At 62.5% G+C, this 42,234-nt stretch carries 34 protein-coding genes, 1 pseudogene and 1 riboswitch; of the genes and pseudogenes, 24 read left to right on the forward strand and 11 right to left on the reverse strand.

The window, feature by feature from the left end; all coding sequences use genetic code 11:
- A partial coding sequence (locus FWD29_04730) for a tetratricopeptide repeat protein (protein MCL2803239.1) occupies positions 1-1,031 on the reverse strand: 1,031 nt, incomplete at its 3' end.
- A gap of 131 nt (positions 1,032-1,162) precedes the next feature.
- On the opposite strand from FWD29_04730, the gene FWD29_04735 reads away from it, so the two are divergent.
- From FWD29_04735 to FWD29_04800, 14 genes are all read left to right on the forward strand, one after another.
- On the forward strand, positions 1,163-1,507 hold the full coding sequence (locus tag FWD29_04735; protein ID MCL2803240.1) for a helix-turn-helix domain-containing protein: 345 nt from the start codon (positions 1,163-1,165) through the stop codon (positions 1,505-1,507).
- Positions 1,508-1,574: 67 nt separating this feature from the next.
- On the forward strand, positions 1,575-3,800 hold the full coding sequence (locus FWD29_04740; protein ID MCL2803241.1) for an ATP-dependent DNA helicase: 2,226 nt from the start codon (positions 1,575-1,577) through the stop codon (positions 3,798-3,800).
- 49 nt (positions 3,801-3,849) lie between these two features.
- Complete coding sequence (locus FWD29_04745) at positions 3,850-6,015, forward strand: elongation factor G-like protein EF-G2 (GenBank protein ID MCL2803242.1); 2,166 nt, start codon at positions 3,850-3,852, stop codon at positions 6,013-6,015.
- A 150-nt stretch (positions 6,016-6,165) separates the two neighbouring features.
- Positions 6,166-6,399 carry a hypothetical protein gene (locus FWD29_04750; GenBank protein ID MCL2803243.1) on the forward strand — a complete coding sequence of 78 codons (234 nt, stop codon included), beginning with the start codon at positions 6,166-6,168 and terminating at the stop codon, positions 6,397-6,399.
- Positions 6,389-6,706 (forward strand): type II toxin-antitoxin system PemK/MazF family toxin, encoded by a 318-nt coding sequence (locus FWD29_04755; protein MCL2803244.1) that lies wholly within the window; start codon positions 6,389-6,391, stop codon positions 6,704-6,706. Before FWD29_04750 ends, FWD29_04755 begins: the two co-directional genes overlap by 11 nt.
- Positions 6,707-6,933: 227 nt before the next feature.
- Positions 6,934-7,905 carry an NAD(P)H-quinone oxidoreductase gene (locus FWD29_04760; GenBank protein MCL2803245.1) on the forward strand — a complete coding sequence of 324 codons (972 nt, stop codon included), beginning with the start codon at positions 6,934-6,936 and terminating at the stop codon, positions 7,903-7,905.
- Positions 7,906-8,139: 234 nt separating this feature from the next.
- Complete coding sequence (locus FWD29_04765; protein MCL2803246.1) at positions 8,140-9,312, forward strand: ROK family protein; 1,173 nt, start codon at positions 8,140-8,142, stop codon at positions 9,310-9,312.
- A gap of 210 nt (positions 9,313-9,522) precedes the next feature.
- Positions 9,523-10,497, forward strand: a complete 975-nt coding sequence (locus FWD29_04770; GenBank protein MCL2803247.1) for a hypothetical protein — start codon at positions 9,523-9,525, stop codon at positions 10,495-10,497.
- The gene (locus FWD29_04775; GenBank protein MCL2803248.1) at positions 10,494-11,768 is read left to right on the forward strand and encodes an extracellular solute-binding protein; all 1,275 of its coding nucleotides are present in this window, start codon (positions 10,494-10,496) and stop codon (positions 11,766-11,768) included. Before FWD29_04770 ends, FWD29_04775 begins: the two co-directional genes overlap by 4 nt.
- A 9-nt stretch (positions 11,769-11,777) precedes the next feature.
- Positions 11,778-12,725 carry a sugar ABC transporter permease gene (locus tag FWD29_04780; protein ID MCL2803249.1) on the forward strand — a complete coding sequence of 316 codons (948 nt, stop codon included), beginning with the start codon at positions 11,778-11,780 and terminating at the stop codon, positions 12,723-12,725.
- Entirely contained in the window at positions 12,722-13,558 is an 837-nt protein-coding gene (locus tag FWD29_04785; protein MCL2803250.1) for a carbohydrate ABC transporter permease, read from the forward strand. The genes FWD29_04780 and FWD29_04785 overlap by 4 nt, the downstream gene beginning before the upstream one ends.
- 98 nt (positions 13,559-13,656) lie before the next feature.
- A complete protein-coding gene (locus FWD29_04790; protein MCL2803251.1) occupies positions 13,657-14,829 on the forward strand; it encodes a hypothetical protein in 1,173 nt (390 codons plus the stop codon).
- Between the two features lie 253 nt (positions 14,830-15,082).
- On the forward strand, positions 15,083-16,594 hold the full coding sequence (locus tag FWD29_04795) for an acetyl-CoA hydrolase/transferase family protein (protein MCL2803252.1): 1,512 nt from the start codon (positions 15,083-15,085) through the stop codon (positions 16,592-16,594).
- A 311-nt stretch (positions 16,595-16,905) separates the two neighbouring features.
- A complete protein-coding gene (locus tag FWD29_04800; protein ID MCL2803253.1) occupies positions 16,906-18,123 on the forward strand; it encodes a DUF6350 family protein in 1,218 nt (405 codons plus the stop codon).
- A gap of 304 nt (positions 18,124-18,427) precedes the next feature.
- Here the strand turns inward: FWD29_04800 and FWD29_04805 are convergent, their stop codons facing one another.
- Positions 18,428-19,051: a hypothetical protein gene (locus tag FWD29_04805; protein ID MCL2803254.1), complete on the reverse strand. Its 624-nt coding sequence runs from the start codon at positions 19,049-19,051 to the stop codon at positions 18,428-18,430.
- A gap of 481 nt (positions 19,052-19,532) precedes the next feature.
- On the opposite strand from FWD29_04805, the gene purN reads away from it, so the two are divergent.
- The 4 genes from purN (at position 19,533) to FWD29_04825 (ending at position 24,468) form a co-directional block, all read left to right on the forward strand.
- The gene (gene purN, locus FWD29_04810) at positions 19,533-20,129 is read left to right on the forward strand and encodes a phosphoribosylglycinamide formyltransferase (protein ID MCL2803255.1); all 597 of its coding nucleotides are present in this window, start codon (positions 19,533-19,535) and stop codon (positions 20,127-20,129) included.
- A 91-nt stretch (positions 20,130-20,220) separates the two neighbouring features.
- On the forward strand, positions 20,221-21,885 hold the full coding sequence (locus tag FWD29_04815) for a bifunctional phosphoribosylaminoimidazolecarboxamide formyltransferase/inosine monophosphate cyclohydrolase (GenBank protein ID MCL2803256.1): 1,665 nt from the start codon (positions 20,221-20,223) through the stop codon (positions 21,883-21,885).
- Between the two features lie 147 nt (positions 21,886-22,032).
- Complete coding sequence (locus FWD29_04820) at positions 22,033-23,022, forward strand: malate dehydrogenase (GenBank protein ID MCL2803257.1); 990 nt, start codon at positions 22,033-22,035, stop codon at positions 23,020-23,022.
- A 228-nt stretch (positions 23,023-23,250) separates the two neighbouring features.
- Positions 23,251-24,468, forward strand: coding sequence for an NADP-dependent isocitrate dehydrogenase (locus tag FWD29_04825; protein ID MCL2803258.1), 1,218 nt, complete (start codon positions 23,251-23,253; stop codon positions 24,466-24,468).
- A gap of 85 nt (positions 24,469-24,553) precedes the next feature.
- Here FWD29_04825 and purU read toward each other — a convergent pair whose 3' ends face one another.
- A complete protein-coding gene (purU, locus tag FWD29_04830; protein ID MCL2803259.1) occupies positions 24,554-25,417 on the reverse strand; it encodes a formyltetrahydrofolate deformylase in 864 nt (287 codons plus the stop codon).
- 179 nt (positions 25,418-25,596) lie between these two features.
- On the opposite strand from purU, the gene FWD29_04835 reads away from it, so the two are divergent.
- Positions 25,597-26,919: a DUF4921 family protein gene (locus FWD29_04835; protein ID MCL2803260.1), complete on the forward strand. Its 1,323-nt coding sequence runs from the start codon at positions 25,597-25,599 to the stop codon at positions 26,917-26,919.
- 28 nt (positions 26,920-26,947) lie between these two features.
- Here FWD29_04835 and FWD29_04840 read toward each other — a convergent pair whose 3' ends face one another.
- From FWD29_04840 to FWD29_04870, 7 genes and pseudogenes are all read right to left on the reverse strand, one after another.
- Positions 26,948-27,940 carry an aldo/keto reductase gene (locus FWD29_04840; GenBank protein ID MCL2803261.1) on the reverse strand — a complete coding sequence of 331 codons (993 nt, stop codon included), beginning with the start codon at positions 27,938-27,940 and terminating at the stop codon, positions 26,948-26,950.
- Positions 27,941-28,018: 78 nt separating this feature from the next.
- Positions 28,019-28,141: pseudogene (locus FWD29_04845) on the reverse strand (carbohydrate ABC transporter permease).
- 213 nt (positions 28,142-28,354) lie between these two features.
- Positions 28,355-29,677 carry an ABC transporter substrate-binding protein gene (locus FWD29_04850; protein MCL2803262.1) on the reverse strand — a complete coding sequence of 441 codons (1,323 nt, stop codon included), beginning with the start codon at positions 29,675-29,677 and terminating at the stop codon, positions 28,355-28,357.
- Between the two features lie 135 nt (positions 29,678-29,812).
- Positions 29,813-30,733: a carbohydrate ABC transporter permease gene (locus tag FWD29_04855; GenBank protein ID MCL2803263.1), complete on the reverse strand. Its 921-nt coding sequence runs from the start codon at positions 30,731-30,733 to the stop codon at positions 29,813-29,815.
- Positions 30,733-31,758, reverse strand: a complete 1,026-nt coding sequence (locus tag FWD29_04860; protein MCL2803264.1) for a sugar ABC transporter permease — start codon at positions 31,756-31,758, stop codon at positions 30,733-30,735. Before FWD29_04860 ends, FWD29_04855 begins: the two co-directional genes overlap by 1 nt.
- Positions 31,759-31,892: 134 nt before the next feature.
- A complete protein-coding gene (locus FWD29_04865; protein MCL2803265.1) occupies positions 31,893-33,179 on the reverse strand; it encodes an ABC transporter substrate-binding protein in 1,287 nt (428 codons plus the stop codon).
- A gap of 294 nt (positions 33,180-33,473) precedes the next feature.
- Positions 33,474-34,679 (reverse strand): ROK family transcriptional regulator, encoded by a 1,206-nt coding sequence (locus FWD29_04870; GenBank protein MCL2803266.1) that lies wholly within the window; start codon positions 34,677-34,679, stop codon positions 33,474-33,476.
- Positions 34,680-34,743: 64 nt separating this feature from the next.
- On the opposite strand from FWD29_04870, the gene FWD29_04875 reads away from it, so the two are divergent.
- The 5 genes from FWD29_04875 to FWD29_04895 all read left to right on the forward strand — a co-directional run bounded on the left by FWD29_04875 (position 34,744) and on the right by FWD29_04895 (position 40,784).
- Positions 34,744-35,973 carry an AGE family epimerase/isomerase gene (locus FWD29_04875; protein ID MCL2803267.1) on the forward strand — a complete coding sequence of 410 codons (1,230 nt, stop codon included), beginning with the start codon at positions 34,744-34,746 and terminating at the stop codon, positions 35,971-35,973.
- Between the two features lie 343 nt (positions 35,974-36,316).
- Positions 36,317-36,405: riboswitch (ZMP/ZTP riboswitch) on the forward strand.
- 49 nt (positions 36,406-36,454) lie between these two features.
- A complete protein-coding gene (locus FWD29_04880; GenBank protein MCL2803268.1) occupies positions 36,455-37,747 on the forward strand; it encodes a serine hydroxymethyltransferase in 1,293 nt (430 codons plus the stop codon).
- Positions 37,744-38,625, forward strand: coding sequence for a bifunctional methylenetetrahydrofolate dehydrogenase/methenyltetrahydrofolate cyclohydrolase (locus FWD29_04885; GenBank protein ID MCL2803269.1), 882 nt, complete (start codon positions 37,744-37,746; stop codon positions 38,623-38,625). Before FWD29_04880 ends, FWD29_04885 begins: the two co-directional genes overlap by 4 nt.
- Positions 38,626-38,757: 132 nt before the next feature.
- A complete protein-coding gene (locus tag FWD29_04890) occupies positions 38,758-39,687 on the forward strand; it encodes an ATP-binding cassette domain-containing protein (protein MCL2803270.1) in 930 nt (309 codons plus the stop codon).
- Positions 39,684-40,784: an ABC transporter permease gene (locus FWD29_04895; protein ID MCL2803271.1), complete on the forward strand. Its 1,101-nt coding sequence runs from the start codon at positions 39,684-39,686 to the stop codon at positions 40,782-40,784. Before FWD29_04890 ends, FWD29_04895 begins: the two co-directional genes overlap by 4 nt.
- A gap of 116 nt (positions 40,785-40,900) precedes the next feature.
- Here FWD29_04895 and FWD29_04900 read toward each other — a convergent pair.
- Positions 40,901-42,234 (reverse strand): hypothetical protein (locus tag FWD29_04900; protein MCL2803272.1); only part of this gene is annotated, 1,334 nt, incomplete at its 5' end.

The raw sequence follows: 42,234 nt of genomic DNA on the forward strand, positions 1-42,234 counted from the left end.
GTCGCGGCGATGCCAGACAGCGGGATGTCTGGCTGCATGCCCTTGGCCGCCGGAACAGCGGCTTGTCTGTTCCGTTCGTCGAGGAGTTCGCCGAGCTTCTGACAGCGCTTGCAATTTGACTTCAGGTTCTTCGTGATTCTCGTCATTGACGTTGGGAAAATGCCCGAGGACTGCACAGCTTTCCGCCTGGCCTCATACTTGTCGGCCGCTTTGGCGGCATCCTGAGGCTTGACTGTGTCGGGGTTTCGGCCTCTGTATTTGTCACCGACAGAATCGGACAGCCCCGCGTTGTCAAGCGAATTGTAGGCACCACAGGCAACAACTTCTAATCGGTCGATCATGGTCGAGGTCAACTCGGCATCGACGCTAAGGCCGGATATGGTTGAGTCGTATGCGGCCTGATAGTCGCCCATGTTGAGCTGGGCCCAACCCTTGCGCCAATAGATCTCAGCTTTTTCGCCCTCGGAAGCCTTCGGCAAGGCGCGATCAAAACACTGCAGGGCGCGCTCGTAGTCCTTGAGAAGGGCGTAAACAGTCCCCCTCACCATTTGGACATCAACAGAGTCGGTAGTCGCTTCATCCAACACGAAGGCTTCGTCCGCGTCTTGCTTTGCCTGCTTCAGTTCGTCGTTTCTGAGGTTGAGCCAGGCGGACACCACAAATGGCATGGGGCTATTGGGTGATTGTTCCTTGGCCTTTCGTGCTGCCACCATTCCCGCCCCGTCGTCACCGGTGAAGTAATACGTCCAGGCTCGATTGGTCCAGTCAACCTTTTCAGTTTCGTCTTGCGCCACACCGCCGGCCCGACGCAACTCGACGTCGTAGCGTTCCCGGCTGTCCTCGTTGAGGAATGCCAGTTCGGCCTCGGGAAGCAAGTCGAGCTGCTGCTGCCATTTGGACTGCTGGCTGGACGGACGAGAGACCTTGGCACTGAGCTGTAGCCTGAGGTTCTTGAGGGCTTCATTTATTTGGGGGACGGTCGCGTCACGGTCGAGACCGAGCGCGTCGTAGTAGTTGATGATTTCCGCCATCGCGGAGGTCTCCTTTCGCGGTCAGGTTGGGGCTTGACCGTCGTCGCGATTTGCCGAGGGGGGCATCCCCGGAAATGAGCAGTGGGATATATCCCACTCCCAACGACAGATCAGCATACTGGACTTGAGCGGTGAAGTCGGACCAATCCCACCAGACCCTCGGCGTTGCCGCGGAAGGCGGGCCGCCGGGACTGCATCCACCACCCAAACTCGACTGGGAGGTTTGGCGCTCCCACGTGAAGGGCCTCAAGGCGGCAAAAGGTTTGTCCATCAATGAGTTGGCCGGGCGTTCGGGATTGGACCGGTCCACGATCATCGAACTGCTGGGAGGGAGACGAGGCGTGGCAGATGTCCGCATCGGTACTCTCTGGGCACTGGCCTGGGCATTGGATGTTGACGACTTCGCTGAATTCCTAGCGCCGCTATTTGAGAACGAGGGCCTGAAATCGACGTGCAAGCCAGGCAAGCGCCACTAGACAGTGGCGACTTGGCCTGTGGATAACTCTGACGGCCTGTCTGTGGTGGGTCATAGGCTGTAGCACAATGGGAATCGAGCCAGCGCCAGCCGAACAACCGGTCACAAACCAGGCCGGTGACCAGTCCGGCGGCTCCGCCGGCGCTGGCCTCGGCCAGCATACGACCAGCCAGGTCAGCCCCCACCCAGCCTGCGCAGACAGGCCCGCCCAAGTCGGTGATTTGCCCAGTGCCAGCTTGGCTGGTCCCATCCCAGTGGGCGAGGCCGACCTGGGTCAGGCCAGTGCCGAACACGCTGTTGGAATGCCCAGCGATGGGCGGGAAAGCTCGGAGGATTTGGCTCTGAGGCTACTGGCCCGGGCAGTTGGTCTTTTAGGTGGCCAACGCCGCCAGGGTCAGGACCAGATGGCCCGGGCCACTGCCCTGGCCTTGGAGTCCGGTCAGCATCTGCTTGTGCAGGCCGGTACCGGGGTGGGCAAGTCACTGGCCTACCTGGTTCCGGCGTTGGTCCACGCCGTCAAGACCAACCAGCCGGTGCTGGTGGCCACCGCCACCTTGGCCCTGCAGCGCCAGATCATGGAGAAGGATCTGCCGCTGGCGCTAGACGCCGTCAAGGATCAGCTCGAGCGGCCGCCCAAGGCGGCTCTGCTGATGGGTCGAGCCAACTACCTTTGCCGCTCAAAGGTCGCCGGCGACTACCCCAGTGACCAGGAATCGCTGTTTGACCTTGACCAAGACGGCCCAGCCAGCACCGCTTCACCACTGGCCAAGGAGTTGCGCTGGGTCAATCAGTGGGCCAAGCAGACCGTTACTGGCCAGCGTGATTCGATCGAAGGTGGCGTCACCCAGCGGGCCTGGCGCCGGGCGTCAGTCAGTGGGCTGGAATGCACCGGCAGCAAATGCCCATATCTTGATGAGTGTTTTGCCGAACTAGCTCGTGACGAAGCCGGTCAGGCAGACCTGGTGGTGACCAATCACGCCATGTTGGCCCTGCACCTGGAGGGGCAGCAGGTCCTACCGGAGTTTGGCGCCGTCGTCATCGATGAAGCCCACCAGCTAACCGCCTCGATCACCCGCGCCCAAACGTCAGATCTTGACCACCACACCGTGGCTCGTGCCACCAGGGCCTGTGATCACCTGGGGGTCAGCACCGCTGATCTGGAGAAGGCCGGTCAAGCCCTGGCCGCTGCGCTGGAGACGACCCCAGAGGGCTGGCTGCGCGGCGAGCTGCCTGAGCCACTCGACTTGGCCACCGCCGCCTTACAGGCCGCCGCCCGCAGCGCCATCACCGCTGCCAACAAAGCTGAGGCGACAGATGCCGCCCGCCAGCAGGCGCTGGCCGCGCTGGACCAGTTGCGCGAGGTCTGCCGGCGCTTGGCTCCGCGCGGGACTGGTGGGGCAGCCGGGTCCAGCGTTAGGAGCCAGGTTGTTTGGTGCTCTACGGGCAGGCGAGACCGCGAGCAGGACCCGTCACTGCATGTGGCGCCGTTGTCGGTGGCGGCAGCCATCCGGGACAAGCTGTTGGCCCAGGCCACCGCGATCATGACCTCGGCCACACTTACGGTTGGCGACTCGTTCCATAGTCCGGCCTTGGCAGCTGGGCTGCTGGACACCGAAGAGGGCGAGATTTGGCGAGGGCTTCAAGCCGCCTCGCCGTTCGACTACCAGGCTCAGGCCATTTTCTACGTCGCCAAGCACCTGCCGGCACCTAGTCGGGAAGGCAGGGCTGGCATGGGGCAATACCAGCTGATGGCCCAGCTGATCGATGCTGCCAACGGTGGGGCGTTGGGACTCTTTACCGCCCAGGCGGCGGCGGAGGCGGCAGCTGCGGCCGTGCGGCCTAAGGTCGACTACGAGGTGTTGTGCCAAGGCGAGACCTCACTGGCGGCACTGGTTGACCAGTTCTTGGCCGAGGAAGACACCTGCCTGTTTGGCACCATGTCGCTGTGGCAGGGGTTGGATGCGCCCGGCTCGACCTGCCGCCTGGTCATGATCGACCGCCTGCCGTTTCCAAGGCCGGATGACCCGCTAGTTCAGGCTCGTCAGCAGGCGGCGGCGCGGGCCGGGCGCAACGCTTTTATGGAGGTGGCGGCCTCCCAGGCGGCAACTCTGCTAGCCCAGGGTGTTGGTCGGTTGATCAGGAACAGCGCCGACCAGGGCCTGGTGGCGGTGCTGGACTCACGTCTGGCCACGGCCCGCTATGGACCGTTCCTGCGGGCTGGCCTGCCGCCAATGTGGCAAACCACCGAGCTCGACCAAGCGATTGCGTCGTTGGGACGGCTGGGCGAGCGGTGATAGGTTGGCTTGGGGTGGCGGCGGTGCCGCCCGGATAGGGGTATTTCTAATGGCTGTAGACAATCGAACCTCCGCCCAGGGCAAAGCCGCGGCGCCGGTCAGTGATCCAGGCAAGCTTCGCAATGTCGTGTTCGTTGGCTCATCGGGTTCTGGCAAGACCACCGTGGTTGAGGGCCTGCTGGTGGCCACCGGTGCGATTGGCCGCGCCGGGTCTGTGGCGGAGGGCACAACCGTTACCGACTACGAAGAGATTGAACACCGCGCCAATCGGTCAATTGGCTTGGCGCTGGCTCCCATCGAATTCGAAGGCGTCAAGATCAATCTGATTGACTCCCCAGGCTATGCCGACTATCTAGGTGATCTTAGGGCCGCCATTCGCGGCGCCGATGCCGCGGTTTTTGTCATCTCTGCGGTTGACGGAATTAGCGGGGCCACCCGGTTGTTGTGGGACGAGTTGGCTGGCGCTCGCATGCCCCGGGCCATTTTGGTGACCAAGCTGGACAACCCCCGGGCGGACTACGACGGCGTGGTCAAGGACTGCCGGGCGGCTTTTGGCGAATCCGTCCTGCCCATGATGCTGCCCCTCTACGCTTCTGAGGCAGAGGTTGGCGCACTGATGGACATCCTGACCGGCAAGGTGATTGATTTTGCTGGTGGCGGGCGCAAAGTGCGCGAGGCCGAAGGCGATGAGGTGGGCAAGCTCGAACGCAACCGCGACGCCTTCATTGAGGCTTTGGTGACCGAATCTGAAGACGAAGAGCTGATGGACGCCTACCTTGAAGGCGGCGAACTCGACGGCGCGGCCCTTCGCGGTGACCTGCAAAAGGCCATGGCCGGGGCGACCTTCTTCCCCATTGTGCCGATGGCTGCGGCCGGCGGGATTGGCACCGAGGAATTGCTTTACCTGATCCGGGACGGTTTCCCCTCACCAGTGGTGGCGGAAATGCCGGATGTAGTGGACGGGGATGGTAAGTCAGTCGAGCTGCACTGCGACCCGAAGGGCCCGCTGGCGGCCGTGGTTATCAAGACCACCCAAGACTCCTACGTGGGCCGCATTTCGATTGTGCGGATCTTTAGTGGCACGCTCCGGGCCGAATCAACTGTCCATGTCGAGGGCCACGGCCTGGCTGGCGATGACAACCCAAGCCACCCCGAAAACGAACGGGCCGGTACCGTCACCAGCCCAATGGGTGCCAAACAACGGCCGGTTCCCTACGCCGTGGCTGGCGACCTGGCGGCCGTGGCGCGACTGTCTTCGGCCGAGACCGGCGACACCCTGTCAGACCCGTCCAGCCCAATGGTGGCCAAACCTTGGGTACCCCCAGAGCCAATGCTGCCTGTCGCCATCAAAGCGGCCAAATCGGCTGACGAGGACAAACTTGGTACCGGCTTGAACCGTCTGGTCAGTGAGGATCCAACGCTCCGGATCGAACAGAACCAGGAAACTCGCCAAACCGTCATGTGGGCTATGGGTGATTCGCATGTTGAGGTCACCTTGCAGCGCTTGCGTGACAAGTTTGGCGTCGAAGTTGAGAAGCTGCCCTACCGGGTGCCGCTGCGCGAGACCTTCAAGCAGAAGGTCACGGCCGAAGGCCGCCACGTCAAGCAGTCCGGTGGCCACGGCCAATTCGCCAAATGCCAAATCGAGGTGGAGCCCTTGCCGCCGGGTAGTGGTTTCGAATTTGCCGACAAGGTTGTGGGCGGTTCGGTGCCGCGCCAATTCATCCCGTCTGTGGAGAAGGGCGTCAAGGCCCAGATGGCCAAGGGTGTGCTGGCAGGCTACCCGGTCGTTGACATCCGCGTGACGCTGTTTGACGGCAAGGCCCATTCGGTCGACTCCTCGGACGCTGCCTTCCAAACGGCCGGTTCGATTGGTCTGCGTGAGGCCGCCAACGACAAATCCAACCCGGTTGCCCTGCTCGAACCGGTAGTCGAAATGTCGATTCTGGTCGACGACGAGAACGTTGGCGCCATCATGTCTGATCTGTCATCCAGGCGTGGGCGGCTGACCGGCACCGAATCGGTACCTGGCGGTCGCACCATGGTCAAGGCCGAGGTACCTCAGTTTGAGGTCACCAGCTACGCCATCGACCTGCGCTCCATGTCACGTGGTACGGGTTCGTTTACCTCCGACTACCTGGGCCACGAACCGATGCCACCGCATCGGATCGAGGCCGTCATAGCCGAGGCCAAGGCGGAAAAGGAAAAGAACTAGCCTCAGCCAAGCCGCAAAGGCGGGGGTCGCCCAGTGGCGGCCCCCGCCTCTGGCCTGCCGCGAGCCCGGAACATTTTTGAAGTTGGCGGACACGGAATTGGGGTGCCGTCTGGTATCAAAGCCGTGTCACAATAGTGGTATCATGGGCGTATGGCAACGTTTACTGTCCGAACAGACGAGGCTGTGGATCAGACGCTCGGGTACCTGATGGAGTTGACTGGAGAGTCGAGGTCACAGGTAGTCCGAAATGCTGTACTAGAGGCCGGACGCATCGCCCGTCGAGAGGCTCAACGAGCCGAATGCCTGGCGGCCCGTGATGATCCGGTGGATCGGGCCGAGATCCAGGCCGCGATGGCCGATATGGGGGCCGGCGATGCGTGGTGACATCTTCCGGTTGCGAGGCTCAAAGGCGGCAAAAGGACACGAACAAAAGGGACGCCGCCTGGCGGTGGTTGTTCAGGCAGACCATTTCCCGCTGTCTACGGTCCTGGCCGCGCCAACATCGACCAGCTGCCTGCCCTTATCATTTCGCCCTGTCATCGACGTCAATGGCACGCCAACCAGGGTAATGGTCGACCAGCTTGCGGTCGTAGACCCCGAAGTCCGGTTTGCTGATAAGGCCGGCCGGGTAACTCTGGCTGAGATGCAAGCCATCGAGACGGCCATGAGAGACATCCTTGATCTGGGCTAATGGAAGAAACGGTGGCAGGCGCCTGGCAGCGGGGGACCGATTCCGCTGCGCCGTTTTGACAAGAAAAAGGGCTAGTTCGGAGGTGCTTTTCGACCGCAGCCGGGGCTGAGTACTGACGCTGGCGACCAATTCCTGCCGGCTGCTCCTCGCTGCGCTCGTCAACAACTTCGTTGGCCTCTATCCTCGCTATCGACGCGCAGCATCCGCCAACCCCTTAGGGTGGTGCCATGCGTGGCATTGTTCTCGATGGATTTGGTGGAATCGAAGTCATCCAGGTGGGCGAGGTGGCCAAACCGGTTCCGGCCCCCGGTGAACTACTGGTCCAGGTGGCGGCGGCCGGGGTCAACCGGGCTGACCTGCTACAACGCAAAGGCTTCTACCCGCCGCCCAAGGGCTGCAGCGACATTCTTGGACTGGAAGTGTCCGGGCAGGTGGCCCAAGTTGGCGCCGGCGTAGACAAATGGCAGGTGGGCGACGCTGTGGTAGCCCTGCTGGCCGGTGGTGGCTATGCCGAATACGTCGCTGTGCCGCAGGAGCAGTGCGCCCCGCCACCAGGCGGAATCAACTTGATCGACGCAGCTGGTCTGATCGAGGTCGCCGCCACGGTGGTGTCGAATTTCAACCACGTTGGTCTCAGAACCGGTGAATGGGTGTTGGTTCACGGAGGAGCTGGCGGCATTGGCTCATGTGCCATTCCCTACGCCAAGGCCATCGGGGCCAAGGTTATGACCACGGTCGGTTCGGCCGAAAAGGCCACCTACGCCAAGTCGATCGGGGCGGACGCCGCTTTTGACTACCACGACGACTGGCCGGCTGAAGTCGAGGCCACCACGGGCGGCAAGGGCGCCGGCGTCATTTTGGACATCATTGGCGCCAAGTATCTCGAGGCCAATGTCAAAGCCCTGGCCAGGGGTGGGCGCTTGGTAGTGATAGGCCTGCAAGGCGGCGTCAAAGGCACGCTTGACCTGAACCGGCTGCTGTCAAAAGGGGCCACGGTCACCGCCACTTCGCTGCGCTTTAGGCCAAAGGAAAACAAGGGTGAGATTGTCGCGGAGGTGGCCAACCGGCTTTGGCCCATGTTTGAGGACGGCACCGTTCCACTGCCACCGATCCGGCGCTTTACCCTCGATCAAGCCGCCGGGGCGCATGAGCACCTCGAATCAGGCTCGAATATCGGCAAGATAGTACTGACGCTGTAGTGCCCCTCTCCTGCGACTTCTAGGCTCGCTCGCGCGGCCTATGCGCCCCGCCTCACGAGGCCTGATGGCGCGACTATCAGCCCAGGTCCCGGTCTTGCGGCTGGGCCTGTTGACAAGACACGCCGCTCGGCAGTTGCGGCTTTGCAGACCAGTTTCCTTCAGCTAGACCTTTTGGTCGTGGCCAGGCCGCGCTAGACTTATCTAGCAGAGCTGGTGATAGGAAAGGCGACTAGGTTGGACAGTCAGGGGCCCTTGGGCTTTGACGGCGGGACCGGATCAAGTTCCGAACAACGTCTGATCGCCGCCGTGCGCGAACGCGGCCCGCTGTCCCGGCAAGACTTGGCGGCCGCCACTGGATTGTCGATGGCGACCATCAACCGGGCCGGCGCCGGGCTGCTCAAGCGCCGGCTGCTGGTGACAAAGGGTCGGAAAGACTCAACCGGCGGCCGGCCAGCCGAGCTGTTGGCCTACAACGGCGGCGCCCTGACGGTGGCGGGCATATCAGTCACCGAGACCAAAGCCAGTGGCGTCATCATGGGCCTTGACGGCCACGAGGTCAGCCGGTCGGAAGTCGAATTCCAACCAAGCACTGCCGGCGCCGAGCCGACCCCAGAAGACCGGCTCGACCAGACTCTGCGGCTGTTTGACGAAATGGTAAGCGCCGGGCATGGGGCCTTGGCCGTGGGCGTGGCCGTGCCCGGGGTGGTTGCCGGGCCAGACGGCACCATCGGCGCCATCCACGAAATGGGCTGGGATCGACTCAGACTGGGCTCAATTCTGGCCGGACGCAGCCCGGCCAAGGTGGTGCTAGAAAACGACGCCAACTGCCTGGCCGTGGGTGAAAAGGCCCGCGGCGCCGGTCGCCAAGTTGAAGACTTGGTGGCAATTGTGCTGCGTAGTGGCCTGGGAGCCGGTCTGATGCTGCAGGGGCGGCTGTACCGCGGCCATCGCCAAGAGGCAGGCGAGATTGGCTACCTACTAACCTCCACCGACTCGTTGTCTCGCCTGTTTCCCGGGCGCGGCGACTTCGAGTCACGGATCGGCTCCGAATCGGTTGGCCGCCAAGCTGCCGCCCTCGGTCTGGTTCAAGCCGGACGGGAGGTCTCGCTGCCAACAGTCTGGGCGCTTGGCGCCAGGGCCGGCGGCCGGGGCCAGCGTCTGGCCCAAGAACTGCTTGACTACATCGCACTTGGGGTGGCCGCGCTCTGCGTGGCGCTCGACCCGGAGATGGTCATCATGGGGGGCTGTGATGACCTCGAGTCGATGGAGGCGATCATTCCGGCTCTGAGGGAGCGACTATTGGGCCGCATTTTGAGGGTGCCCCGGATCGTTACTGCTGCGCTGGGCTCAGACGCCATCATGATTGGGGCCGCCCAATTGGCCATGGAAGAACTGGTAACGATCTAGTCCTGGCTTGCCACCTCCCAACTGGCAATGGAGCCATAGTCAACGATCTGATCGAAGATCGCCAACACCCAAATGGCCAAGGAGCAATTGGTAACGATCTGATCTCAGTTCACCACTGGCCTTTGCGACCGGCCTAGACGGTGCTACTTTGCTATCAGCGCGACAGTGAAGTAAAAGCGCAAAAGCGGGCAAGCGCTAGGAGAGCCAGCCATGCTCATAGGTATCGACGTTGGGGGCACCCACACCCGAATCGCCGTTGCCTACCCCTCGCAAGACAGCCCCGCCGGGCCCAGCCGCGCGGTCGCCATCGCCACAACCGATTGGCGCCGCGGGCAGCTCTTTTCTGACCAAGCCAACGCTGACAGGCTGATCAGCCACATTCCGGACTACAAAGATCAAGGCCAAGATGCGCCGCTGGTTGCCGGGGTCCACGGCTGCGACTCCGACGAACAATGTGGTCTTTTAGCCACCTGGTTGGCCGCCGCCCACAGCGGGCCGGTCATGGTGGTCAACGACTCCGAATTGTTTGGCCCGGCCATGGGCCTGCCGCAGGCCATCAACGTGGTGGCCGGCACCGGGTCGATTGTCCTGGGACGTGACGCGGGCGGGCATTTGGTCAAAGTAGGCGGTCACGGCTGGCTTTTGGGGGATCCCGGCAGCGCTCCTGGTCTGGTCCGTGAGGCCGTCAAGGCCGTCGCCCAGGCGGCCGATGCCGGCCAGTCGCCCGGCGCTTTGGGCCTGGCGCTGATGTCTCACTTTGGCTCGGCTGATCCAATCAGCCTGGTTTATGACTTCACCGCCGCGGCCGAGATCACCACTTGGGGCGGTCTGTGTCCGCTGGTCTTCGAGGCGGCTGAGTCCGGCGACCAGCTGGCCCTGGGAGTAATCACCCAGGCCGCCGAGGATCTAGCCCGGGACATTTGTCAACTCAAAACCAAGGGCGCTGTGGGCCAGGACGTGGTCCTGGGTGGGGGAGTGGTCAGATCCCAACCCCGCCTTGGGCAACAGATTGCTGACCGGCTGGGCGCCTTGGCCCCCAGCCTGCGCGTCACAACGCTGCGGCGCGAACCGATAGACGGCGCCTTGGCACTGGCCGGCCGCCTAACTTCACTCCAACCCAATGTTTCACCCAATTCCAACCGCGAACCAGCAACCCCGCAACCGCCTAAGGAGGCAAACGCATGACATCGCTGCGCCAAAGATCAAAAACCGGTTTGGCCATTTTGGCAACCGTGGCTCTGGCCGGAACGGCCGGCCTGGCCGCCTGTGGTTCTGATAACGGCGGGGGCTCGGGTAAGACCGAGATCAACGCCCTGTTCATGAAACAAGCCGGCTACTCCGAAGAGCAAATCGGTTCGATGATCGATCAGTTTGAGAAAGAAAACCCCGATATCACGGTCAAGCCGACCTTCGTGGCCTACGAAGCACTGCATGACAAGATCGTCACCTCGGCTCCAGCCGGCACCTTTGACGTGGTTCTGATCGACGTGATTTGGCCGGCCGAATTCGCTACCAACGGCACTGTGCTTGACGTAACCGACCGCTACCCGGCCAACTGGGAGAACGACATGCTGGGTGGCGCCTTCACCACGGCCAAGTTCGACGACAAGTTCTGGGGTGTGCCTTGGGGGCCCTCGACCAAATACTTCTATTACAACCAGGAAATGGTTGAGGCCGTCGGTGCCACTGAAGCTGACCTCGACACCTGGGACGGTGTGCTAGCCACGGCCAAGAAGATCAAAGACAAGGGTCTAGCTCAGTATCCGCTGGCCTGGTCCTGGGCTCAAGCCGAGGCTGCAGTTTGTGACTATGGCCAAATGCTGGGTGCCTTTGGTGGTCAGTTCACCGATGCCAGCGGCGAGTTGGCGGTGAACCAGGGTGCTGGTGTCGAGGCCTTGCAGTGGATGAAGCAGACACTCGACGATGGCTTGTCCAACCCGGGGTCGATGACCTTCCTGGAAGATGACGTCCAAAAGACCATGGCCCAAGGTGAAACCGCCTTCTCGCTCAACTGGGAATCCACCTTTGCCGATCTGCAGGATCCTGATCAGTCCACGGTGGCCGGCAAGATCGGGCTGTTGCCCACACCTAAGGGCCCAGGCGGTGACCGGCCCGGGATAAACGGCGCCATGGCCTTGTCGATCACGGCCAAGTCCAAGCATGTTGACGAGGCCTGGACCTTCATCGAGTTCGTCACCAGCCAGCAAATCCAGGACCAGTATCCAACCGGTTGGATGCCAAACTGGAAATCCAGCTACGACGACCCGGCCATCACTTCGCAGGCACCAGAGCTGTTCCAGGCCGCGCCGGAGGCCCTGGCCGCGCTGATACTGCGGCCTACTGTGCCCAACTACAACTCGGCATCGGCCGCTTTGCAGGTCGAACTGCAAAACGCCCTGACCGGGGCCAAGGACCCGCAAAAGGCGATGGATGACGCGGTGGCAGCGGCCAAGTAGTTTGATGTTATGACCAAGGCAGCCGGTAGCAGCAAGGCACTCGCTGGCCTAGGGCAGGTCAAGCGTAGCGCCGCTAGCCGGGCCCAAGGCCGGATGGCGACCTGGCTGTTGCTACCGGCTGCCGCGGTGGTCTTTGGTGTGGTGGTCTACCCGATCTTCCGCACCGGCCAAATGTCGGTCACCAACGTCACCTCGGCCATGCAAACCGAGGCCGATTTCGTTGGCCTGGCCAACTTCTCAAAGGCAATCAAGGATCCCAGCTTTTGGTCTGCCTTGGGCCGCACGCTCTATTTCACCGTCGTCTCCACCGGCATTGAGCTGGTTCTGGGCTTGGCGTTGGCCGGGCTCCTAAACGCCAAAATCAGGGGACGGTGGCTGCTTCGCACCATCGTGGTAATCCCTTGGGCCATCCCCACGGTCGTGGCCGGCGCCTTGTGGAAAGGCATCTTCAACGCCCAATACGGCTCGTTCAACGCCTTGCTCAGTCAGATCGGCCTGATCGACGACTACAAGGTCTGGCTCGGTTCGCCGTTTCTGGCGCTCAACATGGTCATGGCGGCCGACATCTGGAAAACCGTGCCAGTGGTGGCATTCATGCTCTTGGCCGGGTTGACTTCGATTCCAACTGAGGTTTACGAGGCTGGCCGGATCGACGGGGCAGGGTCATTTAGGACACTCTGGTCCATCACCCTGCCGTTGCTGGTGCCATCCATTTCGATTGTGATGGTCTACCGAATAATCGAAGCCTTCAAGGTGTTCGACATCATCTACGCCATGACCCGGGGTGGCCCGGCCGACGGCACCAAGACAATTGCCTATTTCACTTACACCACGGCCTTTTCCGACCAGCAGTATGGTGTCGGTTCGGCTTTGTCCTACCTGATTGTTGGGGCCATTGCCATCCTCTCGGCGTTGTACCTCAGGGCGCTGCGACGCAGCGAGATGAGCCTGTTATGAACCGGCGCACCAAGTCGATCCTGCTGCATCTGGCCGCTCTTTTCACGGCGCTGGCCATATTGGCGCCTTTCGCCTGGATGGTGCTGGCTTCGTTCCAAACCCAGGTCGACTTAGTGACTCGGCCCTTGCCGTGGTGGCCATCGAGGTTCTACCCGGATCGATATGTCAACATATTCACCCAAGCCAGTGGCGAGGATTTCCGGGCCGCCTTGCGCAACTCGATGGTGGTCGCTAGTGCCGTGGTGGCGATCTCGATGGTGGTGGGAACTCTGGGAGGCTACGCCTTTGCTAGGCTGCGCTTCCGCTTCCGCAGAACCGTCTTGATGACATTCCTATTCACCTACATGCTGCCGCAAATCGCCTTGTTGGTGCCGCTCTACATGATCCTGGCCAACCTCGGCCTGCTCGACACCCTGCCGGGCTTGATTCTGGTCGACTGCTCTTTGGTGGTGCCGTTTGTGTTGTGGATCTTGTCGAACTACTTCTTGACGGTACCGCTGGAAATCGAAGAGTCAGCCTGGATCGATGGTACGTCTCGGCTTGGGGCGCTGTGGCGGGTGGTGCTGCCTTCGGCCCGGCCCGGCCTGCTGGCCGCCGCCATGTTTGCCTTTCTGCTGGCTTGGGATGAGTTCATGTATGCGCTCATCTTCACCTCATCCAACGCCTCGAAAACCGTGCCGGTGGCCATCGCTGAGTTTTCCGGCCGCTATTCCACTGACTTTGGTCTAGTAGCGGCCGGCGGTGTCCTGGCCGCCTTGCCACCGGTCATCCTGGCCGCCATCTTCCAACGCTACGTCGCCTCTGGTCTGGTGGCCGGCGCGGTCAAAACTTGACGGGCCAAGCTGTGGCAACGTCATCGGACAGGTCAAAACCCAGGCTGGCCCAAGCCGCCTTCGGTAGCCGACGCGGTCAAAACTTGACGGGCCAAGCTGTGGCAACGTCATCGGACGGGTCAAAACCGACGCTGGCCCAAGCCGCAGCTGGCCAATTCGACCTGATGGACCAAACCGCCGCGCTGTTGGAACCACAGCCGGCGAGGGCCGGACTCAAGCCGTGGCGAGCCGGCCAAAGCCTTTGGGTGATCGCCATGGGCGCGGCCTCCGCTCTGGGCCAAGTGTTGGTCGAATTGCTGCGCAACCGCGGCCTGTTGGCCATCAACCTGGAAGCTCAAGCGGCCGGCCGCCATGCTGCCGCCGGCTTAGTGGCCGACCATTACCTGCTGATTTCCCAGTCTGGACAAAGCCGCGAGACCGTCGAAGCCGCCGGACGGTTGGGGTCTGGTCATCGCATTGTGGTGACCGGCCAGCCCCGTTCAGCCCTGGCTGCTTTTGGTGACGTGGTAGTGCCGCTGGCGCTGGTGGTTGACGCCCCGGTCTATATGGCGGGCAACACCTGCACCATGGTGGCGCTGGCGGCCCTGGCCCGGGCCTGTGGCCATGACCTGGGTGACCCTGGTGGCCTGGCCGGAATTGCTCGAGGTTGTTTTGACCAATTCACCGGACAAGCCAGCAATGCAGCCGGTCAGTTGGCACCTCTTTCCTCGATGGACGTAGTTGGCGCGGCCGAGTCGTTCGGGGCGGCCCAAGCCGCCGCCTTGCTTTGGCGCGAAGCCGGCGCCATGGTGACAGCGGCCTTCTCCACCCGCCAATACCTGCACGGGCCAATGGAGGCTCTCGGCCCCAACGCTGGGGTGGTGCTCTTTGGCCAGGAGCGTGAACGGGGCATTGCCCAACAGCTTCGGGCCGCAGGCGTCACGGCGCTGGTCTTTTCAGCCGCTGGCTCGGCGGTGCCGAGCGACCCGACCGACCCGACCGACCCGGGCCGCAGCCCTAAGCCGATTGCCGCGGGCGGCACGGCCGACCCGGGCCGCAGCCCTAAACCGATTGCCGCAGGCAACACTGCCGACCCGGACGCCAGCCTTTCGTTACCAACCGCCAGTCACGCCGCCAGCCTGGACTTCCACTTTGGCCCTGCGGCCTCCGGTTTGGAGACCGCCGTGGCCCAAATAGTCTTTTCGCAGCTGATCGCGATCGAATTGGCCACCTTGAGGCGGGTTAGCCCCGGCCAGTGGCGGTTCCCTCAGTCCGATACCAAACTGCTCTGAGCTGGCGGGTTCGGTCAAGCGCACGGCCCTGGACCGGCCGCCAATAGACCAGCCAACTCAGGCCCGTCTATGTGGCCCCTGAGCTGGCGGGTTCGGTCAAGCGCACGGCCCTGGACCGGCCGCCAATAGACCAGCCAACTCAGGCCCGTCTATGTGGCCCCATGTGGCATAGAATCTGGTGGGAAGGCGCGCAATTCGGTGCGCCGTCAGGCGGTCTGTGGCGTCTCCACGGCGCCCCAATTTAGAGAGGACAATGATGTCGCGCATTCAGAGTGAAGCCTTCAGGAAGAAGGTCGTCAGCGCCGAACAAGCAGCTGCCATGATCAAAGACGGTGACAACATCGGCTTTTCCGGTTTTACCGGTTCTGGCTACCCCAAGGTAGTGCCCGGCGCGTTGGCCGAGCAGATCAAAGCGGCCAAAGCAGCCGGCCAGGAATTCCGCGTTGGCGTCTACACCGGAGCGTCAACAGCCACGGAGCTGGACGGTGCCCTGGCTGAAGTTGGCGGCGTCAGCTATCGCACGCCCTATCAGTCTGATCCGGCGTTGCGCAACGCCATCAACAAAGGCACAACAGACTACGTTGACGAGCATCTGTCCCACCTAGCGCCCAAGGTCCGCCAGGGCTTCTTGGGCACGATGGACGTGGCGGTAGTTGAAGTCAGCGCCATCAATGCCGACGGCACGCTGACACCAGCTAGCTCGATTGGCAACAACTGCGCCTTTATGGGCAGTGCCAAGAAGATCATCCTCGAGGTCAACGAGTGGATGTCACACGACCTGGAGGGCATGCACGATGTCTACACCGGCACCCAGTTGCCGCCCAACAATGTGCCCATCCCCATTACCGCTTCCGGTGACCGGATTGGCCAAATCCACATGCCGGTTGACCCGGACAAGGTTGTCGCCGTGGTCGAAACCGAGGCGCCGGACCGCAACACACCGTTCAAGCCGCTGGATGATGACTCCAAGGCCATTGCTGACCATCTGATTGACTTCCTCAAGAACGAGGTCAAGCAGGGCCGGTTGCCGGCGAGTTTGCTGCCGCTACAGTCCGGCGTGGGCAACATTGCCAATGCCGTGCTGGCCGGGCTGCTGCACTCCGACTTTGAGAACATGACCAGCTACACCGAGGTGATTCAGGACGGCATGCTGGACTTGCTCGACTCGGGCAAGCTGACCGTGGCCAGTGCCACCGCCTTCTCGCTTTCGCCTGATGCCGCCGTTCGCATGAACGAAAAGGCCAAGTTCTACCGCGAGCGCATTGTGCTGCGCCCGCAAGAGATCTCCAATTCACCCGAGGTCATCCGGCGGCTGGGCGTCATTTCCTGCAACTCGCTAATCGAGGCCGATATCTACGGCAACGTCAATTCGACCCACATCATGGGTTCGCGCATGCAGAATGGCATTGGCGGCTCGGGCGACTTTACCCGCAACGCCTACATTTCGACCTTCGTCACCCCGTCGGTGGCCAAGGGCGGGGATATTTCCTGCATTGTGCCGATGGTCTCACACCACGACCACACCGAGCATGATGTCCAGGTTGTCATCACTGAGCAGGGCCTGGCCGATCTGCGCCGCCTGGCGCCGGTCAAGCGGGCCCGGGCCATTATCGCCAACTGCGCCCATCCGGATTACCGCGATGAGCTGCAGGACTACCTTGACCGAGCCATGTCCACGGCCAAAGCCGTGCACACCCCACACATCATGAGCGAGGCCTCCAGTTGGCATGTCCGCTTCCTTGAGACCGGTTCGATGAAGGCCTAGTTGTGGCCTGATTCCACCAGCGGCTTTGGGGCCGGTGTTGGGCTATTGCCCGATGCCGGCCCTAGCCGTTTGTTTGGACCCTCGCCTGGGCCAGTGGCTGGCAGTGAGAGTGAGCCTGGGTCAGTGCCTGGCCGTGAGAGTGAGCCTGGGCCAGTGGCGGCCGCGAGGCTGAGGTTTGGCACATTCAGCAGGCTCGACTGGCAATTGCTCAGTGCCGGAGCCTGCCGGGCCGGGGCGCTGGCCACTGAAAGCGCCGCCAACCGCGCGGCATCCAACCGCCCGGCCGCTGATGCGCCACCATGGTGGCAGTTATGAATGCGTCTTCCCAAACCATGCCCGCCGCCCGGGCCACTTACGGGGTTTTGCCTTGGGTCTCCGGCCTGTTGGCCGGGGTTCAGGCCGCCCTGCTGAGCTGGATTTGTGTGGCGGTGCCGGCCGTGGCCGTGTTCGTCTCGACCGCCGAGGCCCGCATCAACGACGGCGTTTCCTGGCTTGACGCCAGCCGGCTTGGTTCGTCGTTGTGGCTAGTTGGCCACGGCGGTTGGGCCCACATTTCTTCTGGCCCAAGGGCTGGGGTGGTGTCACTGGCGCCCCTGGGGATGGCCTTGATTTCCGTGCTTGCCTGCAAAGCCCTGTCAAAGGTCGCCACTTCCAATGGATGGTGGCTGGTTGGGTTTGGCACGCTTGGCTTTGTGCTGGTGACCGCCGTAGTTGGCTATGTCATGGCCAGCCAAGCCCGCGCTTCTGTCGGGGTCGCCCTGCCGACTGCTGCAGTCACCGCGCTGGTCGGTTTCATCTGGGGCAACGCACCCGCCGGCAACGGCAGGCTGCTTGGGCCCCTGCGGGCACCGATGGCCAGGCTGCCGGAAATCGCTACCGCCTTTCGCGCTGCCGGTCTGGCTTTCGCGGTGATGCTGGCTGGCGCCGCCGTTGTCACACTGGCCTGGTCCATTGGCGGCGGCAACTCGTTCAGGACCATTTTTGCCTCCCTCGAGCCGGGCGGCTTGGGTGGCCTTGTGCTGGCCCTGCTGGCCGCCGCGCTGGCCCCGAACCTGCTGACCTACGCCCTGGCCTATCTGGCTGGCCCCGGATTCATGGTCGGGGAAGGCACTGCCTTTACCGTCATCCAGACGTCGGGGGGCCCCATGCCGGCTATTCCGATTCTTGGCCTGCTACCACAAACCGACCCACCTTGGGCGGCCAGAGGGTTGGTGTTGGTCCCAGTTGCGGCCGGACTCTTGGCCGGATGGCTGATCAGCCGCCGTTTGGCAGACGGAGCCTGGTGGCGGCGGGGGTTGACCGCACTGGTCACGGCAGGCGTGACTGCCGGTTGGGCCTCGGCGCTGGTTGTTTTGACTAGCGGTTCGATTGGCCCGGGCCGAATGGCATCGGTTGGGGCGGCGGCCGGTCCGGTGGCGGCAGCAGTAGCGGCCGAGGTCGCGGCCGGGGCCCTTCTAGGCGCACTCTTGCTGCCCCAGGCCAAGCGGATTTGGCGCTTTGCCACCAAGCGCCTCGGCCTGCGCCAGTAGCCCCTTTGTTACGACACCGAGTCTGGTCGTTCGCTGAACCCACGTGGCGGACGATCCGGCGTTTACCATCGACTGACTCGGCGATCTGAACTGCTGTCGCACCAGGCGCGGTCCGCACCCTCCGCAGCCATGCCATTGTCACATCTTAGTGCCTTTTTCGGGCACTAAGACCAAGCATCACTCCAGGTCACAGCGTTACAAGTGTTTGAAATGGCCCAAGTCAACCTAAACATGACACAACTCGGGTGCGACAACGAGGCCTGGCATGACAAGCCGGCCCTCGCTCGCTGAAATGGCGCTCGGGCTAGCGGCCAGGTCGGAGTAGGTCGGTGATCCGGCTCTGGGTGTCGTTGTTTAGTTGCTCAGTACAGGCGTCGCGATCGCTTACCGTTTGAGCCTGGCTTTGGCACTGCTCGTAGGCCCAGCGTTCGGGCCAGGTCGCTATCACGCCGGCTCCGACCAGCGCGAACAGAATCGTCATGGCCAAGGACATGGAGAAAAACAGAATCGTGCCTTGCGCCAGTGGGGTCCGGGTGGCCTTGACCAGCCCACGAATGGCCAGGATGGCGGTGACGACGAGTAGTCCGATTCCCAGGACCGGCCAGGGTAGGGACATCGACATGGCCAAAGCCGCGCCGGCCAGGGCACCCATGCAGTAGAAGACCAAACGGTTTACCCGCATCAGCTGTTCGCGGTCCTGTTTGGGTAGGGCTTGGATTTCTTTGGCTAGGCGGGCTCGGCGGGCGGCGCGGCTTTCCCTGGCCGGTTTCTTTGGGCTGCCAGCCCGGGCATTGGGATCGTACTGAGGTGGCTGGCCGCCGGCACCAGGCTGCTGGCCGGCGTGACCCGGCGGGGGGTAGCCGTAGGGGTACGGCGGATGGGGTGGGTTTTGGCCAGTGCCATCGGGCGGGGGCCATTGATAGGGCACTTGGCCGGGCGGAGGCTGCCAACGGCCGGCTGGCTGGACGGCAGATGGCGGCTGGTCGCCCGGGTTTGTGTGGCTCGGTGGATTGGGCTCCTGGCCGGGCGGAGGTTGCCAATGGCCGGCTGGCTGGACGGCAGATGGCGGCTGGTCGCCCGGGTTTGTGTGGCTCGGTGGATTGGGCACCTGGCCGGGCGGGGCGGAAATGAACGCGTCATCGGCTGGCTCGGCCGGCACTGAATCCGAAGCGGGTCCTGTTGGCTCGGCCGGCACTGAATCCGAAGCGGGTCCTGTTGGCTCGGCCGGCTGCGGGGCAACCGGGGGCTCGGCGGGGTCAGCCGGCCCACCTGGGGGCGTTGGCACCGACCGATCCGACACCCCTCTATTGTGGCCGTTCGCCGGCTGGCTTGCGAATCCCTGGCCCGTGGGGTTGCGCCGGAAGCACCAACCCACAGGCGCCCAGTGGCGCGGGGACCAATTGCCGGTAATGTTGGGCGGCGTGAGCTTCACGGCAGTAGTGCTGGCCTCTGGCACAGGAACCTTGGCGCAAGCCCTGATAGACGCGCAGATTGACGGCCGGCTCGAAGCCCGGGTTGTGGCCGTGGGGGCCGACCGAATTGCCCCGGTCCTGGATATCGCCCGGGCGGCGGGCCTGGCCACCTTCACCGTTTTGCCCAAGGACTTTGAGGATCGTTCCACCTGGAATAGGGCCATGACCTCAGCCGTGGCGGCCTTCGAGCCGGACCTTGTGGTTAGCGCCGGTTTCATGCGGATATTGGGCCCGGAGTTCTTAGAGCGATTCGGCGACAGAACGATTAATACCCACCCGTCACTGTTGCCGATGTTCCCCGGCGCGCACGCAGTGGTGGACGCCATGGCGGCCGGAGCCAAGGTGACAGGTTGCACAGTCCACAAGATCGATGCGGGGGTCGATACGGGCCCGGTTTTGGCCCAGCGCATGGTGCCGGTGGAAAAGGCGGACACTGTCGAGACACTTCATGAACGCATCAAGATTCAAGAACGATCCATGCTGGTCGAAGTGGTCAACCGCCTGGCCAGCGGCCGCCTAGTCCTGCCTCAGTGAGACGGGCTAACATCTCCGGGAGACGTTCTTCGCCTCGCCCCGCATCTCGTTCGTACCCTTGGTAAGACCAAACGAAAGGCAAAACCTACCTATGTCGACTGACTCGCGCCGCCCAATCCGCCGGGCTCTGGTCTCGGTTTACGACAAGACCGGGCTTGAAGACCTGGCCAAGGCCTTACACGGCTGCGGAGTCGAGATCGTTTCGACCGGTTCGACCGCCGCGGTGATTGCCGGCGCCGGCCTGCCTGTGGTAGAGGTCAGCCAATTGACTGGCTTCCCCGAGTGCCTCGATGGTCGCGTCAAAACCCTGCACCCAAAGGTTCACGCCGGGATTCTGGCGGATTTGCGCCAAGCCGACCACGCCAGTCAGTTGGAGGAACTGGGAGTGCAGCCATTCGACTTGGTCGTGGTCAATCTCTACCCCTTCACCGCCACTGTCGCCGCTGGTGCGGCGACAGATGAGTGCGTAGAACAAATCGATATTGGCGGGCCATCAATGGTCCGGGCCGCCGCCAAGAATCATCCGTCGGTGGCTGTAGTGACCAGCCCAGAGCGCTATGACCAGGTCATTCGCGCCGCAAAAGAGGGTGGTTTCAACCTGTCCGAGCGTCAGGAGCTGGCCCGCGATGCCTTCATCCACACGGCTGACTACGACGTCGCCGTGGCCACATGGATGAGCCAGGAGTTGGCGCCCGATGACGGCCCTGCGGTTTGGCGCGGTGCCACCTATCGGCGTTTACGCCAGTTGCGATATGGCGAAAACCCGCATCAAGCGGCCGCCGTCTACGCCGAGGTGTCACCGGGCTTTGCCCTGTCGCAGGTTTCTGGCGGGCAAGGCCCGCCAGAAACCAAGCCGGGTCTCAAGCCAACTCGCGCGCCGGCGGACGGGCCGCTTGATGCTTCGTCCGGTACTGGGCTGGCCGGAGCGGTTCAGCTAGGCGGCAAGGCAATGAGCTACAACAACTACCAGGACGCCGAGGCCGCCTGGCGGGCTGCGCTTGATTTCGACGCCCCAGCCGTGGCAGTGGTCAAACACGCCAACCCCTGCGGCATTGCCGAAGGGGCCTGTATTGCCGAAGCCCACGCCAAGGCCCACGCCTGCGACTCAAAGAGTGCCTATGGCGGTGTTATCGCGGCCAACCGGCCGGTCAGCTTGGCCATGGCCGAGCAGGTGGCCCCGGTTTTCACCGAGGTGATCGTGGCACCGGACTTTGAAGCCGGCGCCCTGGAGAAGCTCCAAACCAAGAAGAACCTGCGGATCTTGAAACTGGCGCCGACCCAACCGCCTACTTGGGAAACCAGAGCCGTCAGTGGCGGTTTGCTGGTCCAGGCCCGGGACGTTTTCCAAGCCCCGGGCGACGATCCGGCCAACTGGCGTCTGGTCGCGGGCCAGGCTGCCAGCGATCAGACCTTGGCTGATTTGGTTTTCGCCTGGAAAGCCTGCCGGGCGGTGAAGTCCAACGCCATCTTGCTGGCAGCAGATGGCGCCTCGGTTGGGATTGGCATGGGCCAGGTCAACCGGGTCGATTCGGTCGAATTGGCCGTCAGGCGGGCTGGTGCGGAAAGGGCCAGAGGCGCTGTGGCGGCATCGGACGCTTTCTTCCCCTTTGCCGACGGCCTAGAACTGCTGGTCGAGGCCGGGGTCACAGCGGTGGTCGAGCCGGGCGGCTCGATTCGCGACGCCGAGGTGATCGAGGCGGCCCAGGCCGCTGGGCTAAGCCTGTACTTCACCGGTTCGCGCCACTTTTTCCACTAGGAGCCTGGCCGGGCCTGGCGGGCCAAGTCCACCGCCAAAAAGCGGCTCTGATTCTGCTCGATGGCATCAAAGTGACAGAATCAAAAGTGGTCGAAGACTGATAGCGTGAGAGGTGAGATCAATCTTCGCTGCGAAGGAGCAAGCACTATGACCAAAGCCCCTGTCAAAGTCGCCGTTACCGGTGCCGCTGGCCAGATCTGTTACAACATGTTGTTCCGAATTGGTTCGGGTCAGTTGTTGGGGCCGGATCAACCAGTTGAACTGCGCCTACTCGAAATCACCCCGGCTCTAAAGGCCCTCGAAGGCGTGGCCATGGAGTTGGACGATTGTGCATTCCCGCTATTGAGCAACATCGTTATGGGCGACGACCCGACCAAGGTGTTTGACGGTGCCAACATCGCCTTGTTGGTCGGTGCGCGTCCGCGCGGTCCTGGCATGGAGCGCGGCGACCTGCTGAGCGCCAACGGCGCCATTTTCACCGCCCAGGGCAAGGCCCTGAACGACGTGGCCGCCAGCGACATTCGCGTTTGCGTGACCGGCAACCCGGCCAACACCAACGCCTTGATCGCGATGTCCAACGCCCCGGACATCCCCGATGCCCGCTTTACCGCTCTGACCAGGTTGGATCACGACCGCGCCATCAACCAGCTGGCCGCCAAACTGGACGTTCCGGTCACCGCCATCAAGAAGATGACGATTTGGGGCAACCATTCCTCGACCCAGTACCCCGACCTGTTCCACTGCGAGGTCAACGGCAAGCAGGCCGCGGCCGAGATTGGCGACCAAGCCTGGTTGGCCGACACCTACATCCCGACTGTAGCCAAGCGTGGCGCCGCCATTATTGACGCGCGCGGCTTGAGCTCGGCCGCCTCGGCCGGCAACGCCACTATCTCTCACACCCGCGATTGGCTGCAGGGCAGCCCCGCTGGTGACTGGGTATCAATGGCGGTTCCTTCGGATGGCTCCTATGGCGTAGCCAAAGGCATCATCAGCTCCTTCCCCATCACCACCAAGGCCGGCGAATGGTCTGTCGTTCAAGGCCTCGAGATCGACGCCTTCTCGCAGTCCAAGATCGACGCCTCAGTGGCAGAGCTGGTCGAAGAGCGCGACGCAGTCAAGGAGCTGGGCCTGATCTAGACATCGCCCAGACAAGGCGAGGGCCGGCATCGGGCACTAGACACGCAAGGCCAGGTGCCAACCCCCCGGGAAGAGTCCCGGAAGGCGGGTTAGGCGATGACCGGAAGGTCCGCCGATGCCGTCCCTCACCTGGGCGGTCGCTCGAAACTGGAGTAATCTTGAGTTCGGACAAGCTGACCGTCACACCAACAAGAACGTGTAGAAAAAAACAAGGCGAAAGGCAACTTCATGGCGAAGATCAAGGTACTCGGCCCCGTCGTTGAGCTCGACGGAGACGAGATGACCCGCATCATGTGGCGTTTCATTAAGGACAGGTTGATCCTGCCTTATCTGGACATCGACTTGCGCTACTTCGATTTGTCAATGGAAAACCGCGACGCCACCGACGACCAAGTCACCATCGACTCAGCCAACGCCATCAAGGAATTCGGCGTCGGCATCAAATGCGCCACCATCACAGCTGATGAGGCGCGGGTGCAGGAGTTCGGCCTGAAGAAGATGTGGAAGTCGCCCAACGGCACCATCCGCAACATCTTGGGCGGCGTGGTCTTCCGTGAGCCCATCATCGTGTCGAATGTGCCCCGTTTGGTGCCAAGCTGGAACAAGCCGATCGTGATTGGCCGCCACGCCTTTGGCGACCAATACAAGGCCACCGACTACCGGACGGACAAGCCCGGCCAGGTGATGTTGAGCTTCATACCAGACGACGGCTCCGCGCCGGCCGAGTTCGAGGTGGTTCGCCTGCCCGAGGGCGGCGGCGTGATTCAGGGCCAGTACAACTTCATCGAGTCGATCAAGGACTTTGCCCGGGCCAGTTTTAGCTACGGTCTCAAGCGCAACTATCCGGTCTTCTTGTCGACCAAGAACACCATTCTGAAGAAGTATGACGGCGCGTTCAAAGACATTTTTGCCGCCATCTACCAAGACGAGTTCAAGGCCAGGTTCGAAGAAGCTGGTTTGACCTATGAGCACCGGCTGATCGACGACATGGTGGCTTGCTGTCTGCGCTGGGAAGGCGGCTACCTGTGGGCCTGCAAGAACTACGACGGCGATGTCCAATCAGACACCGTGGCCCAGGGCTACGGCTCGCTTGGCCTGATGACCTCGGTTCTGATGACCCCGGACGGCAAGACGGTTGAGGCCGAGGCTGCTCACGGCACTGTTACCCGTCACTACAGGATGCATCAGCGCGGCCAGAAGACCTCGACCAACCCGATCGCGTCAATCTTCGCCTGGACGCGCGGGATAATGCACCGGGGCGAGTTGGACGGTACCCCCGAGGTTGTTGGCTTCTGCAACAATCTCGAGCAAGTCATCATCAACACCGTCGAAGGCGGCCAGATGACCAAGGATCTTTCCCGCTTGATCAGCCCGGATACACCTTGGTTGACCACCGAAGAGTTCCTTGAGGTGCTCGACGAGGGCGTCAAGGCTCACTTGGCCTGATAAGTCCATATCTGAAGGGTCGGCACCGGGCTGACAGCGACTCGCCCGGGCCGGCCCTCAGCTTTGCCTAAGGCCGGCACCAGCTCTAGCTAAAGACGACTGTCCGGGAGCCGTTCAAGACCACCCGGTGTTCGGCGTGCCAACCCACGGCTTTGGCCAGGGCGCGGCGTTCGACATCTTGGCCAAGGGCCATAAGGTCGGCGATTGAGGCGGAGTGGCTGACGCGTTCAACGTCCTGCTCAATGATTGGGCCCTCGTCGAGGTCAGCTGTGACGTAGTGGGCGGTGGCACCAATTAGCTTGACGCCGCGGGCGTGGGCCTGGGCGTAGGGCCGGGCACCTTTGAAGCTAGGCAGGAAAGAGTGGTGGATATTGATGGCCCGCCCGGCCAGCTTTTGGCACAGCTGGGGCGAGAGAATCTGCATGTAGCGGGCCAGTACCACCAGTTCGACGTCGGATTGCCGGACCAAATCCAATAGGGCGGCCTCGGCCTGGGGTTTGGTCTCTTTGCTGACGGCAATGTGGTGGTAGTCGATGCCGTAGAAGCGGGCCACCGGTTCGAGATCCTGATGGTTTGAGACCACGGCTCTGATATCGATTGGCAAGTGCTGCCTGGTTGAGCGATAGAGCAGATCGTGCAGGCAGTGTGCCTCTTTCGAAACCATCACGATGGTGCGCATGGGCCGGCCCACTAGGTCAAGTTGCCAGGTCATGTCGAACCGGCGGGCCACAGGGGCCAGGGACTCGGCCATGATTTCCTTGGCGGCCGGGCCACGAACCTCCACCCGCATGAAAAACAAATCGGATATGGGATCGCCGTACTGCTGCGATTCGGTGATGTTGCCCCCCAGCGCGACCAGCGCGCCAGTAACGGCGTGGACAATGCCGGGTTGGTCTGGGCAGGACAAGGTCAGCACCCAGTGGGCGGAAAGCTGATCGGTCTCAGGCACGGGGCCTAATCTACCGGAGCCACTAGTCACTCCCGATCTGCCTTGGGTGTGCTTTTGGCCCAGTGTCTCGCAAACCCGCTTAGGCAGGCGTAAGTGCGTGATTTCTCGCCGTCCGCCTTGTCAGGACGCTTTCGTGATAGACATGAGGCACAGTTTGCTGGATCGACGAAGGGGTGCCAATGGTTGGGTTTTACCAGCGCAGGCCCGAATACCTGATGACCTTGCAGGACGGCACGGTCAAGCAGCTCAACCCGTTTTCCGGCACTGAAGTCTGGACGGTGGCCGGCCGGGCAGACCGACCAGTGGCCGTGCCGCGGGTTGATGCCAACCCGATCGAAACGGACCAGGACGGCCGCCACTGTGCCTTTTGCGAGGACCGCTATCTGGACACTCCACCGGAGAAGGCTCGCCTGGTTCACGATGCCGGTTGGCAAACCCGGCATTTCACGCCGGCCGGCCAGCTTGGGTCCACGGTGGCCCAGTTCAGGCGGGTGCCAAACCTATTCGAGATCCTCTCCTATGACTACTGGCGGGCCAACTACGGCTACGAGATGCCCGAGTCGGTCCGGGCCCAGGCCCAGGCCTACCTAGCGACGCCAACCGGCCACGAGCACATCCTGGGACTAATCCGGGCCAAATTCAGGGCACAGGGCCAACCGGAGGCGGCCGTTGACTCCCTCGCCCCGACCGAGATCCAGGCCTTTTGCGACGGCTTTTTTGGCGGCTGTCACGATGTCATCATTGCCCGGCGTCATTTCGTTGACGGGGCTAAGGACACCACTCAGCTGGCCTCTTCCGGCACGCTCAGCCCGGACGAACACGCCCAGTTCATTGCCTTCACTGTCGAATCGACCAGGTCGTTGATCGAGGCTAACCGCTACATTCGCTACGTTGTAGTCTTCCAAAACTGGCTCAAAGAAGCCGGCGCCTCGTTTGACCACTTGCACAAGCAGTTGGTTGGCATCGATGAACGAGGCGGCCAGCACGAGGTGGCACATCAGCGTTTGCGGCAGAACCCCAACACTTTCAACGACGACGCCGCCAATTACGCCGCCTACAACAACCTGATCCTGGCCGAGAACGACCACGCCCTGGCCTTCGCTGGTTTTGGCCACCGCTATCCAACGATCGAAATCTTCTCCAAATCTGGCACCTGCGACCCCTGGGAACAGCAGCCCGAGGAACTTAGGGGCATGTCAGACGTGATCCACGCTATGCACGCAGCCACCGGGACGGCGGTGCCATGCAACGAGGAATGGCATTACCGCCCGGTCGACTTTGGCCTGGCCATGCCCTGGCGGGTGGTGTTGAAGTGGCGGGTTTCGACCCTGGCCGGCTTCGAGGGTGCCACCAAGATCTACCTCAACACGATCAGTCCATATGTGCTGCGCGACCGCGTAGTACCGGCGCTGTATGACCTGAGACATCAAGGCCAGATCGGCGACCTGCGCATAGCCACCGAGTGCGCCTGCCGGCCTAATCCACTGCGCTACCAGGACTAGGCCTTGGGCCAGGCCACGCCGCCCGGCATTACCAGGAGTAGGCCTCGGGTGAGGCTCCGCCTGGCCCGGGGAACAACTCGTCCACCCGGGTCAGGAAATCAGCCTCGAGCTGGATCTTCGGCACCACCAGGTTGTCGAGCAGTTGGTCAACTGTTCGTGGCCCAATGATCGGCGCCGTTACAGCCGGGTGGACCAGCGTCCAGGCCAGTGCCACATTGGCCGGGCTTTGCCCCAATTCGGCTGAAAGGGCTTCGAAGCCTTGTATGGCGGCACGCTCCGACTGCGACAGAGCCTCCGCCGCGCGCCGCGACCGCTCACCGCCTTTGCCGTCCAGGGCGTGACCACCCAGCAGCCCGCCGTCCAACGGTGACCAAGGGATCACGCCCAAACCGAGCTCCTCGCAAGCCGGCAGCACCTCTAACTCCGGCAGCCGGCATCGGACAGAATACTTGTGCTGCTCACAGACCAGGCCAAGGAAGTTGCGCCGCTCGGCCGCGGCCGCCGCGTAGGCCAAATGGCGGGCGCCAAAGTTCGACGCGCCCACATAGACAACCTTGCCCTGGGCAATCAAATCCTCAAATGCGCCAAAGATCTCCTCCCAGGTGGGCTGCCGCGAGATGTGGTGCATTTGGTAGAGCTCGATGTGGTCGGTTTGCAGACGGCGCAGTGAATCTTCGACTTGCCGTTTGATCTTGTAAGCGCTCAGCCCGCCGGCGTCGTTGGGTCCCAGCGTGCTTTCGCCCATTGGGCCGTAAACTTTCGTCGCCAGGATGACCGATTCGCGCCGCCCGCCGCCCTGGGCGAACCAGCGGCCAATGATCTCTTCGGTCCAACCTGAGTGGTCCCCGCCTAGGATGCGGCCGTAGACGTTGGCCGTGTCGAAGAAGTTGATACCGGCCTCGACGGCCTGGTCCATGATGGCGAAGGCTTCGTTTTCCTTAGTCACCGGCCCAAAGTTCATGGTGCCTAGGCACAGGCGCGAGACCTTCAGCCCGGTGCGGCCAAGATAGCTGTATTCCACGGTTCCTCCTTTGACTTGGAGTTTGGCCGATGCCGGCCCGTGGGACGGTCTATTGCCTCGCCTTGTGGTTGGAGCGAGTCAGCCTTTGACCAAACCGGACATCAAGCCACCTATAAAGTACTTGCCCTCCAGCCCATAGACCAGAAGTGTCGGGACCAACGCCATGATGGCGGCGGCCATTGAGACGCCGTAGTCCCACAGAGTCCCGCCGCCCGGCTGGGCCAGTGTTTCGAGTGTCGCGTGTCACCGGGGAGTGTTCACAATGCCACGGCAAAGCCGGCTAGGCCAGTGTTTCGAGTGTCGCGTGTCGGATGTCACCGTGACGTGGGCGCATTCGGGGCTGGGCGAAAAATCCAACGCGAAGAGGAAGTCTTTCCAGGCCTGGGGGCTGTTTGGGCCGGTTGTTTGACGCGGCTAACCGTTGATGGCCTCAGCGAAGGCTTGCTGGAACTGCTCCAAATTGGTTGCCCCCGCGGTGAAGAAGGCGACAGTCTCGGCGACTGAAGTGCGCTGGGCGACAGTGGCAACAGCGCCGTGCTGCAGGGAGCCAACAATCTTCGAGTTGGCATAGTCCTCGGCAGCCTGCACCTGATACTCACTGAAGCCATCCATTGGCACGTCGACGCGAGCCGGAATTGACCCCTTGATCTTGTTGAGGGCGGCTTGCCCGTCAACGGATGAAATAGCATCCAGCCAGGCCTTGACACCCTCCGGATCCGGTGCGCCGGTGCACAGGGTGAACGAGTCAGCCATGAAGTCAAAGACGTGATTGGTGCCTGGTGCGGGCGCCCAGACCCAGTCGGTGCCCATTTTGAGGTTCTGCTGGCCAAATGGCTCTGGTACCCAATCACCCATGATCATGAAGGCGGCGGTGCCGTCTATCAGCATCTGGGTGGTGGGCTCCCAGTCGATCGAATCGCGGTCAGCGTTGGCGTAGGAAATCAGCTTTTCGAAGCTGGTCAGTGCCTTGGTGACCTCGGGGCCGTTCGGGTCGGTGCTGCCGTCCCAAAGCCCGTTGTAGGTGTCTGGACCTAGCTCGGCGATCAAGACACATTCGAGCAGGTGAACTTGGGTCCAGGTTGTGCCCAGCGCCAGCGGCGTGACGTTTGGGCTAGCGGCCTTGATCTTGTCCAGGTCCTTGATGAAATCGCTAATTGTGGCGTAATTGACGCCGTTTGGGTCTATCCCGGCGTCCTGCAGAACCGGCACCGAAGCCCACAGTACGTTGGCGCGGTGCACGCCAGTCGGAATCGAGTACTTTTTGCCGTCCTTGGTCACCAGGTCGAGCAAATCAGCCGGAACGGCTTCGGTCAGGCCGAACTCGTCGTAGAGATTGGAGACGTCCTGGACCAGGCCAGCTTCGATGTAGACGCTTATCTCCGCGCCGGCGTAGGCCTGGAATGAATCTGGCGGGACGTTTTCCGTCAACCGTCCGTAGAGCGGGTCGTCGCCCCAGTCAGGCCAAGCGCTGAGAAAGCCGTTGACGAAGCTGACACCCGGGTGCTTGGCGGCCAACACGTCAACCAAGGCGTCCAAGCCTTGGGCCTCTGACCCCGTGGTCCACCAGCTGAAAACCTCGACCTGACTACCGCTGGGACCATGGTCTGGATCCAGGCCAGGTGTCGGATTTGGGGTGAAGGGTCCGCCAACCTCCGCCGCCAGCGCTATCTTCAATTCAGCCGCACCACAGCTGCAAAGCGCCAGGCCAGCCGCCGCCAGTAGCGTAATTAGTGCCAAGTTTCGTCGCATAGTCTCCACGCGTCTTAGTCGTGTCTCATAGTTTGGGGGCGTTTGTGTCTCGCGGTCTGGTGGACAGTTTCCGCACCTTTCGCCTCGGGTTTGCTGGTGTTGACGGCCAGCTTTTTCCCAGCTTCAGCCTTTGACCGAACCGGACATCAAGCCACCTATGAAGTACTTGCCCAACAGCACGTAAACCAGGAGCGTCGGAAGAGACGCCATGATGGCGGCGGCCATTGAAACGCCGTAGTCCGACAAAGTCCCGCCCCCCGGCGAGGCCAGAGTGTTAAGTGTCACCGTGACCGGGGCGTATTCGGGGCTGGGCGAGAAATACAGCGCGAAGAGGAAGTCATTCCAGGCGCTGGTGAACTGCCAGATCAGAACCACCACAAAACTGGGCATTGAGATGGGCAGGACAACCCGGATATAGGTACGGATCATGCCGGCGCCGTCAACCCTGGCGGCTTCAATCAATTCGGTTGGCACCGACTGGTAATAGTTTCTGAAAATCAGGGTTGTGATGGGGATGCCGTAGACCACGTGCAACATGATCAAGGTCAAAATGGTCTGGGTCAGCATGGGCAGGTCGCCCACCATGCCGCGCAGGTTGATGACCATGCCGTATAGCGGGATGATGACTGCCTGGTAGGGGATAAACATGCCGAATAGCAGCAGCGCGAAGACAATGTTGGCGCCGGGGAAACGCCAGCGTGAGAGCACAAAACCGTTCATCGAACCCAGGAACGAGCTGATAATGGCGGCTGGCACCACCATCATGACCGTGCGCAGCATTGGCGCGGCCACTCCGGGGCGGGCGACAGTGCCGGTGAAAGCGGTTTTCCAGCTTTCCAATGTCCAAGCGTCGACTGGATTCCAGGCGTGTGCCGGGTTGGGGTTCGACTTGAACGAAGTAATGACCATGACATAGGCCGGCATCAAAACCAGGCAGCAAAAGCCAATCAGCAGGGCGTAGCGAACCAGGCGGCCCCAATCGAAACCCTTGCCGACCAGTTTGTCTTGCTGTTGTCTGGTCTCCAAACCTGTGGTGATGGCCATTACTTGTCCTCCTTTGCCACGTGGACTAGGTAGGGCACAATCAGGCATAAGACCAATAACAACAAGATCACACCAATGGCCGAGGCAGTGGAGTATTGGCCCTTGTAAAAGGCCTGGTACATGGCCGTGGCCGGCACCCTCGGGGCATAAGTGTCCTTACCAGCGATCGTCATGATGATGTCGAAGACCTTCAGTGACATGTGGCCACAGATAATCAAGGCGGACAAGACCACGGGGGAGAGTTGGGGGAACAGCACATGGCGGTAGAGCTGCCATTCATTGGCGCCGTCGACCCGGGCGGCTTCGCGCAATTCGTCTGGGATACCCCTGAAGCCAGCCAGGAACAGGGCCATGACGTAGCCGCTGAGTTGCCAGATCGAGGGAATGGCGATGGCGGCAATGCCCCAGTTGAGCTTCGACCACCACTCGTTTTCCAAAAAGCCTAGGCCCACCATGCCGAATAGGCGGTTCAAACCGGAGGCCTTGGCGCCGGTGTTTTGGTTCAGCAGCCAGCGCCAAACTACGCCGGCTGCCACTGGCGAGATGGCCATTGGGAACAGCAGAATTGTCCGGAAAACGCCTTCTGCCTTGGCCCTCTTCTCCAGGATCCAGGCCCACAAGAAGCCGAAAAACATGGTGCCGGCCACGAAGACCAGGGTGTAGAGGGCCAGGTTGCGCAGCGCGTACTGGAAGGCTGAATCCCCCAGCAAGTTGATGTAGTTCTCTAGACCAACGGTTTTCGACGGCTGGGTGCCCATGAACTGGGGAATGGTGTTGGTGTCCTTCATCGACAAGGCCACCGACGAGCCGATCAGGTAGTAGACAAATACCCCGATCAGAAGTACAGAGGGCAGGATCAGCAAGATTGGCGGAACGAGCCGCCGGTAGAAAGTCTTCGTGTGGCGGCGGCGGACGGTTTTGGTTCTGGTGGACTTGGGCCGGTTTGGACCGGCGGTTGGAGGGCGGCCAGGTGGGTTGGCTGGCCTTGGCTGCTCAGCCAGGCTGCTGGTCGGGGACTTGGTCATGGCGCCCTTGCGATGGTTTATAGGCCTCGCGCCCCGTCCCAAACGGTTCGGGGCGAGGCGCGAGGCGCGAACGAATTCAATAATGGTTGGTATTTGGTTGTGGTAGCCAGTCCTTAAGGCTGGTTTTTCAACCTCTAGCCGTTGATGGCTTTGGCGAAGTCGTCCTGGAACTGCTTCAGGTCGGTTGCACCAGAGGTGAAGGCGGTAACGGCCTCACCAACCGAGGCGCCCTGGGCGATAGTGGCGGCGGCGCCGTGCTGCAACGAGCCGACAATCTTGTCGCTGGCATAAGCTTCGGCAGCCTGTTGCTGGTACTCGCTGAAGTCAGTCATTGGAACGTCGACGCGAGCCGGGATTGAACCCTTGATCTGGTTGAAAGCGGCTTGGCCGTCAACCGAGGAAATGACGTCGAGCCAGGCCTTGGCGCCTTCAGGATCCGGCGCGCCGGCACATAGGGTGAACGAGTCAGCCAGGAAGTCAAACACGCCATCGGTGCCAGGCGAGGCCGCCCAAACCCAATCGGTGCCCATGGCAACGTCCTTTTCCATAAACAGAGCGGGCACCCAGTCGCCCATGATGTTGAAGGCGGCGCCGCCGTCGAGCAGCATCTGAGTGGCCGGCTCCCAGTCGATCGAGTCACGGTCGGCATTGGTATATGACATCAGCTTTTCGAAGGTGGCCAGTGCTTTTGCTACCTCGGGTCCGGCTGGGTCGGTGCTGCCGTCCCAGAGCCCGTTGTAGGCGTCTGGGCCGAGCTCGGCGATCAGCACGCATTCCAGTAGGTGCACCTGGGTCCAGGTGGTGCCCACTGACAGCGGCGTGATGTCTGGAGTGGCGGCCTTGATCTTGTCGAGATCCTTGATGAAATCGTCAATAGAGGCGTAGGTGATTTGGGTCGGGTCGATCCCGGCTCCCTCAAGGACCGGCACGGAAGCCCACAGAATGTTGGCGCGGTGCACATTTGACGGGATCGAGTACTTGTTGCCGTCCTTTGTCACCAGGTCGAGCAGATCGGCCGGGAAGGCCTCGGTTAGGCCAAACTCTTCGTAGAGGTTGGAAACGTCTTGAACCTGGCCGGCTTCGATATAGTCCATCATCTCGGCGCCAGCGTGGGCCTGGAACGAATCCGGTGGTTGGTTGTTGGCCAGGCGGGTTTGGAGCTTGTCCTTGCCCGAACCGCCGCCACCTGTGACACCACCGTTGACGAACTTGACATCCGGGTATTTGTCGGCCAGAACCTTGACCAAGGCGTCCAGGCCTTGGGCCTCTGAACCAGTGGTCCACCAGGTGAAGACCTCAACTTGGTTGGCGCCGGACTTGCCGCCGCCACCGCTGCCTTTGTCGTCGCCGTTTGAGCCGCAACCGGCCAAGGCCAGGCCGGCGGCCGCAAGGACCGCAATTACTGAAATGCTCCGTCGCATTATCCCTCCGCATTGTCTAGTCATAATGACTGATTTGGCTTGATTCGATTGTGCTGGCGGCGCGTGGGGAGTGGCGTGATTGCCATCACCCGTTGGGCACACCGCTCAGATGTGTCATCACAACCATCACAGCCGGGTCGCTATGGTGCAAGGGATAAAGCCAATGTGTAACTAAACCGTTATCTTGGTTTTGGCCGCGTAACCGATTCTCTTGGCGCCAAAGGGTGTCGCAAATAGGGTGGTGACGTGGGGAAACATTGGCGCCGTGGCTGGCCATGAACCAACCCTCCTGGGTCAAATACTTGTTCCCAAGCTTTCAAGAAGTGAAGCCAATGGGGTCGCCGCCAGGAGGGCCTCACGGGCCAAAACGACCGCCCCGTACATCTCGCTGCGTGAGCCGTGATGCGAGGCTTCGATTTTGACCGCCCTCCAAGTAGCCGGCACGGCCCGGCGTTGGACCTCGTCACGCACCTGGTTGAGTAGCCGGTCGCCGGCCTGTGTCACCGGACCGCCCAAGACCACATGATCCGGCGAAAGCAGGTTGCACAGATTCGACACAGCGGTGCCAACACAGCGGCCAACTTCCTCGATCAGGCGGACCGAGGCGGTGTGGCCTTGGTTCACCAGGCCCATCCAGGTGTCAATATCGACCGGTCGGTCTAGAGCGCTGGCCAGGACTTCTAGCATCACCGGGGTGGAAGCCTTGGTCTCCAGACAGCCCCGGTTACCGCAGCGACAAAGCCGGCCGTCGGCATCAATCGTCATGTGGCCAATCTCGCCGGCAGTGCCAGCGGCGCCGCGGTGCAGCCGGCCGTCGACCATCATGCCGCCACCAATGCCGGTGGCCAATCTGAGATAGATCATTGTCCCGTCTGGCCGGTTTGGCCTTTGCCAGGAAAACTCACCCAAGGCGCCCAAGTTGGCGTCGTTATCCACCACCATCGGCAGGTCAAGGGCCTGCTCAAAGGCGGTTTTTAGATTCATGCCGGTCCATTGTGGCAGCAGGGTGCCGGCACCAATATGGCCGGTGGCGACCTCAAGTGGGCCCGGCACCCCGACGCCACCGTAGAGCACCCGGCCAGCCGACAGACCTGCCTTCTGCATCAATTCAGCCTGCAGCTCTTGGCAAAGGGCCAGGCCAGCCTTGGCCTCGGTTTCCGGCCGCATGGTTCTTTGCCCCTCGACCACGATGTTCCAGGAGAGGTCTGCGATGCACATCAGCAGGTGGGAACGGCCCAGGTCAATCCCCAGAACATAGCCCGCGGTTTGGCCCAGCTTGACGCGGCGGCAGCGGCGACCGGCATCGGTCGAATCCTCAACTTGAACCGCCCCGGCCTGGGAGAGCTTGCGCACAAGGTTGGTTACTGACGCGGCCGAGAGCCCCGTCCGCCGGGCGATCTCAGCCTGAGTCAACGATCCGGCGGTGCGGACTTCCTCAAGTACGCGGCGCAAGTTAGCCTGACGCAGAGCGCCCTGCGATCCCGGTCCGGCGGTAACCATGTCCTTAAGGGTTCCCAGGGAGTAGGCTTGTTGTCAAGCCTTGAATTCAAACGAGGAGCCCAGCATGTCTCAGTTGGACCTGGCGGAAACCCGCCAACGCCAGCTTGCCATGGCCCGTGGGCTGCTCGAATTCGGCGCCAAAGCCGCTGTGCCAACCGTTGGTTTCGGTTACTTGGACTCTTTTGGACAAATCGAAGCCGGCCAAGGAGCCCAGCTCTGGGTAGTTGCTCGTATGACTCACTGCTTTTCGATTGGCGCATTGCTGGGGTGGCCCGGCGCGGCCGAGCTGGCCGATTTGGGCCTTACCGCGCTGGCCGGACCCTTTCAGGACCAGCGGCACGGAGGCTGGTTCGCCCGGCTGAGCTTGGACGGCGAGCCTGTTGCCACCGCCAAAGAGGCCTACGGCCATGCCTTTGTGGTGCTGGCGGCGGCCTCGGCCTTGGCCGCCGGCCGGCCCGGGGCCAGTCATCTGTTGGATTTGGCCCTAGATGTGGTTGACAAGCGCTTCTGGGAGCCGAAGCACCGGGCCATGATGGATCGTTGGAACCAAGACTTCACCCGGGCGGATCCGTACCGCGGCGCCAATTCAAATATGCACACTGTTGAGGCCTTTCTGGCCGCCAGCGACGTCACCGGAGTAACCAGTTGGCGCCAGCGGGCTTTGGACATGACCGACCGCATCGTCAACCAGGCCGCCAGGTCCAAACAGTGGCGCGTACCGGAGCACTACACCCCCGAATGGCGGGTCCTGCCAGAGTTCAACCGAAACCGCCCGGCCGACCAATTCCGGCCCTACGGCGCCACACCCGGCCACGGCTTCGAGTGGGCCCGTTTAGCGACGCAATTGCGGGCCGCCATCGGCCGCCATGCCCCCGCCTGGCTAAGTGAGGTCGCTTTGGAGCTGTACCAGCAGGCCAAGGCGGACGGTTGGGCAGACAGCACCAGCCCTGGGTTGATCTACACCACCAACTGGCGTGGTGATCCGGTTTTGCACCAGCACCTCCACTGGGTAGTGGCAGAGGCCACGGCGGCAGCGGCGACGCTGGGACGGGCTTTCGGAGGTTCGGCCTACGGGTCTGATTGGCTCAGATGGTGGGATCTGATTGAACGCCATTTCGTCGATCAGGAGCATGATTCGTGGTTCCATGAACTCGACGCTTCCGGGCAGCCTGCCCAGACCCTATGGCAGGGCAAACCGGACATTTACCACGCCTTTCAGGCTTGCCTGATGCCGCATTTGCCGGTTGGCGGTTCGCTGGCTGCGACTTTGGCCCGCGGTCATTCCCGCTTGTGACGCCACAGTCGACGGGGCTGTGCTTGGGCGCGGCCATCGCCTGGCCATTCCGCCGCCGCTAGCTATGTGAGCCGACGGTGAAACCACCTTGAACCGCGGGAGGGTTCGCTGGATCGACCTGATGCCAGGCCCCGGTCTCGCACCACAATCACTCGCGAGGTTGAGTATTCGCAAGGTGTGCTGGCACTGGGCCTCGTCGTGAAGTTGCCGGGTAGCCGCACCAACTCAGCGAGACTGAGTTCAAGCGGAGCCGGTAGTGAGCCAATCCTCGCTTAGGCGGCGGGAGCGATTTGCCGCCCTGAGGATTTGCTGCGCGGGGGTGCGGTAGCGGCGGACTATCATGGGCGGGTGCCGTGACTGGCGCTCGGGTGGGTCACCACCGGGAAGCGGCATCACAACCAAAGAGCGGGGCCGCACGCCTGGGCTACCGTCGGGCGGTTGGACGCCGGTCGGCGCCCAACCCTGAGAAAAGGAGGGTCGCGTGGCCAGCCAGCCTATCGACTATTCAGCTCTGGACCTGGCTCAGGTGGATCCGGAGATTGCCGCCGTTCTTGAGGACGAGTTGACCAGGCAACGAGACACCCTGGAGATGATCGCCTCGGAGAACTTTGTGCCCCGGGCGGTGCTTCAAGCCCAGGGTTCAGTGCTAACCAACAAGTACGCCGAGGGCTACCCGGGCCGCCGCTATTACGGTGGCTGCGAGGTGGTTGACCGGGCCGAAACTTTGGCCATCGAGCGCGCAAAGGAGTTGTTTGGCGCCGCCTTTGTTAACGTCCAACCACATGCCGGCGCCCAAGCTAACGCTGCCGCCCTAGTAGCCATGATGCAACCTGGCGACAATTTGCTGGGGATGGAACTTGCCCACGGTGGCCACCTCACCCACGGCATGAAGATCAACTTTTCCGGCAAGTTGTACAACGTCGCCAGCTACGGTGTACATCCCGACCGTTATGTGGTTGATCCTGACCTAGTGCGCCAAGCGGCCTTGGAACACCGGCCCAAGGTGATAATCGCCGGATGGTCGGCCTACCCGCGCCAGCTCGATTTCCAGGCTTTTCGCCAAATCGCCGATGAAGTGGAAGCGTACCTTCTGGTCGATATGGCTCACTTCGCCGGGTTGGTGGCCGCCGGCCTGCACCCTAACCCGGTCCCGATTGCCGATGTGACCACCTCAACGGTGCACAAGACGATTGGCGGGCCGCGGTCCGGCGTGATCCTCGCCGGCCAAGCCGACCCCTGGGCCAAGCGTCTCGACAGAGCCGTCTTCCCCGGCCAGCAGGGTGGGCCGCTAATGCATGTGATCGCAGCCAAGGCCGTTGCCTTCAAAATCGCCCAGACCGCGGATTTCCGTGAGCGCCAGCGCCGCACTTTGGAGGGCGCCAAGATCCTGGCAGAACGACTGGCTCAGCCGGACGCAGCCCAGGCTGGCGTTTCGGTCCTGACCGGCGGCACAGATGTACATCTGGTCCTGGTCGATTTGCGCAATTCCGAGATGGACGGCCAGCAGGCCGAGGATCTGCTGCACGAGGCTGGCATCACAGTCAACCGCAACGCCGTGCCATTCGACCCGCGGCCGCCGCGGGTCACCTCCGGTTTACGTATTGGCACACCGGCCCTGGCCACGCGCGGCTTTGGCGCCGAGCAGTTCGAGGAGGTGGCGGACATAATTGCCGTGGCCTTACGTGATGGCAAGGCGGCCGATGTCGCGGCCCTGGCCAAGCGGTCGGCTCGCCTAGCGCAGGACTTCCCTCTGTACACGGGGCTAGCCCAATGAGCGCCCGGATACTGGACGGCAAAGCCACTGCCGCCGCCATCAAAGTTGACCTGGCCAGGCGGGTCGAATCCCTCAAGGCAATAGGCATCACCCCCGGTCTGGGCACAGTGCTGGTGGGCGACGACCCTGGTTCGACCATCTATGTGGCCGGCAAACACCGTGACTGCGCCGAGGTCGGCATCAAGTCGCTGCGCTTGGACCTGCCGGCGGAGGCTTCGCAGGCCGAGGTGATGGCCGGCATCGGGCGAATGAATGATGACCCGAGCTGCACCGGCTACATTGTCCAGCTGCCGTTGCCGAAGCAGATCGATGCCGACGCAGCGATTAAGGCCATCGACCCCGCCAAGGACGCCGACGGTCTACACCCGGCCAATCTGGGCGCGCTGGTTGCCAACCTGGACCAGCCAATGTCTACGCCGCTGCCGTGTACGCCGCGCGGCATCGTTGAGCTGGTTCAACGCCACGACATTGATCTGGCCGGAGCCCATGTGGTGGTGCTGGGCCGGGGCCTGACGGTGGGCCGGTCGATTGGCCTGCTGTTGACCCGGCGCCAAATCAACGCCACCGTCACGCTGACACACACCGCCACGCGCGACCTGCCAGCGTTGCTGCGGCAAGCCGATGTCATTGTGGCGGCGGCCGGAGTTCCTGGACTGGTCCGAGCGGAGGACGTCAAGCCCGGCGCGGTAGTGCTGGATGTCGGGGTATCGAGGCGAAAAGATCCCAAGACCGGTAAGTCAAGGATTGCCGGTGACGTGGCTGCTGAGGCGGCCGAGGTGGCCGGCTGGATCAGCCCAAACCCGGGCGGCGTTGGCCCAATGACTCGGGCGATGCTGTTGGCCAATGTGGTCGAGGCGGCCGAGAGGGCGTCCGGCTAGGTTCCACGCGGTTTTGATCGGCGCAGGGTTGGCTAGGACCGGCGCTCGCCTTGCCTGGCTCGGCACTGGGGTCGCTCAGCTCGGCACCGGTGTTAGCCTTGGCCTGGTCAGGACTCCAAATAGGACGGGAAAATGCTGCGGCTTGAGGGCATCAACAAATCATTCGGCGCTCGTCAGGTCCTCAAAGGTGTCACTTTTGAGGTTGACGACGGGCGCATTACCGGTTTTGTGGGTGGCAACGGCGCCGGCAAGACCACCACTATGCGCATCGTCTTGGGCCTGCTCAAGGCTAATTCGGGCTCGGTTACCTGGGACGGTGCTCCCATCACAAACGATATGGCGCGCCGGGCTGGTTACATGCCGGAGGAGCGTGGGCTTTACCCCAGAATGACGGTGTTGGACCAGCTGGTCTACCTCGCCCGTCTGCATGGCTTGACCCAGGACAAGGCTCGCAGTAACGCCTGGGATCTGCTTGAACGTCTTGAATTGAAGGCGCGGGCCAAGGACAAGGTCGAAACGCTTTCGCTGGGTAACCAGCAGCGGGCCCAGGTCGCGGCAGCCCTGGTGCATAGCCCAGATCTGCTGATCTTGGACGAGCCGTTCAGCGGATTGGACCCGTTGGCGGTAGACGCGGTAACGGTGGTGCTGCGCGAATTTGCAGCCCGCGGCGTGCCCATTTTGTTTAGCTCTCACCAGCTTGACCTGGTCGAACGGGTGACCGACGACTTGGTTATCATCGCCGGTGGCGAGATCAAGGCAACCGGTTCGCGCGAAAAACTGCAGCAGGCTCACACTGGTGAACGCCACTTCCTCCAGGCCCAGGGCGACTTGTCTTGGGTTGAGCGGCAGGCCGGCATTGGTCAGGCGATGTCTGAAAAAGGCAAGGTCACATTCGACGCCTCCGATGCCGACGCCCAGCAAGTCTTGCGCCAAGCCTTGGACCGTGGCCCAGTTGACGGGTTTGGCCGGCGCCGTCCTACTTTGGCGGAGGTCTTCCGTGAGGTGATTCGTGACGAAGAGCCAGGCGAAGAGGCCCACGCCGGGCAGGGGGTGGCGGCATGAGCCCGAGCTGGTGGCTGGTGGCCAAACGCGAAATCTCATCGCAGCTGGCTGGCAAGGCCTTCAAGATATCGACAGTGCTTTTGGTGATAGCTGTCTTTGGCGGCACCCTGGCGGCCGGATTGGTGGCCAACTCCGCCGATGACGGCGATGCTTCAGTGGGCGGCGACCAGGCGTCAGGAACTAGAGCCAAAGTAGCGGTGGTGGGCCAACTGCCTGCAGCTGCCTTGGCCGTGTTGGAACCGGTCGAAGTAGCCAACGCCGAAGCGGCGGCCAAAAAGGTGGAAGATGGCGAGGTCGAGGCCGGCGTGGTGATGGGCGACGACTTGCCCGTGGTGTTGGCCAAGACCGAAGTGCCGGACAAGGTAATGGCTGCGCTGACCGTGGTCCCGGCGGTCAAGATCCTGGAACCGGCCAGAGTCTCGCCAACGGTGGCTTTGATCGCCACCATGGTCTCGGTCATCCTGTTCTACTTTGTCGTCATGATATTTGGCCAGGTCACAGCCCAAAACACGGTAGTCGAAAAGCAGACCAGAGTGGTTGAGATCCTGCTAACCTCGGTCCCGGCCAAGACTCTGCTGGCGGGCAAGGTGGTGGGCAACGCCATTATGGCGATGTGTCAGATTGTGCTGATGTTGGCGGCCGGAGTCCTTGGTTTGGTGGTGACGGGCAAGACTTCGGTGCTGCCAACGGTCTCGAGCTCGCTGATCTGGTTCGTGGTGCTCTTTGTGCTGGGTTTCTTACTGTTCTCGTCGCTGCTGGCCGGCTGCGCGGCCTTGGTCTCCCGGGTCGAGGATGTCGCGGCTGCCACCATGCCTGTGATCATGCTGATGATCATCCCTTACATTCTGGCGATGGTTCGGCCCAACGATGAGTCCTTCCAGACCGTGCTTTCGATGGTGCCGTTCTCGGCGCCAATGACCATGCCGGCTCGGGTCCTGACCACCGATGTGCCGCCTTGGCAGTTGGCCACTTCGCTGGCGCTGCTGGCCCTGACGGCCTGGGGCGCAGTCTGGTTGGGTGGCAAGCTGTACGAGACATCACTGCTGCGCATGGGCACCCGTGTTAAGTTCAGCCAAGCCTTCCGCACCAACGACTGACTTCTAGTTTGCCTATGCGCGCCAACTCCTAAGCAATGGCTCGCCGCGCCGCCACTGCCACCTGGCAATTGCCGGAAACCACACCCTCCCTCCACCCGGCCGCCATTGGGTCGCGCCTAGTCGAACCGTTCAGGTGGTCTGGCCAGGGTTTGGCCGTGGGGCCCGGACCAAAAGGTCTGGCCGGTTGTGGGGTCGCGTCGCCCAGCCCAGCCTTGGTCGTGTCGCAGCCTGTGGTGCATCAAACAGACACAAACCAGGTTGCCAGCCCAAGTCTGTGCCCCAGCGTCGCGGAACAAGGAAAACGGTTCAAGATGGTCGAATTGGCAATCAGTCGCCGGGACAGTGCAACCAGGCCAACGACAAGTCTGATCCCGAACCATCAACATCAACGCCAACCAACCAGACGGCAGACGACCATCAGACCAGGCTCGTTCGGCCGGCCAAGTTGACGGGTCGTCCCAGGCCCAGGTGACTTCAGGGATGACCAGGTTGCTGCTGGGCCGGGAAGGTCGAGCCCCCAGGGCAACTAGCCGACCAGTGGCAGGGTCAACCACCATGGCCTGCCGGTTAGCCAGGGCAACCAGGCCGTCCAGGTCCGGGCCGGTCACGACCGACCCGGTACCCACCATCAGGCCCGCAAGCACGCCGTCAGGCGGGCTGGCATCAACCGGCAGCCGCATATCGACAGTTTGGCTTTCGCCTCGCAACTTCGGGGGATCCGCACCCTTGGGCGGGGCCCGGTGTCCTGCACCGGGAGAATGGGCCGGGTCGAGCCGGGCTGGCCCCATCTTGACTAGGAGACGGCTGGTACTGGTCGCAATCGAGCGGCCAAGGTTTTCTGAACCGGGCGCTTGACGGGGTCCGGCCACAGTCTTGGTCGCGTCAAGGGCATCGGCCTCAACCATGACCAACAACCGGGCGTTGCGTGCAGTCGCCCGCCGCACACCGCCAGGCCTGATCTGCCTCGCGATTGTGGTAACAGGCCCGGCCGGCCCGGCCGCATCAGCCGACGCGACGGTCTCAGCTAGCTGGGCCTGATCAACCGGGTCGACCGGCGGGGCTTGTCCGGCTTGGGCAGCAGGTCCGATCACTTGGGGAGGTCCAACCGGCGCGACCGGTCCGACCCGCTCGCCTGGTTGTGGTGACCCGGCTGGCTTGACCGGTGCGGCTGGTTTGCTTCCAGGAGAGACCGGCCGGGCAGGCTCGCCCAGGCGGAAACCTACTGCCTTACGGTCTGGCTGGACTTGGGAGGCCTGGCCGGCGGGTTCGGCTTGGGAGGCCTGGCCGACTGGCTTCACCCGGGAGGCCTGGCCGACTGGTTTGCCAGTGGAGGTCCGGCCGGTTTGGTCAGCTTGGTCAATCGCTTGGTGCAGGTAGTCGACCAACAGGTCAGCCTCGACGTTCGCCAAAGACCGGCCGGCGGCTGGTTGAGACCGGGCTTGACGGGCCA

The organism is Micrococcales bacterium, from assembly GCA_009784895.1.
In the GTDB taxonomy this organism is placed as follows: domain Bacteria; phylum Actinomycetota; class Actinomycetes; order Actinomycetales; family WQXJ01; genus WQXJ01.

Bases quoted from the DNA above. Each gene is read 5' to 3' on its own strand.
- FWD29_04740 (MCL2803241.1), top strand. From the start codon at position 1,575: ATGGGAATCGAGCCAGCGCCAGCCGAACAACCGGTCACAAACCAGGCC.
- FWD29_04745 (MCL2803242.1), top strand. From the start codon at position 3,850: ATGGCTGTAGACAATCGAACCTCCGCCCAGGGCAAAGCCGCGGCGCCG.
- FWD29_04750 (MCL2803243.1), top strand. From the start codon at position 6,166: ATGGCAACGTTTACTGTCCGAACAGACGAGGCTGTGGATCAGACGCTC.
- FWD29_04755 (MCL2803244.1), top strand. From the start codon at position 6,389: ATGCGTGGTGACATCTTCCGGTTGCGAGGCTCAAAGGCGGCAAAAGGA.
- FWD29_04760 (MCL2803245.1), top strand. From the start codon at position 6,934: ATGCGTGGCATTGTTCTCGATGGATTTGGTGGAATCGAAGTCATCCAG.
- FWD29_04770 (MCL2803247.1), top strand. From the start codon at position 9,523: ATGCTCATAGGTATCGACGTTGGGGGCACCCACACCCGAATCGCCGTT.
- FWD29_04775 (MCL2803248.1), top strand. From the start codon at position 10,494: ATGACATCGCTGCGCCAAAGATCAAAAACCGGTTTGGCCATTTTGGCA.
- FWD29_04780 (MCL2803249.1), top strand. From the start codon at position 11,778: ATGACCAAGGCAGCCGGTAGCAGCAAGGCACTCGCTGGCCTAGGGCAG.
- FWD29_04785 (MCL2803250.1), top strand. From the start codon at position 12,722: ATGAACCGGCGCACCAAGTCGATCCTGCTGCATCTGGCCGCTCTTTTC.
- FWD29_04795 (MCL2803252.1), top strand. From the start codon at position 15,083: ATGATGTCGCGCATTCAGAGTGAAGCCTTCAGGAAGAAGGTCGTCAGC.
- FWD29_04800 (MCL2803253.1), top strand. From the start codon at position 16,906: ATGAATGCGTCTTCCCAAACCATGCCCGCCGCCCGGGCCACTTACGGG.
- purN (MCL2803255.1), top strand. From the start codon at position 19,533: ATGTTGGGCGGCGTGAGCTTCACGGCAGTAGTGCTGGCCTCTGGCACA.
- FWD29_04815 (MCL2803256.1), top strand. From the start codon at position 20,221: ATGTCGACTGACTCGCGCCGCCCAATCCGCCGGGCTCTGGTCTCGGTT.
- FWD29_04820 (MCL2803257.1), top strand. From the start codon at position 22,033: ATGACCAAAGCCCCTGTCAAAGTCGCCGTTACCGGTGCCGCTGGCCAG.
- FWD29_04825 (MCL2803258.1), top strand. From the start codon at position 23,251: ATGGCGAAGATCAAGGTACTCGGCCCCGTCGTTGAGCTCGACGGAGAC.
- FWD29_04835 (MCL2803260.1), top strand. From the start codon at position 25,597: ATGGTTGGGTTTTACCAGCGCAGGCCCGAATACCTGATGACCTTGCAG.
- FWD29_04855 (MCL2803263.1), bottom strand. From the start codon at position 30,733: ATGGCCATCACCACAGGTTTGGAGACCAGACAACAGCAAGACAAACTG.
- FWD29_04860 (MCL2803264.1), bottom strand. From the start codon at position 31,758: ATGACCAAGTCCCCGACCAGCAGCCTGGCTGAGCAGCCAAGGCCAGCC.
- FWD29_04865 (MCL2803265.1), bottom strand. From the start codon at position 33,179: ATGCGACGGAGCATTTCAGTAATTGCGGTCCTTGCGGCCGCCGGCCTG.
- FWD29_04870 (MCL2803266.1), bottom strand. From the start codon at position 34,679: ATGGTTACCGCCGGACCGGGATCGCAGGGCGCTCTGCGTCAGGCTAAC.
- FWD29_04875 (MCL2803267.1), top strand. From the start codon at position 34,744: ATGTCTCAGTTGGACCTGGCGGAAACCCGCCAACGCCAGCTTGCCATG.
- FWD29_04885 (MCL2803269.1), top strand. From the start codon at position 37,744: ATGAGCGCCCGGATACTGGACGGCAAAGCCACTGCCGCCGCCATCAAA.
- FWD29_04890 (MCL2803270.1), top strand. From the start codon at position 38,758: ATGCTGCGGCTTGAGGGCATCAACAAATCATTCGGCGCTCGTCAGGTC.
- FWD29_04895 (MCL2803271.1), top strand. From the start codon at position 39,684: ATGAGCCCGAGCTGGTGGCTGGTGGCCAAACGCGAAATCTCATCGCAG.